Below are 43,012 nucleotides of genomic sequence, written 5' to 3'. Positions count from 1 at the left end.
CCTTATGTGATGTATTTGTTGTTTTTAGCGAAATCATTATATCACAAAGGAATGGCTTATTTATTTTTTACAATTTTTGTTTACTCAACAACCTAATTTAAGTATAAACTTTAAATTCTTTTCTACTTAATATTATATTCAATACTGTCTTTCTGAAGTATATTATTTAAAATATATATGTTCTAAAAAAGTTTATTCATTTAAATTTACTGTGTATTTTTAGTAATGTAAATAAGCTAACTTTAAAAATAATGAATTTTATTAATTAGAAATTATATATGTTCTAAATAAATTATGGACATTAAATAAGTATAATAGAAACTATGTAGTGCAACTTTTCTATTCATATAAAGTAATTATTTATTATATCTTAATTTTTATGACTACTTTATCCATTGTTAGCATCAATTTAGAATACTCTATTTATTAGGTACAAGCAACAAAATAACAAATCAAAGATTCAAAGTATGTTAATGTCCTCCTTATTTTCCTCCATTTATATAATATAAATTTACTTTTTTTGCACAAGCTATAGTTATTGAATTAAGAAACTTTAAAAGAAAATAATTAGCCAAAGATTCTATTTAGAATACTGAAGTTATTAATTTCTTTTAAACTAGGCATTGTAGAATAAATAACTAGTCAAAGATTCTTAGAATTTTTGAACTACAAGAGGAAGCGAAGGCAATTAATACTGTTGTTATTAGCTGACTTTACTAACTCAATATAGTACAAAAAACATAAGAATACTGATTAGTCGTTTATTTAAAGATGGCTTAGGCACAATCAAAAAAATAACAAGTCCATTTGCCAGCCTATTTCCCCATCATGCTGGGTCGGCAAATTGACCTAATAGACTCGCTATGAGGGCAATTCGTTTCCTTGCCTGATGAAAAATATTCATGGCAACTTTGGACTTGTTATTTATTTTTATGTGCCTTACTTAAATTCTTAATGGAGGTGATATATTATGAGTAATAATTATAGTAATACTACTTTAGTTCCTGAAGCTAAAAATGGTTTATCAAAATTCAAAACTGAAGTTGCTAGCGAAATGGGCGTTCCATTTAAAGATTATAATGGAGACCTAAGTTCAAAACAATGTGGAAGCGTTGGCGGAGAAATGGTTAAAAGAATGGTAAAACAATACGAAAACAATATCTAATATTCAACCATGATTAATATTTTATAGAGGATAGTTTTAACTATCCTCTATATTTTTTTAACTAATTAGTTCTCTTTTAATATAGTATTAATATTTTCACATCTTTCCTAAATTCATTAGCTCACTGAACAATATCTACTAAGTATCAGCACGATTTTAAAACATAGATAATCAATTTATCTGATTTTCTAAATATTAAATAAATTCTGAAAATAGTATTGTGTTTTATTTAACAATGTAGTATATTATAACTATAGAGTTAAAGAAAAAAATTTACTTTACTTCTATAACATTTTGTATTTAATTGTATTTTTCATGCAAATTATATAATTAGTTTAGTAATATAGTTTATTAAATAAAACTTAGATGTAAACACTGTTAAATGCCCAAATAAGTTATTTTTATTCAGAGATAAATATTATATTTATCATAAGTAAAACACAGATGAATCTAAGAATTGCTTTATAGTAAATAAACTTATATTTCTTATAACTATAATTGTTAATAAAATAACACTTTATTTAAGTAGGAGGATATTTTTATGAATTATTCAGAAGAATTAAAAAACAAATCTATTACTGTGGATGAAGCTTTATCGCTTGTTAAATCCAATGATGAAATCGTTACCTCACTAGGTCCTTGTGAAGCAGTATCATTTTGTTCAAGACTTCATGAAGTAAAGGACAGAGTGGAAAATGTATCCGTTGTTAGTATGCTTAGTGCATTGGATTATAAATATCACACTGATCCAAGTATGAAAGGACATTTTATAAATGAAAGTACTTTCTTTGCTGGTCCAGCTAGAAAGGCTCATTCAACAGGTTTAGTTTCATACATTCCAACTCACCTTAGATATGCAGGTATTAATAGACTTAGTTACAAAAAGCCTAATATATTTGTTGGTGCTGCAACACCTATGGACAAGCATGGTTTCTTTTCATTATCACTTTCACTAGTTTATGAAAGAGATTCTTTAGAGAATGCTGATATTGTAATTTTAGAAATAAATGAAAATCTACCTAGAGTTTTAGGAGACACATGTGTTCATATAAGCGAAGTTGATTATGTATATACAAGCAATGAAAAAGTACCTGAGTTATCTCCTAAGGAACCTTCTGAAAAGGATTTAATAATAGGTAAATATATAGCTGACTTAGTAGAAGATGGTTCTACTGTACAACTTGGAATAGGTGGAATACCTAATGCAGTTGCTAAATCACTTTTAACTAAAAAAGATTTAGGAATTCATACAGAAATGATTACCGAAGGTGTAGTTGATTTATTCGAAGCCGGTGTAGTAAATAATAGAAAAAAATCATTACACAGAAATAAGATAATTGGTGCTTTTGCATTTGGTTCTAAAAGATTATATGATTTCTTAGATGATAATTCATGTGTAGAGATGAAAAGATGCTCTTATGTAAATAACCCTTATGTTCTAGCACAAAATCATAAGATGGTTTCTATTAACACATCTCTTTGTGTAGATTTAACTGGACAATGTGCATCAGAAAGTTTAGGATTTCAACAATATAGTGGAACTGGCGGACAAACTGATACCGGAATTGGTGCTCAAATGAGTGAAGGTGGAAAATCTATAATTGCATTATATTCTACAGCAAAAAAAGATACTATTTCAAGTATTACTGCAAATCATTATATGGGAGCTGCAATTTCATATTCTAGAAATGACGTACAATACATTGTTACTGAATATGGCGTGGCTAATCTTCGCGGAAAAAGTATTAAAGAAAGAGTTGATAGTTTAATAGCTATAGCTCATCCTGATTTCAGACAAGAACTTAAAAAGGAAGCTGTAAAAAATAGAATTTGGTAGAAGGAGTGATAAATATGAATGATAAAACTATGTTCAAAGAAATCTCTGGTAAGTTAGATTTAATTAATAACAAGGTGAATAACATTCAATATCAAATCTTCCAATCAAGCCAACATGAAAACAGTGGTAGTTATATGGATTTTTTATATGATAATTATACAGAAACACTTATAGAAAACGTATGTCAAATAATGGGAGATTAGTTTAAGGCACCTGAAAGAAAATGAGATATGATTATTGAAGTTGCTATATTAATTTTTAGTAATGCATCTTCTGTAATCATATCTCTATTTTTAGTGTTAGGCATTGTAAAAGAACTAACTAGTCAAAAATTAAAATTAATACTTTTTAGTTATCTATAATTTTGTATAATAATTTGAATATTACTGTTTCCATTATACTCATTTATGCTTGGATAGAAGATTAAATCTAGATTTACACTATTGTATGTACCATCGTATAACTTTTGTAATTCTTCATTTCCATATTTATTTAGTATTGTTTCTTCAAAATCATTAATATTTCCAAAATAGACTCCATCAATACTTTTTCCAAGTATTGTTTTTAATTTAATTTTTAATACATTTTTATTTTTTCCAAGCACCATTGCTTTTATAGCATTAACATTTTTCGCTCCAAATAAAGGCTTAGAATTTCCTTTCCCAAATGGTTCTAACATATTCAAGTCACTTATCATATGATAATTTATTTGGTCTAAATTTAAAGCTGTATCTATTGTAACTTTAGGAATTAAGTCATCTTCAGTAAGTAATGTATTTTGATTAAGACTTCTTCTTAATAATTCTATATTTTCCTCTTGTAAAGATAAGCCTGCTGCCATAGGATGTCCTCCAAATTTATCTAATAAATCTTTACACCTTAATAACTCTTCAAACATGTTATACTCTTCTATGGATCTACCTGAACCTTTTACTCCATCTTCTGCCTTTGTAAGTATTATAGTAGGAACATTATATTTTTCTCTTATTCTTCCCGCTATTATTCCTGCTAAACTTTCATGAACTTCAGGAATATAAATTAAAAATACCTTATCTTTTTTAATTTCACTATTCTCCACAAGTTCTATCGCCTTCTCTACCCCTTCATTTGTCATATCTTTTCTCTCATCATTCAATTCAACTAATTCTTTAGCTAACATATTAGCTTCATTTTCACTTTGAGATAATAATAATTCAAGTCCTCTTTTGGCTGAATCTAATCTACCTGATGCATTTATACATGGTCCTATAACAAAACCTAAGTGGTAAGTCCCTATCTCCTTATCTTCTATCTTAGTTTCTTTCATTAACGCCTTTAGTCCTAAATTAGAAGTAGTATTTATCATCATAAGACCATTTTTAACAAATATTCTGTTTTCATCAATTAAATCTACTACGTCACACACAGTCGCTATTGCAACAAATTCTACTAATTTGTAAGTTTCATCTTTATCAATTTTCACTTTTTCAAATAAAACTTCTATAAGTTTAAATGCAACTGCTGCCCCGCATATTTTTTTAAACTTATATTTACACTCTATTTGTTTTGGATTAACTATAGCATCTGCTTCTGATGCTATAAAAGTCCTTTTAGAATTTTCATCTTCTATAAATGGAATATCATGATGATCTGTAACTATTACAGTCATGCCTAATTCTTTAGCATATTTTATAGGATCTATTGCAGAAATGCCATTATCACAAGTTAATAGTGTATCTACATCATCTTCCTGTGCTTTATAAATTATACTCTCATTTATTCCATATCCATCTTTTATTCTATCTGGAATTTCATAATCTACATTTGCTCCACACTTCTTTAATGCTGTATACAAAATATATACACTAATTACTCCATCAACATCATAATCTCCAACAATTCTTATTTTTTTATTGCATTCTATTTTATCTTTTAGTATAGTTACAGCCTTATCTATATCTTTCATTTCTCTTGCGTCATAAAAATTTTTAAAATCAGGATTTATATAATTTTTTATCATTTCATCATCATTAATATCTCTATTTATTATTAATCTACTCATTAATTCACTTATACCATATTTAATAGATATCTTTTTATAATCTACTTTTTTATTTTTAACAAACCACTTTTCTCTCATCATAACCCCCATCTATTTTTATTCTAAGCTATGTTTTAAAATAGTGTTGATATTTTAAAACATAGCTTTATTCTAAAAAATTGTTATATCTATAATTAATTTTTTAATAATATAATCCACAATTTCTCCCTAACTTTCTTAATAAAAGCAAGTAAAATTGTGGATTATATAGTTCAATTGTTATTTCTCTTAAAATATTATTTAATTATTATAAATAATATTAGGCACATGAAAGAAAATAACAGACCAAAGATGCGTCGTATATTTACTGACGCAGTATAATGCGAAATAGACAAACATATAGGTCTATTATTTTTTTGAATGTGCCTTATTTATATAACATAGATTTAGCTAAATCATCAACCTTGTCATAGCCTAATTTTTCTATTAATGTATAAGCAAATGCCATTGTAGTTGCTGGTCCTCTGCTAGTTATTATATTGCCATCTACTACAACATTATCCTCTTTATATATACATCCTTCTAGTTCTTCCTCAAATCCTGGATAAGATGTTACTTTCCTGCCAGTTGTTAATTCTGCTTTACCTAAAACTATAGGTGCTGCACAAATAGCTCCTATTAGCTTACCTAATTTATGATGCTTATTAATAAACTCTATTACTCGATTATCATCTCTTAGATTTATTGCACCTGGCATACCACCTGGAAGTGCTACTAAATCATATTCCATGCTCTTATCAAAAATTTTATCGGATTTTATAATTACTCCATGAGAAGACTTTACTTCTTTTTCCTTCATAGATACTAAATCACAAACCATTCCTGTTCTTCTTATGATATCACATATTGTTAAAGCCTCTACTTCTTCAAATCCTTCTGCTAATAGAACACATACTTTTTTCATTTAAAATCCCTCCATACTTCTAATTGATAATGTACTATAAGTAAGATACATTTTTAAAAATAACAAATTACTGTGTTAGTATATTTTGTGTCATATGCCTAATCCACTACTAAGACACATTCAAGAAAATAATATACAAGCATATTAGTCTATATTTTTTTGAATATGCCTAAATATTATTATACTACTGATATCTCTTTAATTTCATCATCAAGCATTAATACTATGTTGGTTCCTCTACCTGCACGATTTTGAAGCTTAATATCATCAACTCTTATATTTGTTTTTTGTTTAGCTTTTGATGTTAATAAGATTTCTTGATTTTTAGGCGATATAATTACCTTATTTCCATTTACTTCTAAATATTTAGATATATAAGTTCCAAAAACTACTTCATCTTCATCTCTTAAGCTAATTCCAGTAACTCCAGAAGCTACCTTACCCATTGTATTAACATTTTCAACAGGAAATCTTATTGCCATTCCTTTTTTAGTTATTATGATTAAATGTCCTAAAGTAGCCTTATTAATATCTGCACACACCATTTCATCATCTTCGGATTTTAATTTATAACAGCATTGCTTAAATCCATCACCTTCAAATTCTTTTAATAATGTCTTTTTGACTAATCCCCTTTTACTAAATGAATATACTGCTAGATTATCGTCATATGAAGATATTGAGAATATACTAATAACTCTCTCATTTTTTTCCAAATCTCCAATAAATGATTCCACTTTAATCTCATTTTCCATTACGTTTTTCATTAAAAATGCTGGTATTTTATATAAGTATCCCTTATTTGTAAACAAAGCTATATATTTCAAAGAATCAATTCTTATTTTTAATGAATCTTCTTTATTTTTTTTATATGATTTAAATGTATTCTTATCTGTAACTCCAATATTAAATTCAAAATATTCATTGTCCTTTGTGTCTTGCAATTCTACTATTTCATCATCTAATGAAAGATTAAATAATTGTATTGATAAAATATTCCTAGGAACATTTTCAAGTTCTGGTATTTCAACAATAAAATCTAAGCCTAACTTACTCTTGATTTTTAAGTAATTATCTCTTTCCTCAATATCTTTTATTATAACACTTAAAAGATTGTCACCTTCTCGTAGTTTTAATGCTTGAAGCTTTCCATATGAAGTTTCAAACTTTTCTAATGAAGTTTCTTTTATTCCACCTTTTTTTGTTATGAACCTAAACACCTTATTAGGATTAAAGTTATCTATTGATATTACATTAATTATTTTTTCATCCTCTAAACTTAATGCTTTTATTATTGTATCTATCCTCTCTCCTTTTTCTTTCCATTTATGTTCAGGTATATTAATACCCTTAACTTGATACATAAATCCTTTATCTGTAAATATAAGTAAACTATCTTTAGTATTAGAACTTATAAGGTGCTGCAATTCATCACCTTCTCTATAATCTATATCTTCTGGATTAAAGTTTGATCTGTTATAATTCTTAAGTGGCATTCTTTTAATAAAACCATCTCTAGATAAAGTAATCATAACTTCTTCAACTACTATCAATTCTTCAATATCAATTTTACTTTGACTATCATCTTCTATAATTACAGTTCTTCGTTCATCACTATATTTATCACATATTTCTTTTAATTCAAATTTTATTACTCTTAATAGCTCTTTCTCATCTGCTAATATCTTTTTAAGTCTTTTTATTATTTTTTCAAGTTCTTTATATTCTTTTTCAAATACTTTTATTTCAAGCCCTGTTAATCTGTATAACATAAGTTCTAATATAGCTTGGGCCTGATCTTCTGAAAATCCAAATTTATCTATTAAATTCTGAGAAGCATCTTTTTTAGACTTTGAACTTCTAATCGCTACTATTACTTCATCTAATACATCAATAGCTTTAATAAATCCTTCAACTATGTGGTATCTTTTTAATGCTACTTCAAGTTCTCTTTTACTTCTTCTTGTTACTATATCTTTTTGATGATTAACATAATACCGTATCATAGCCTTTAAACTCATTGTTTCAGGCTTTCCATCCGCTAAAGCTACCATATTAAAGTTTATATTGCATTGAAGATCTGTCTTTTTAAATAAATACTTTAATACTAGATCTACACTGTCTTCATTAGCTGCCTTTTTGAATTCAATTACTGCTCTTATTCCATTTCTATCAGATTCATCTCTAATGTCTGAAATTAATTCTAAAGCTTTAGAATGCCTCTTATCTCCTGTCATTTCTGAAATTGTTTGAAGTATTCTAGCTTTATTCCTCCTATATGGGAATTCAGTAATTACTATTCCAGGTCTTCCATTATCTAATATTTCAATTTTAGTTTTAGCCCTATATGCAACCTTACCAGTTCCTGTTTCATAAGCGGATATAAGAGAATTTTTTCCTATTAATATTCCGCCAGTAGGTAAATCTGGTCCTTTTATATAATTCATTAATTCCTTAGTAGAAATTTCGTTGTTATCTATATAAGCTAATACTCCATCTGTTACCTCACCTAAATTATGTGGTGGAATATTAGTTGCAAGTCCTACTGCAATACCAAAAGCACCATTTACTAATAGATTTGGATATCTGCTCGGCAATACCTTTGGTTCAAATTCACTATCTGAATAGTTTGGTACCATATCTACCGTATTTTTATCTATATCTCTTATCATTTCCATGGAAATAGAAGCAAGCCTAGCTTCTGTATAACGCATTGCAGCTGCATTATCTCCATCTATTGATCCCCAGTTGCCGTGACCATCAATCAGTGGAGCTCTAGTAGAAAAATCTTGTGCTAAAATAGTCATTGCATCATATACAGATGAATCTCCATGTGGATGGAACTTACCTAAAATATCTCCAACTATTCTTGCTGATTTATAATAAGGCCTATCTGGGAAAGCCTTTAGAAGATATGCTCCATAAAGAATTCTCCTATGTACCGGTTTTAATCCATCTCTTACATCCGGAAGTGCTCTATCTTTTGCAACCTCTATAGCATAAGGTAAATAATTTTCTGGCATAGCTTCTTCTAAAGGGATTCTAATTATATTATTATCCTTTGGGATAATTTGAACTTTCTTTGCCATAATATTTCTCCATTCTTACTTTAGTAATTTATCCAATTGCAACATTACCAACGCCTCCATCTTCTATCAAAGTTGGGGCTAAGCACTGCTACACACCTGAACAAGTTCTTCTAAGGCTCAGATGGAGAGAGTATTTCTCATAAAAAAGCTCCATCTAAACGTAAGAATCACTTAATAATGTCCCATTCACAATGTATTGTTAAAATTCTCTTGAAAATTTTAAAATATATATTTTTTAAAAACTCCCATAAGGGAGTTTTTTAATTAATTGTGCATTGAGCATTTTTTATTAGGAATATTTAAAAAAATAACTAGTCAAAATATTCCTTAGTTAAATTCTCCGTACTTATACATATAATTTTTTCTAGGTTCTACTATATCTCCCATCAAGAGTGATATCATCTTTTCAGCCTTTGCAGCATCTTCTATAGTTACCTGCATAAGTGTTCTAGTTGATGGATTTAAAGTAGTTTCCCATAATTGATCAGGATTCATTTCTCCAAGTCCTTTGTATCTTTGAATTAATGCTCCCTTTCCAATCTTCTTCTTAGCTGCCTCTAATTCATCATCACTATAAGCATATTTAATTGTTTCTCCACCCTTATTCACTTTATAGACCTTATATAATGGAGGTTGCGCTAAATAAAGATGTCCATTCGCTATTAAAGGTCTCATATATCTATAAATATAAGTCATCCATAATGTTCTAATATGATATCCATCAACATCAGCATCACTCATTATTATTATTTTATCGTATTTCATATCTTCTTGCTTATAATTTTCTAAGGTTCCAGTTCCAATAGCTGTATTAAATATTTTTAATTCCTCTGAAGCTAAAACATTTTCAAGCTTTTGCTTTTCTGTATTCATTATCTTTCCTTTAGAAGGCATTATAGTTTGAAATCTTCTATCTCTTGCTTGCTTTGCTGAACCTCCAGCCGAATCTCCCTCAACTACTATAAACTCATTAACAGTTTTGTCCTTTAGAGTACATACAGCCACTTTTCCAGCTAAAGGTGATGTTCCTATTCCAACTTTCTTCTTTTCTGCTTCATTTATTTTCTTGATTTTATCTCTTCTCTTTGCTGATTCTAAAGCATTATTAATTAAGACTGTTGCTAATGGCTTATTATCTTCAATCCATTCTGAAAATTTAGTATAAACTAAATCATTCATCATAGTATATGCTTCATTATTTCCAAGCTTTGTTTTAGTTTGTCCTTCAAATATAGGATTCGTAATCTTAATTCTAAGTATTGCAGTAATTCCTTCTCTTAAATCATTTCCTTCAAATTCTTTATCTTTTTCTTTAATTAAGTTAAGTTTTTTAGCCCATTCCTTAAAAGCTCTTGTCATTCCAGTTTTAAATCCTGTTTCATGGGTTCCAGCTTCAGTTGTAGGAATGTTATTTACATAACTTGCTATATATTCTGTTGAAGAATCTGTGAATTGAATACATACTTCTCCTTCCATTTGAATATTGTTTACTGTTCTTTCCCCATCAAACATAATAGGTGTATCATGAATTACTGTCTTACTCTCATTTAAATAATGAATAAAATCTAAAAGTCCATTTTCCGAATAATATTCTTTTTTAACTTCTTCATCTTTTCTTCTATCTATAAGTTCTAATCTAACACCTTTATTTTGAAATGCTAGTTCTTGTAGTCTACTATCTATAATATCAAATTTAAACTCCACTGTTGAAAAAATTTCATCATCTGGTTTAAAAGTAACTTTTGTTCCATTTTCTTTTGTATTGCCTATTATCTGTAACTTAGATACTGGAGTACCAGGCATGTTTTTCTTTAATTGCTTATCTAAAGCATACTCAAATCGTTGTCTATATATATTACCATTTTGATGAATTTCTACCTCAAGCCATTTTGATAACGCATTTACAACTGCTGCTCCAACACCATGAAGTCCACCAGAAGTTTTATAATTCTTATTATCAAATTTTCCTCCTGTATGCAATTCTGTAAATACCATTTCAACTCCAGATTTTTTCTTAACTGGATGTATCCCCGTAGGTATTCCTCTTCCATTATCACTAATTGTAATACTCTTATCTTCATTTAAAATTATACTTATTTTATCTCCAAATCCATTAGTTATTTCATCTATAGAGTTATCTATTATTTCCCATATACAATGATGTAAGCCTTTAGTTCCAGTAGAACCTATATACATTCCTGGTCTAATTCTTACTGGTTCTAATTTTTCTAAAGATGTTAAGTCGGTTACATCATAATTACTGTTTTTCAATTCCATAATATCCTCCTGTAGAACATATAGACAAATGTGTATATTTAGAATTAAGACATCTCCAAATAAATTACACAACTTACCTGTCCATAATATATTTAGTTAATTTTGATTTATTTAAGTTTACTTTGCCTATGTCTAGCCATTATAAAAATTACTTTATTATTTGATATGTATTATATACTTTAGGTTGAAAACCCTTTATTTTAACTTAATTAATCTTTTAATATTTAAATAAGCGAACTTATGTACTACTTCACTATAAGAATATACTTTATTTTACAACCAATGTCAAAATATAATACTTAGCCCTATTAAAAAATTTTCTATATTAACACAAAAATAAGAGCACTATATTATTTCGTTAAAGAATAAGACAATAAATCTTAAACCAACCTTTAATAAGCACTCTTTTATATTACTAATTATATAATATGTTTTTCACTGTTAGTAATTAAATTACACATCGTATATCTCAATGTTTCTAACATGTTTAGTATGATTCCATTCCTTATTATTCTTATTTAATATTCCTTGAATAGTAATTGGTATCCAAGTTACTGTATATAAGCCATATAATAAAAATCTAAAGAATAACACTAAGTTCTTTTTTCCTAAGAAAACTAATACCATAAGTAAAAAGATTAAATTAAATCCTAAAGTTACTAAAATGGAAACAGTATAACTTCCCATTCCTCTTAGTACGTAAGGAATAACAAATACATTACTTGAGTATAAAACCATCATAAATAAAAATGCTTTTGAAATTTTTTCTTCTAAAGCTAATATTAATGGTGTAATTAAAAATTGAACTAAAGCAAAAACCTTCCACCCGATATCACTAAATAAATAACTTAAAATAAATATATTTAAACCTGGTGAATCTACTTGTATTATTGTTAATATAGCTGATATAGCCAACATCAAAGTAGTAAATGGTTGTAGTACATATAAAGCACAATCAAAAATGTACCATTTTCTTTCTTTGATAGATTTCTTCACCAATTTAAAAAAGTATCTTGAAGCAACATCTGTAAAACCTTGCATCCATCTTTTTCGTTGAGTCCAAGATTGAGCCAATTTTAAAGGCTTTTCATCATAAATAATTGCATCATGAGCCCAGCCTACTTTTTCTCCATTTAAAACAAGCTTACATGTAAATTCTAAATCTTCTGTTAAGCAAGTAGCTCCCCAACCTAAATCTTTTAAAGTATTAGTATCTATAGCAAACCCTGTACCTCCAATTTGATTAGAAAATCCAACATTTGCCCTTGCTAATTGAAACATTCTATTTTGTGTCCAAAAAGCTATTGAATAAGCACATGCTATCCAAGAATCTTCAGGATTTTTACTGTCAATATACCCTTGTACAACTTTGTAACCTTGTGACATCTTAAAGTCAATTTCTTTTAAGAAATCTTTATGTACAAGATTATCAGCATCAAATATACCTATTGCATCATATTGTTTTTTCATTTTAAATAATTTTGCAAACATCCATTCTAGCGCATAACCCTTGCCTCTTTTATCTTTTTCAAATCTTTCACAAACATTTACTGAATATTTTTTTGCAATTTTAGCAGTATTATCAGTACAATTATCTGCTATTACAAAAATATCATACATATCTTTAGGATAATCAAGATTTAACATACTTTCTATAAGCCGACTAATAACTACTTCCTCATTATGAGCTGCAATTAATAAAGCAAACTTTTTCTTTGAAGTATAATCTTTTTTTTCTTTTTTTCTAAAAAGTCCTACAATACCTAAAACCATATAATAACATGTTAATGTAAAAATTAATATCTGAAATACAGCTGTTATGGTAAAAATGTATTTTCCCATCACATTCACTCCTAATGCTAAATGAAAATTATTTTTCATTTATTATTTTATATACACATTTTAACTACATCTTTATCTAATATATTTCAATATAAATAAAAAATCAAGTATGTATTTCTTAAAATAAAATTAAGATTGTTTAATTTGCGTTTTATGTAATCATTTACCATAATATTTTCATCTTTACAAATAACTAACTTTTTATAGTTATTTTAACTTTAAACTTTACTCTTCGGCACAAGAAAGAAAATAATAGACCAAAGATGCGTTGTATATTTGGTACAAGGGCAAGTTGGCAAGTTCAGTTAACAACAAGTTATTAGCTGAATTTTCCGACGCAGTATGACGCAAAATAGACAAGCATACTAGTCTATTTATTTTTTGAATGTGCCTTATATAAATATATTACCCTTATAGTAATATATTTATCAATAATTTTTTATATACTAACTTAGTTTTTTTATTTACTATATTTTAAAGCCTCTAAATTTTAAAAAATAAATTAATAAATTTAGAGGCTAGGTAAATTTTATACTTTTATATTCTTTTTAATTTTTATTATACAATTCCTTGAGCCATCATAGCTTCTGCTACTTTCATAAATCCAGCTATGTTTGCGCCCATTAATATATTTCCTTCATGTCCATACTCATGTGCTGCATTTTTTGCATTATGATAAATATTTTTCATTATTTCTTGAAGTTTTTCATCTACTTCCTCAAATGTCCATGATAATCTCATGCTATTTTGTGACATTTCAAGAGCTGAACAGGCAACTCCACCTGCATTAGCAGCCTTTGCTGGCCCAAATAATACATTATTACTTTGGAATACATCAATAGCAACTAATGTTGAAGGCATATTAGCACCTTCTGCCACTACTTTAACTCCATTTTGGACTAGTATCTTAGCAGCTTCTTCATCTATTTCTTCTTGAGTTGCACAAGGAAGAGCGATATCACATTTGATTTTCCAAATGTTTTTGCATCCGTCTTCATATTTGGCACTAGGTACAGAATGTAAATATTCCTTGATTCTTCCTCTTTTTATTTCTTTGATCTCCTTAACTACATCTAAGTTAATTCCATTTTCATCATAAATATATCCATTTGAATCACTTAAAGCCACAACTTTAGCTCCTAATTCTTGAGCCTTTTGTGTTGCATAAATAGCAACATTTCCAGATCCTGAAATAACAACAGTTTTCCCTTCAAAACTCGTTTTATTATCTTTTAACATTTCATCTGTGAAGTATACTAAGCCATATCCTGTAGCTTCAGTTCTAGCCAAACTTCCTCCAAATGTTAATCCTTTTCCTGTTAAAACAGCTTGTTCACTTAAAGATTTTAATTTTTTATAATATCCATAAAGATATCCTATCTCTCTTCCACCGACACCAATATCGCCAGCTGGGACATCCATATTTCCACCAATGTATTTATATAATTCTGCCATAAAACTTTGACAAAATCTCATAATTTCATTATCTGACTTTCCTTTAGGATTAAAGTCAGAGCCTCCTTTTCCTCCACCTATTGGTAATCCAGTTAAAGAGTTTTTAAATATTTGTTCAAATCCTAAGAATTTAACTATACTTAAATTAACTGAAGGATGAAGTCTTAGACCCCCTTTATATGGTCCTATTGCACTATTAAATTGAACTCTAAATCCTCTATTTACTTTTACATTTCCATTATCATCTACCCATGGAACTCTAAAAATAATTTGTCTTTCTGGTTCAACTATTCTTTCAAGTAAAGCTGCTCTCATAAATTCTGGATGTTTATCAAATACTGGTACTAAGGAATTTAGTACTTCTGTAGCTGCATCTATGAATTCTTTTTCTCCTGGATTTGTTTTGTTAATTTCCTTTAATACACCATCAACATATTGTTTTGCTTCCATATTAAATTCATCTCCTTAAAATTTACACTCAATTAAGGCATTGTAAAATAAATAACTAGTCAAATATTCGTAAATTTTTTTGAACTAGACAAGGAAGACAATGCTTTAAATTTTGTAATTATTATATAATAATACATTAAATTCAATATCTTTGCCATAAAATTATATATATTAGTTAAATTTTATCAATTCATCACTATATTTACTGTTTTGTTATTAATTATTAAATATCTTTCCTTTACATATAATTAAAATAAGATATGAAGAAATTACTCCACCAATAAACCCTCCAATATGTCCAAGATTATCTATATTAGCTACTCTTAAACCAATCATTAAATTGAATACTATTAAACCTATTAAATTTGATATATATCCCTTTTCTATTTTATGTCTTTCCCTTATTCCAAATACTAGTATTGCTCCTAAGAGTCCAAATATTCCACCTGAAGCTCCTACAGATATAGTATATTTATTAATTAAAAGACCTAACAAGCTTGATGTTATACAAGCTATAAAATATATAGTTAAATAACTTTTTATACCATAAATCTTTTCAACTTGTGGCCCTAATATATATAATGCATACATATTAAAAGCTATATGAACTATTCCTCCATGTAAAAATGCACAAGTTAACAATCTCCAAATTTCACCTTGATAAATAAACTCATTATATTTTGCTCCAAACTTTATCAACACATTTATATCAATAGAGAATATATTTTTAGATAATATTGCAGTTATTATAAAAATTATAATATTTATAACAATCAATATAAGTGTACTTAGTTTGTTTTTCTTGAATTTATCTGCTTTAAATTGTTTTTTGTTATTAACTTTGTTAATTATATTTTTTAGTGGAGTACATAAATCATCACATAAAATCTCACTGTAATCTTTTTCATTTATGACTATCTTATTTACATAAGAATAGTTATTTCCTATATATTCTCCATTTGATAAAACAACTAAATTAAATAAAAATGGTTTTTTTAATGTTTTAACATATTCAAGAGCTTCTTGAAGATTTATTTCTTCATCTTCCTCTCTGGTTACTAACACACAATATATTCCGTCTTTTAATTCCTTAATTCCAATAAAATATTCTTCTTTATGAAAATTACTAAAATATTGTTTCATATAAAAATTTTCTTTATCAATTAAATATTTATACAAATTTTTCTCTAAATCTTTCATTTCCTCTTGCTATACCCCCTTTAAATATTGATTCTGTTTTAAAATCGTGTTGATATTGTTACATAGCCAATATTTTTTATTTTAATAAAATAGGCTGCCTTAAACTTTTTATTTTAAGACAGCTCTTTATATATACTATATATTCTAACCTCACATTTAAAACAAATTCTTAAATTTTAAAATTCTGAGTATTAGGCACATGAAAGAAAATAATAGACCAAAGATGCATCGTATATTTGGTGTCAGGCAAGGAGACAAGTTCAGTTAATAGCAAGTTATTATCTGAATTGGTCGACGCAGTATGACGCAAAATAGACAAGCATACTGATCTATTATTTTTTTGAATGTGCCTTATATCATAAGTTTATTAAATTATGATATATTATTTTATTCTTCTTTTAAAATAATACTTAGGCATCTTCAAAAACAACTGGTGAATAATCTACTATATTGGACTGTTGTTTTTTTAGATGCGTTATTTATTAAATTTATACATACTTTATTTACTTATCTATCATATTTAATAATTCATTGAACCTTTTTATTGTTGCTTCTATTGGCGCATCAGTAGTCATATCTACTCCTGCATTTTTTAATATATTTATTGGATAATCACTTCCTCCAGCTTTTAAGAAACTCTTATATTTTGGTACTGCTTCTTCTTTTCCTTTAAGTATTGAATTAGAAAAAGCTGAGGCAGCTGCATATCCTGTAGCATATTGATACACATAAAAATCGGAATAAAAGTGAGGAATTCTTGACCATTCTACATTAATCTCCTCATCAATTATTATCTTATCACCAAAATACTTAACATTTAAATCATGCCATGCCTTATTGTAATCTTCTGCAGTTAATGGAACTCCTTTTTCTAAAGTATCATGAGTATATAATTCAAACTCTGCAAACATTAACTGTCTAAATACTGTAGTTCTTATTTGTTCTAATTCTTGATTAATTAGATACATTTTCTTCTTTTCATCAGTTTCTTGTTCTATTAAATAATGAATTAATAACGATTCATTCGTTGTTGAAGCAACCTCTGCACAAAATAGTGTATATCCTGCATAATAATATGGTTGTTCTTTTCTTGAATAATATGAATGAATTGAATGACCCATCTCATGAGCTAAGGTAGAAACATCATTTAACTCATTGTTATAGTTCAATAGAACATAAGGCATAGTATCATAACCACCCCAAGAATATGCTCCGCCCTTTTTACCTTTATTCTCATATATATCCATCCAACCATCTTCTATTCCGCTTTTAAATATATTTAAATATTCATCACCTAATGGTTTTAATGCTTGTAATATTGTTTTTACTCCATCATTAAATTGAACTTTTTCTTTTGGAGTTTCAATAACTGGAACATATAAATCATACATATGAATTTCATCTAATCCTAAAAGTTTCTTTTTTATATCTATATATCTGTGAAGAGAATCTAAATTATTATCCATAACCTTTATTGCATTTCTATATACATCTAATGGTATGTTATTAGGCTTTAATGAAGCTTCTAAAGCAGAATTATACTTTCTAACTTTACTACTAAAGTTAAAATTTTTGATTGAACAAGTTAAAGAAGTTGCTAATGTATTTTGAAGTTTTTTATATTCTCCAAATAATTGTTTAAATGCAATTTTTCTAACTTCCCTATCCTTACTTCTTATAAAAGATGAGTAATTTCCTTCTGTTAGCTCTACCTCTTTTCCTTCTTCATTTTTTATCTTGCCAAACGTCATATCTGCATTTGTTAAAATATTGTGAATGGCTGCTGGGGCATCTAAGCAGTCTGAAGCTAGTGCTAATAATTCTTCCATATCTTTTGTTAATACATGAGGTTTTTCTTTTAAAATATCATCAAATAAAAATTTAAATTTCTTTAATTCATCTAACCTTTTTATTTCTTTTTCGATAAATCCATCTTCTAAACTTAAAATTTCCGGAACAAAAAATGCTGTATATCCTGAAAATTCTGCCATATATATATCAATCTTGCTCATTAAACTTTGATAAGTTGAATTTGAAGTATCCTCATCAGATTTTAAATGTGCATAAACATATAAAACCTCTGCTTTTCTTGATATTTTCTCATTAATTTTTAAATATTCTAATATGCTTTCTCCACTTGTTAAATTACCTGAGAACTCCTTTAATCTAGGAGCTTCTTTTTTTAATTCCTCAAAATCTTTTTCCCACTCTTTAAGATTTTGATATATTTTTTCTACTTTCCACTTAAACTTAGGATCAATTTCTGCTCTTTTTTTTAATTCTTCCATCTGTTTCCTCCTTAAAACTTGATTCATAATTTACATATTTATAAACTCATTTCTCTAGGTTTATTAAGAATAATTTAAGCATCTGTTATTTATTAGGTTCTTATAGATAAATTATTCTATGCATATAAAAGAAAATACCCTATGTCATAAAATTTTAACTAAACTTAAGAATCACTTGATTCCATATATTCTTCTTTCTTATCTTTAATCTTTTCCCACACATTATTCATTTCCTTTTCAATTAAAGATACACATTCTTGTATCTTTTCTTTCATAATTGCAAAATCATCTTGATATTTAAATTTTATAATATATGTAGGGTCGTATTCATCTAAATCCTCTTCAATTTCATATCCTCTTTCTACAAAAGCTTCTGTGTTAAACAAATCATATATAGCTGAATATTCCCATTCTTCTACATTTTTATTAGTATCAAAATACATATTTACTATTCCATCTAAAACATAAAGTTTTTTAACAAAAACCCCACCTTCATTAACTTCAAAACTTCCTAGTTCGCTTTTTATAAATCCTGTTTCTTTATCTTTTTCTATTAATACTAAACTTGAAAAATCCATAATTGCACCATCCTTTTAATGTTTATTTTTCCATTATAATAACTACATTATAAATATATTCTATCCAAATAGGCAATAGAGATTCTTTCTTTATTAATTTTTTTCCAATAAAATACATATAAATTATTTTATTTATTGTAAAATTATGGTAATATTATCAAATAAATAAGTAATATTTAAGAAGGTGTTTTTATGGAGAAAAAAAATATATCACAAATTAATAGACAAAAAAAGTGTATACGTAAACGCAAGAAAAAAATCAATATGAAAAAACGCTTTAGACTACTTTTATCATTATTAGCTATAATAATTTCTTCCTTTTTTATAACTAAACAACTTTATATTTCAAATAAATGTACAGATCTATCATACTCAGTAGAACATAACTTCACTACTGGCTTAGATAGCAAAAATAAGCTTTTAAGAGTTCAAGAAATGTCATTAGTATATTGTGATGGAGAAACTGCTGTAGTTGAAGCCTCTGGACTTTCTAAATCTGACCCTCATAAAAAAACATCTATAAAGGGGAATTTCAAAAAAATTAAAGATAGTTCATGGATTTTGCAAGAATCTTATCCTGTAACTGCTTCCATAGATTAGTACATCGTTTTAAAAATAACTAATCAATATGATCATCTATTTTGCGCATACTTTGTTATATGTAATTCACTAATAGTTACTAATATCAGTGAACTACATATACCTATATAGCGTAAAATATACATAATATGTTGCACTATTACTTTTTTAAGATGCCTAATAAACCTAAGTAATAGTTGCAACTAATTTGCAAGTGAGTATATAATATATTTAGGAATTTGAAAAATACTACTTTATTCTGTAACTTTAAGGAGTTGATTGTTTTTTGATCAATATAAATGATTTATCATTTTCATATACAAATAAATCAGAACCACTTTTAAAAGATATTAATATTAAAATTCCAAATGGTATTTATTTATCTATATTAGGTGAAAATGGAAGTTGTAAAAGTACTTTAGTAAAACTTATATTAGGTCTTTTAAAACCTAATTCTGGCTCTATTAATTTGGACTTTAATAAAATTTCATACGTTCCTCAAAGATTAGATAATTTTAATGCTCAATTCCCTATAACAGTAAGAGAAATATTATCAACTCATGCTAAAATTATGGGAATAAGGGATTTTAATGAAATTAAAAATTCATTAAATAAAGTTAATATGGATGATTTTGAAAATAACTTAATTGGAAATCTATCTGGAGGACAACAACAAAGAATTTTTATTGCAAGAGCTTTAATAGGTGATCCTGATTTAATAATATTAGATGAACCTTCAACAGGAGTCGATGAAAAGAGTCAAAATGAAATATATCCATTATTAAAAAATTTAAATAAAAATTTTGGAAAAACAATAATTTCAGTTGAACACAATACTAAAATTGCACTTAAGTATTCCAGTCATATTTTAAAAATACATAATGGAATCCTTAATTTATACACAAAAGATGATTTTATTAAACATCTTAAATCTGAGCAACAAAACTCTTTTGCTATTTAAAATATTGGGCATATTCTAAAAAATAACAACTCAGTATAGATAGTTTATTTTCTATCATACTACGTCAGGATGTTTGTCTAATAGGTGGGTTATTAATCAAACATCCTTGCCTGATGCAAAATATACATCACATCTTTGACTCGTTATTTTTTTTCTTATACCTTATAAAATATTTTTTAGCTTAAAATCAAGTTTTTTTATTTAGAAATTTAGAAATTTAGAAAGGTACTTCTCCATATGTTTGAATTAAATTTTATGCAAAATGCCTTTATGGCAGGATTTATTGTCTCTATATTATGTCCATTTATCGGACTTTTTATTGTACTTAGAAGAAATTCTATGATTGGTGATACATTATCCCATTCATCTTTCGCAGGAGTAGCTATAGGCCTTGTAATAGGAGTAAATCCCCTACTTACAGCTTTTTTATTTACTTCACTTTGTGCTATTATAATAGAATTTTTAAGAGATTATTATAAAAAATATGCTGAATTAGTTATGTCTATCGTTTTAACTTTAAGTTTAAGTATTGCAATTATTCTAATAAGTAGTGGTAAAGCTTCAGCTAAAGTAGATTCATTTTTATTTGGTAGTATTTTAACTGTAACAAAATCTGATATATTATTAATAACTATCATCGGTGGTATATGTTTATTAATATTATTATTTATTTATAATAAATTAATTTATGTAACATTTGATGAAAGTGGTGCAAAGACTATTGGTATTAATGTTAAACTTATAAATTACATATTTACATTACTTGTTGGTGCTACTATATCTCTTTCAATAAGAATTATGGGTATTTTAGTAGTGTCCTCTATTATAGTTGTTCCAGTAGCAACTGCTATGCAATTAAAAAAAGGATTTAATAAAACTCTGATTTTTTCAATGCTATTTGGATTTTTAGATGTTATGATAGGCCTTGTATTATCTTATTATATAAATAGTGCTCCCGGAGGTACAATAGCTTTAACATCTGTTATAATGCTCATATTGACTTTAATATTCACAAACAGTACAAAATCTCAATAAGAGATTATTTTAAAAAATAATAGAGAGGCTGTGTTAAATACATTATGTATTTAACACAGCCTCTCTATTCAATATCTATGTAAATTTAGTTTAAGTATAATTTACATAGATATTACATAATCAAAAAAAACTATAATTTTACTCTTCAAATCAATATGAGTTTAGTTTCATTTAAGGCACATTAAAATAAATAATAAATCAGTATGCAACATATTATTTCTTCTTACAGTCTTTGCAAATACCTTTTAAAACAAGATTATGCTCTGTTAACGTAAATCCTGTTTTATTTTGTACCATTTCTTCTATTTGTGTCATAGGACATGGAATTTCAACTTCTTTATGACAAACATCACATTCTAAAAAATGCATATGCGTTTTTTTCTTAAGTCTATAAGAAAATACCGCATCTTCAAGAACTATTTTATCTATAATTCCTTTTTCATCAAACAACTCTAAAGTCCTATAAATTGTACTTAAATTAATATTTATATGATTTCCCTTACATATTTGATATATCTTTTCTGCACATAAACTAACATCAAAAGTTTTTAATATATGTAATATTTCAACTCTTCCTTTAGTAACTTTTATATTCTTTATTTTTAAAAAATCTTTTAATTCCATTGCTGTATATCCCCTAAAAAATATTATTAATTATATTATAACATATAGAATATTGGGTAGCACAATTAAAAAAATATCATTTTACATGCAAATAATATTAATGCCAAACCACCTAAAAAGTTAGCATACTTAGTGACAAATTTAAGTTTCTTAATATATCTACAAATAAAAAATCCTAATGTACAAATAAACAAAGTAATTAAACCAATCAGTAATGAATTAACCATAAGAATCAAATTACTTCCTAAATGATGAAAAACTGTAAATCCAATAACTAAAGCATCTATACTAACTGATATTCCAAGTATTATACAAGTACTATTTTTTATTAAAACGTCACTCTCCTCATTTTTAATTCCATCAAATATCATAAGTACACCTACAATACCAATTATTATTCCACCACAAACAGAAGAAATACTAATAATATACGTATCAAATAAATATCCTAGTCCTCCCCCAATATATGCAAATAAAAACTGAAAAACTGAAAAAGATAATATAAACTTAATCTTATTTCTTTTTGTAAGCATTGAACTTAATCCTATACTTAAAGTTATTCCAAACGCATCCATAGATAAAGCAATTCCTATCATAATAACTTCACTTAAACTCATATTTCTCACTTTCCTATCTATTATTTTTTAATAATTCCCTATATTAATAATAATTAAGAAATTTAAAATATATGCAAAAAAACTAAAAAAGTCTTTATTAAATGTTTTTTTTATTGTATATTATTAAATAGAGTATTACTAATGGCTAATTAGTATATCACATTTGAACTAATTAGTTTAAAAAGGAGCGTTTTTTAATGTCAAATTGTATCATAGCACAATCAGGGGGTCCTACATCTGTTATTAATGCTAGTGTAGTTGGCCTAATAAATAGTAATAAAGAACTTAAAGCCTTTGACAAAGTTTATGGAGGTTTAAACGGTATTGAAGGAATTTTAAATAAAAATATAATTAATCTTTCATCAATCGATGAAAATCAAATATATAATTTTAGATATACTCCATCTTCTGGTTTAGGTTCTTGCAGATATAAATTGCAAGATTTAAATAATTCTTCAGACGAATATGAAAAATTAATGCAAATACTTAAAGAATATGATATAACATCATTTTTTTATGTAGGTGGAAATGATTCTATGGACACTATTGCAAAGCTTTCAGCCTATGCTAAAGATAATAATATTGATATAACATTTATTGGTATCCCTAAAACTATCGATAATGATTTAATGTTTACTGATCATACACCGGGATTTGGTAGTGCAGCAAAATTTATTACTACATCTGTGTTAGAAACTTATTTAGATGCATCAGTTTATATTAATAATGGTATATTTATCTTAGAAACTATGGGAAGAGATACAGGATGGCTTGCTGCTTCAGCATGCATATCAAAAATTGACAATAAGCCTGTAGCTGATTTCATATATCTTCCTGAAACAATCTTTGATAAAGATAAATTTATTAATGATGTTAAAGAAAGATTTGAAAAACAAAATAAGGTTTATATAGTTGTTTCAGAAGGTATTAAAAATAAAGATGGTAGATTTGTATCTGAATTCAACTGTGTTTCTAATGATAAATTTGGACATGCTCAATTAGGTGGAGTTGGACAATGCTTAAGAGAATTAATACTTAAAGAAGGCTTTACTACAAGAGTAAAAGCTTTAGAACTTGGAATACTCCAACGTTGTGCTATGCATTGTTCCTCTGATAGAGATTTAGAGGAATCATATAAAGTTGGATATTTAGCTTTAAAATATGCACTTGAAAACGAAACTGGTAAAATGGTTGCTATAAAACGTGAATTAGGTTCTGAATATAAAGCTTCTTATTTTTTAGTGGATGCTGATAAAATAGCTAATAATGTTAGATACTTTCCTACAGAATGGATTAATGATGAAGGTAATTTTGTAACTGAAGAAGCCTTATCTTATTTTGAGCCTTTAATAGAAGGTATTCCTACTTTAAACTTTGAAAATAATTTACCAAAGTATAAAGTTTTTAATAATTAACCAATACCCACATAAGGCATATTCAAAAAAATAGCAAGTCAACATGGCTAGTATATTTTCTTTCTTATGCCTAAATAAAAAATGGGGACTCTATAGATTTTGTCTATGAGTTCCCTTAATAACATTATTTTAAACTTCCTGAAGCAATATCTTCTACTGCATTTAAAAATAAGTCTACTTCTCTTATAGAATTATATGGTGCAAAACTTACTCTTACCATTCCTGGCATTTTTTTATTGCAATCGCTTAAAAAACATTTTGCTTCTTCTTCAGTTACATCCATAAGTCTTCTGCAATATGGATGTGCACAAAACCATCCGTGTCTCACTGAAATACCCCTTTTCTTAGCTAGCATTTCTGCTACATCTCGATGGTAAAGCCCATCTATATTAAAAATTGTAATTCCAAGCCTATCGTCAATATTTTCAATATCTCCATAATTTATTACCTGTGGTATACTTTTTAACCCTTGTAACGTTCTCTTTAAAAGAATACTCTCATGTTCTCCAATAAAAGAATACTGAATAGCTCTTATCATCTTTAAGGAATTAACTAAAGCCATTACACCTAAAAAATTTGGTGTTCCAGCTTCATTTTTTTCAGGTGGGCCAAAATACTTGACTTCATTATCTAATACTAATTCCACAGTTCCCCCACCCAAATAATCTGGAACTGAATTAACAAAATCTTCTTTCAACCCTATTATTGCTCCTACTCCAAATGGTGAATATATTTTATGAGAAGAAAATACCAAAAAATCAATTTGTTCTTCCTCACAGTTCCCACTAATATTAATTTCTTTGTGCGCTACAAGTTGTGCAGCATCTATTATTATTTTAGCTCCATACTTATGAACTATTTTAGCTATTTCATGAATATCATTAACATATCCAGTTACATTAGAAGCTCCAGTTAAAGATACATATTTTATTTTTCCAAAATTACTCTTTAGTTTTTTTTCTAATTCTTCAAATTTAAGTCTTCCATTTTTATCAACTTCAATATAATCTACTTTGCCTCTGCTTCTCCAAGGTAGATCATTTGAATGGTGCTCCATTCTAGAGATAAGAACTACTTCATCATCTTCTTTTATTAAAGTTTTTGATAATTTATTTAAAGCTTCCGTTGTATTATTTACATATATTACAACATATTTTTCCCTATTCTTTATATGAAAAAAATCCATTAAAAAGCTCTTGGATTCATAATATAATTCAGTAGATATTTCTGCTTTTTGACCAGTGCCTCTACCTATAGATGCATAGGTTTTGCTAAGCTTTTTCATATATGAGAAGCTTGATTTAAAAACAGGAGTTGTAGCTGCATTATCAAAATTTATAGCCTCTATACTATTCCCCTTATAATCATAAACTTTTTCATCTATTCCAAAAAATAAATCTCTAATCTCCTTCTGATTTTTTATCCTCATATACATCTCCTCCAATATATCCTATTCACTCTAGTTATTTATTGTGTCATCATAAACACATTCTGAAATAATGTAATATATATATATATTGGTTCATATTATAAAAGGTAACAAATAGTCATTTAATTTCATATATTTAATAAGGAAATATAGGGAGGTAATATAAAAAATGAGACCTGATAAAAAATATATGGCTACAGACTCTAACGATACTTCTGATATTAATTTCGTTCCATTAAAATCATACTATAACTCTGAGTATAAATTATCGTCATTAACACCTTTTATAGATATGAATAATTCAATTTTCAATAACAATTATACTCATAATAATCAATTTCAACGGGCTTTTAGTAATTATGAAATGCCTAGTTCTGTTCCTATATCTACAACAAACTCTAATGTAGAAAATAATTCAAATAATAATGATAGCTATTTGAACTTATTTCCATCTGAAACAAGTGAATCTGAGTTGTATTCTTATTATAATGCCCTAAATAAGAATATAACAAATACTAACACAAATGAAAATTCAAGTATGAGAATACTAACTCCAGAAGAAATCTTGAGAAATTTTGATCTTGATCTTGATGAAAATATAGATTTAGAAAGAGCTTGCTGCAATAATGACATTAATAAGATTTATTCAGAAATTGAAAAAAAGCACCCAGCTATACTAAGCACTCTTTCTGCTTATAAAATTCCTTATCCAATTTCAAGAGTTATTATTAAAAGATTAATAAAATTATCATTAAACTATTGTAGTAAAGAGTAGGTGAGTTAAATGCTTTTATTTAGAAATTCATTACCTGATCTAATGTCTAATATTAGATTTATACACGCTATACCTAGTGCTCCAAATGTTGATATATATGCTAATGGATCTTTATTATACTCTAATCTTGCTTTTGGACAAGTTACGGAATATATGTATTTAGCACCTGGAAAATATAATATACAATTATATAAAACTTCTACTTATGATGATCCAATAATTTCAATGTCTATTGAGTTATTGCCAAATAATATGATTACTATTAATATAACTTACCAAAATAAAGAAATAAAATTCTTCACTGTAAATGATACTATAACTAGTAGTAATCCTTTATTATCATTTGTAAGATTTATTAATCTTTCACCTAATTCACCATTGTTGTCTTTAATGTTACCTGAAGGAACAGTGCTTTTTAGTGAATCAGCATACTTGGAGACAAATGAATATTATCCAATATCTCCTGGTATATACAATTTTATTGTATCATCTTCTGATAATAGCTTCAGTAAGTTTATAAGTAATATTGACTTACAAAAAGGTGTATTTATAACAATATATATTGTTGGATTGATGAATGATTCTCCTCAAGTAGGATATATACTTATTAAAGATGGCGTCGATAAAAAAATGGCTATTAAAAAATAGTTTAGATATCCAAAGTGCACCAGCTAAATAAGTTATACACAGTCTTTTCAGTTGTATATAACTTAAGGCATATTCAAAAAAATAACAAGTCAGTATACTAGTTTTTTTGCATCATACTGTGTCGATAAGTTTAGCTAATAGACAAACTATGAGATAATTTTTTTCCTTGCCCTTACACAATATATTCGTTGCATCTTTGACTTGTTATTTTATTCCATATGCCTGATTTAGTGCACCCAACTTAATTCTCTACTTTAATCATTGATAAAATTTTCTTAAATAATATTGGTTTTATACTTTCTATATCTGTTGGTTCTTTAAATATAATCGTAGTAAAGCAAACACTTCCAACAAGTTCAATTATCATAAATAATGTCATCTCTGCTTCTTCTTTACTCATTCCTTCATTAACTAAGTTTGTAATGAATATATCAGTTACCTTTCTTACTTGCTCATATTCTTCAGGTTTCATTATAGCTTTTCTATATAAACCCCAAGATATATTTTTATTTATAATTTTAAGAAGTAATACATTATTTTTTAGATTAGTTATTATATGATCTATAAAAAATAATGTCCTTTCTCCAAAACATTTAATTGATTCATTAGCTGTTGCCTCTAAAGCTTCACTTAATATATAATTACTTTTTTTAAGAATAAGTTTATTTAAAATATCATATTTATCTTTAAAATAAAGATAAAAAGTCCCTTTTGCAACTCCAGCTTGCTTTACTATGTCATTTATAGCAGTCTTTTCTATCCCTTGTTTAAGAAAAAGCTCATAAGCAGCAGAAAATAATTGTTTTTCTTTTAGTTGTTTCTTTTTTGTAATTCTATCATTTTTTTCATTATTAAATTCCATTTTGATTCCTCCATATATATTAGGCATATTAAAAAAAGTAATAAGTTAGTATGCTAGTCTATTTTGTGTTACATGATAAATAAGCTATGAGCCAAGCATGCATCCTTGCTATGCAAAATATACATCACATCTTCTACTCGCTATTTTCTTTCATATGCATAATGCCTCAAATTGATATACATATTATAAAATAGTATAATAATATAAGGCTTGTGATTTTTTCACCATAATTAAATATATATATTTAATTATAACAATAAAACGTTGGAGGATAAATGATGATTGTTTTAAGTTGCAAAGATATAAGTAAAAGTTATGGAATATGTGATATTTTAAAAGATGTAACCTTTTCTGTTAATGAAGGAGATAAAATAGGAATAATTGGTTCAAATGGGGAAGGAAAGTCAACTCTGTTTAAAATACTTTCAAAGGAAATCCTTCAAGATAATGGTGAAATTTTTATAGATAAAAATAAATCTTTAGGATATTTATCACAGCATTTAAATTTAAATTTAAATAATACTATCTATGAAGAAATGTTAACAGTTTTTGATGATCTTATAAGATTAGAAAATAAACTTTCTAATTTACAAATAAAAATGAGTGAACCCTATGATGAAAATAATTCTATTTACCATGAAAAAATTTTCAAAGATTATACTACCTCTCAAGACTTGTATGAAAATAGAGGTGGTTATACTTATAAAGGTGAAATTTCCCGTATAGTTAAAGGGCTTGGCTTTAGTGAAGATGATTTTGAAAAATCAATTTCAAAACTAAGTGGAGGACAAAAAACTAGAGTTGCGCTTTGTAAATTATTACTTTTAAAGCCAGATATATTATTACTTGATGAACCTACAAACCACTTGGATTTAGATGCTATTGAGTGGCTTGAAGAATATTTAAAAAATTATAAAGGTACTGTTCTTGTAATATCACATGATAGGTATTTTTTAGATTCTGTTACAAACACAACTTTTCAAGTTATAAATGGACATGTAAATTGTTATAACGCATCTTATACTAAATATCTAGATTTAAAAGAAAAAGATTATGAAATCAAACTAAAAGCCTATAACTTACAACAATCTGAAATTAAAAGACAAGAAGCTATTATTGAAAAATTTAGATCTTTTAATAGAGAAAAAAGTATTAAAGCTGCTGAAAGTAGAGAAAAAGTGCTTGATAAGATTGAATTAATTGATGCTCCAGATGAAGAAAAATCAGGTTCTAAAATAAATTTTCAGACATCCGTAAAAAGTGGCTATGATGTTCTTCATATAGAAAAGCTTTCAAAAAGTTATGGTGACAAAAAATTATTTTCAGATTTATCACTTGATTTAAAACGTGGAGAAAAGCTTGCCTTAATTGGCGAAAATGGACGTGGCAAAACAACTCTATTTAATATTATAATGGATAAAGTTAAAAGTGATACTGGTATAAAAGTGTTAGGTGCTAATGTTAATGTTGGTTATTATGACCAAGAACAATCCAACCTTAGCTTGGATAAAACTATAATAAATGAAGTCTGGGATGACTTTCCTGAATTAACTACAACACAAATAAGAAATATTCTTGCTTCTTTCTTATTCACTGGTGATGATGTATTTAAAACCATAGATAAATTAAGTGGTGGAGAAAAATGTAGAATTAACTTGTTAAAGTTAATGTTATCAAAATCTAATCTTCTCCTTTTAGATGAGCCTACTAATCACTTGGATATTCCATCTAGAGAAGCTCTTGAAGAAGCAATTTTAAGCTATGACGGTACCTTAATGGTAATATCTCACGATAGATACTTTTTAAACAAAGTGATTCATAGGATATTAGAATTAACAGAAACTGGTGTAATTGGTTATCTAGGAAATTATACTTATTATGCTGAAAAGAAAAAAAATCCTCAAAGATTTGAAAGTTACAATGAGATAAATTCTACCAAAACCAAAACTCAATTAAATGAAGAAAAAAAGAAAAAGAGAGCCTTAGATAAAGAGCTTAAAATTCATCAAAACAAGATAAAAAATATTGAAGAAATAATAAGTAAAAATGAAGAAGAACTAGAAAAACTTCATGCAGAATTATGTAAAGAATGTATTTATTCTGTACCTTCTGAAAGTGAACGAGTTAATAAAGAGATTAAAATTAAAGAAAAGACTATTGAAGACCTTTATGAAGAATGGGAAGAATTCTCTAGTATGTAATTTATCTTGGTATTAGATTTATGTATATCCTATATATTACAATACATAAGAAAATTACAATTTATAAATAAAGCATCATAAAAAAATAGACTAGTTATTTTTTGGTGATGCTTAAGTCTTATATTACTTGGCAAAATTTTTGGCTTTAATTTTGTCCAATACTTTTATATGTATAGTTGAGTTTACTTTATAAGTTCTTACAAGGCTAAGTTAAGGCACATGAAAAAAATAATAGACAAGTATTATTGTCTATTATTTTCTTTCATGTGCCTAATATAAAAATCACTTTATCTTATTCCTGAAGATCCAAAACCCTTTTCATTCCTTTCACTCTCACTTAATTCAATTGTTTCTACTACTTTAACTTTAACTACAGGTTGTATAATCATTTGAGCTATTTTCATTCCTTCTTCTACTTTAAAAGTTTCATTACTATGATTAATTAAAATAACCCCTATTTCTCCTCTATACCCTTCATCTATTGTTCCTGGAGAATTCAGTGTAGTAATTCCATATTTTAACGCTAATCCACTTCTAGGCCTTATTTGGGCTTCTGTACTTTGTGGTAACTCCAATTGTATTCCCGTATGTATTAGACTTCTCTCGCCAGGCTCTAAAATCACTTCTTCTATTGAATATAAATCTAATCCAGCATCTCCTTTATGTGCATAGTTAGGCAATATTGCCTTTTCACTAATTCTCTTTATTTTTAATGTATATTCTTCCATATGTTTACCTACCTTTAACGTATAATATAAGGCATATTCAAAAAATAACAATTCAGTATGCTAGTATATTTTACGTCATAAGGAAGCTCAACTCGTATGCACTCGCTGAGTAAGTGATTCACACAAAATCAGCTAATAGATAAGAGCTATGAGCTAAGCTTGCCTCCTTTTGCTTGACGCAAAATATAAGTCACATCTTTGACTTGTTATATTCTTTCATATGCCTAAGTTTGATTTTATTATAATTTATTATTTAATAAATATCAAAAAAATATTAATTATCTAAATCTATTTTTTGCACAATTTTTTTTAAGATTGTTTACTACTAATACACTTGACTTAGTATTTTCTTTGCTTATAGTAACTTCATTCCACTTAATGTATTTAGGTTTATCAAAATAATTTTTATTAATAATCTCTATAATCCTATAGCATCCTTCAGATAAATCATTAAAAATAACTTTTCCTAATTTATCAGTTAACTTAGACTTTATAAATTCCGGGCATACTCCATTCAATTTGTAAATATTGATTTTTGCGCCCTCTAAACATTGTCGTTCTTTTCCACAATTTAAAATTGCCGATACTATTATTTCTCCTTTAATATCGTGTTCACAAAAATTATTGTAACAATCTAATGAATCACTTTCACTTATATTTAATGTATAATTTTCTTTATTAACTGCATTAGCTTTATCATCTGCATCTCTTATATTACTTTTAGTATTATTATCTTTTTTATCTATAGTCTTACTAATTTCCATATCTATATTGCTACTGTCCAAATCTTCATCTAAAATTTCAAATATACAACTACTATCATCACAATCATAATATTTTATTTTTTGGCCAGATCCAGATAAATTTAAGTTAATATCATTATATTTATTATCATCGTAATGATTATTTTTATAATTATCCATAAAAATTCCCTTTCTTTTTTCTATACAATTATAGAATATGATTCAGAAATATTTTATGTGCTTATGAATTAAGATATTATCAAAAAATAATGTTCTAGCAAAACAATGAAATTGCTAATTGTCCAAAATAATATAATAAATCAAGATCTCCTTGATTGAATTCCTTTTCATTTACTGAAATAGATAAATATAAAATTGCTATAATCTCTCCATTACATATAAGTGGGGTTATGCATAGTGATTTCCAATCAGGTATTCCATAAGATTGATTTATATATGTGTTACTCCAATCAACTAGATATAAACCATTATTATTATTAATAATGTCATATACTAATTTCATATTAAAATCTTGAATTTCTGAGCTTCCTTCTTCATATCGTTTCTTACTATAAATATTTTTCACTGAACTTCCTTTTATAATAAATGCGGATGCAAATTCGGATTCTGTTATTTGAATAATTCTTGAAAGAAAATCATAAATTTTTTCTTCATTTCCCGATTTCTTTTTAATCATATCCATAATGTCTTTTGTAGCTAATCTTAAATTATAATCTTTTGTATAATTAGACGGCAAAATCCCTTTTATTCTACTATTTGAATTATTTGAGTTATTTAAAACCATTAAATTTTCATTCCATATAGTTGATTTATTTTTTCCCTCTGCTTTAGATATATATAATGCTTGATCTGCTATTTTAATAAGTTCTTCTGAATTACAAGAATGCTTTAGGTATACAGCGATACCAAGACTAATACTAACTTTCCTCTTATCACCTAAAATTTTAGCATCTTCTACTTGTTTTCGTATTATCTCAGCGACTTTAAATGATGCCTCTTCTCCCTTATTAGGTAAAAGTAATATAAATTCCTCACCACCGTACCTAACAAAAATGTCCTTTTTAGATAAGCATTTTTTCACTTCCTTGGTTAATTTTATCAATACTTCATCGCCTGTTTGATGTCCATATCTATCATTTACTCCTTTAAAATCATCAATATCGAAAATTATTAATGAAAACTCTCTATTTCTTTCATATGAATAATCTATTAAATCACGAAGAGAAGTTTCAAGATACTTTCTATTATACACACCTGTAAGTTTATCTAATGTAGAACTTATTCTAAGTTTATACTGATCTAGTAAAAAAAGTATAAATGGTATTATTTTTTCTACCTTATTTTTAGATTCAATATTAATATAATTAATAGCATTATCTGAAATTAAAATAAGCTTTCCGTTAATCCTTTCATTGCTATTAATAAGCTTTCCTTTATTACTAAACTTAACATACATACAAGCTTTCATTCCTTCTTGTAGTATTTTATTATCTATTCTATTTAGTTTATCATCATTATTAGATATAACTAATATCTCTTCCGTTGCATCTACTTTTAATGAAAAATACTTTTGAATTTCATTTTTATCACTTATTCTATATTCACATATAACTTCATTTTCTCCTAAGCTATTCTCCATTACAATCATAGCTTTATCAGCTAATGTTATCCGTGCCATGTACTTTAATATTACCTCTAAATTTTTAATTATATCATTTGAAAAATTTTTCAATATTTTATACACATCACCTATAGAATTGTAATAACATTTACTATAAAATCCTTGCATTAATTTAAAACACTCTGAGTTTTTTAATATATTATAAATTTTTAATTGTTCCACTATTCCATTTAATTCAAAAATATCATTAATTAAAGTTACTTCTTTTAAGTTTAAATCACTCTCTAAAGTTTCTGCTAAGCAATTTCTAAATTTATTATATGTTATCAAAAATTCACTATTGTTTGCATATAATATTCTTTCTATTTCAGGCAAAGAATTTATTATATTTATAAAAATATTAATAGATTCATAGTAATAATTTATAGCTAATTCATAACAAGTAATTTCCTCATATTTCTCAGCTATAAGAGAATATAAATTTGCTTTCATATCCTTATTGTTTCCAAAAGAAATTATTCTTAATGCTTTATTAATTAACATATTATAGGAATTATTGCATCTAAAATATAATTCTAAATATACATATTCCATTTCAGTATCATAATCTCTAACATATTTTTCAATATTCAAGAACAATTGTTTTGCTAAGTCTTTATATCCCAAGCATAAAATAGTTCGTATTGCACTTATTCTAATAGCTAACTTAACTTGTCTATTTTTAAACTTTTCAGTTTCGTTAGTTAATAATGTAAATTTCTTTTTCACTTCTTCTTCAATTGTGCAATTATGCAAAAGCAGTTGATAATATTGACTTTTAATTTTAAGATATTCAAAACTCTCATAATCTCCTATTAAAACCTTAACATCTTCTAACTGTTTAATAGCAAAATCAAAATTATAGATTAAACAATTATATAAAGCAGCTGTTGAACTAAGATTTATTATATCCATTTCAGATAACCTTACTCCTTTTTTCAACTCTATTGTTAAGTTATAATAATTAGATGCTAATTTTATTTTTCCTAATTTAGTATATGATTCACATAATAAATTGCAAATCCTAAGTATATATCTATCAAATCCATGTTCTCTTGCTATCTCTAAACTATATAATAAATTTTTATTTGCATTCTCATATTCTCGTTTTTCAATATAAATTTTTGCTATATGAATTAAACTTGATACTTCTTTCTTATACACCTTATATTTATTACTTAACTTATTAACTTCTATAAAAGCATTAAGAACCTCATCACAGCTCTCTCCACTTTCTTTACATGCTAATACGTAATTTATCTTAGAACTTAAATATCCAACATAATTATTTTCTGTTGTAAATATACCTAATGAATCTTTTAACAAATCTTTTGTTTCTTCATATCTACCTTGATTAATATAAATTTGGCTAAGTAAAACTTTTGTCCATGCGTAAACCCCTACATTTATATTATTATTATCACATATTTTTAATACCTGATCACTATATTTTATCGCTAATTCTTTATCTTTTTCTACCTTAGCTAATAATGCAAGTGCATAATAATAATAAGCCTCTCCTTTAGGATAAGAAGTTTTATCTAATAATTCTCTAACCACTTTTAGTGGAAAAGTTAAATTTACAAATTTACATTCTTTAACTGTTATAATAATCATCCTAAGTAAAACGTATATTTGTAATTCTTTCTGATTATTGTCAACTGCATAAGTATTTGCTTTATTAAAATATTTATATGCCTCTTTATCTTCTCCTATTTTTTCATTAAGCTTTGCAATACTTATTGCCATTTTAGTAGTATTATTATCTTGTTCATAAGTCAAAGCTTTTTTATAATAATATATTGATTTAATGGTATTACCAGAAATATCAAAAATTTTCCCACATTTTAAACTATATTTTATTAATTTATCCCACTGTTTGCATCTTTCTAATTGATTTAAAAATTCATCTAAATATTCATCTGTTTTAGATAAAATTTTCTCAAGAAAATTACAAGCATTAATATGCATTTTTATTTTATTTTCTTCATTAAGTTTTGAATATATTATTTTTTTTACTAAATCATTAGAAAAATCTACTCTCATACCTGTATCACTAATTTTATCAATTAAAAGTCTTTTTAATTTTAATTGATTATAAACTTCTTTTTTTAGATCATCTAAAATAATATAAGAAAATATTATTTTTTCTGATAAAGCACTTTGATATATACATAATGTTTCTAAAGTTTCAATTTCATTTTTATTTAAACCTGATATTTTATTTTCCAGTGTTTTTTCTACACTTCTCGGTATTACAATATTGTGTATATCTACTCTGCTTTTCCAAAAACCATCTTCTCTACACAAATATATAGTTCCGTCTTTGTATAATTCTTTTATGGTTTCACTAATAAATAGTGGCTTCCCAAGGGTTTCTGCATAAATTTTCATAGATAATCTATTATTATTCTTATGAGAATTTAGCATACTCTTTACCATTTTACTTGTATTATAATTATTAAAATAATTAATCTTATATTCTTCATAATTTTCAAGGCTTCCAAGTTCTTTAAAAAAATCTATCATTTTATTATCAAATTTATCTTCATTAGTAGAAAATATAATCATTATATTTTCTAATTTATTACCTAATAAACAAAGATATCTAAAAAATAATTTAAATAACTCTTTGCTTTGTTCTAAGTCATCTAATAAAATAATCAAAGTAGTATTTACTGTATATTCATGTAAAAGTTTACAAACTCTATTTATCACTTGAAGTGTATTTTCATTGTTAACAATTACTTCTTCTGATAACATATCAATGAACTTTTTTAGATAAACACCATATTTATCTTTTAAATATTTATCTAAATTTTTGTATATACTATTTAATACTGAATTTGATGATTTTAACTCTTCTAAATTATCAATTAGCAAATATGGTTTTTCTAATTTATTTTTAAAGTATTTATTTATGATTTTATGTTTAATTTCTTTTATCGTTCTAGTTTTACCAGTTCCTTCTTCTCCGTTAAAACATATAATCTTGTATTTTAATTTATTTGATAATATTTGTTTGAAATTTTCTTCGACCTTTTTAATCTCATCTTCCATTCCAATTATATCCAGATCTGTTTGAACTTTATCTAATGCATCAAATACAAAAGCATCATAGTTCTTATTTAAATGTTTATTTACATATTTAATAAAGTCTATTATGTGTGCTACCTTATTAAGAGATACAACTTTATCAATATAATCTAGTCCTTGAAATTTAGCATAAAATTCTTTTTCATCAAATAATTGTTTAAATATATAAATTATCTCTTTTATATTATCTTTAGGTGTTCCTTCATCATTTTGTTTTTCAACATTATATGGGTAAGCTAATGATTTCATGCTTAATAAGTTTCCCATATTGAACTTGCTCATCTCATATTGTAATAAATTTTTAATTTTAACACTAACTGTTTTATTTTTATTTGAAATTAAAATAATGTCTTTAAGATTAAGCTCTTCAAATATATACCCCTTTATATTTAAGGTATTAACAGCTGAACACAATTCCATAAATATATCAAATCTATCACTAATTGAACATTTACTAAGATAACTTTCCGTATCAATATTATAGTCAATGTGCTCTGTTAAATATCCATATTGTAATTTGTCTAAATTTATCCCATCAATATTTTTAACTACTTCAATATCAACTAAATTAACTACATTATCGAAATTAAAATTTTTTATTGTTTTAAAGTTACTTAATAAATACTCCCTATAATTTTCATACTCAAAATCATTTTGAAAGATATAAAAATCATATTTTTTCTTTCTACATGTATCAGTAACTATATATCCCAAAAAATTTTCTTCAATTTCTATACAACGTTCAATTAAATACTGATTGTTTAAAGCTTTCAAGCAAGTCCACCTCTTTATTTATATATATCTAATTAATATAGATATATTTACTATTTCCTATGAATTTCTAATCTTTTAATTATAATCATATAAAAATTTATTATATATCTTAATATATAAACACTATAAATTTATTTATCTTAAAAAACTATTTATGAATATGAACACTATATTATCTATAACTAACCGTATACATTTAAGCATAATAGCATCTTTACATATTTTACTAAAAATGTATTATTTTTTTTAATATATTTGTAATTGTACCATTTAGACTAATATAATTCAATATAAAATATATCTTTAATACTGCTTTAATACTTTAATAAATATTTAATAAATATTAAATAAATATTTATTTAATATTTGCACATAATAATTTTGTATAAAATATTTATGAAGGTGATTATATGAATTTAAAATTTTTTAAAAAATTAATTATAAGTTGTTTAATAACAATATCAATAATTAATTTTGCCATTCCAACTCTTTCTGCTGAAAATATTAATGAGCAAAAAACAATATATTTAACATTTGATGATGGCCCTGCAGCTAAAGTAACAGAAGATGTTTTGGATATATTAAAAAATGAACAAGTACCTGGTACATTTTTTTTAATTGGAGAGCAAATTGAAAGTCAAGAAAATTTAGTTAAAAGAATTTATAATGAAGGTCATTCTATTGGGTTGCATAGCATGACTCATAAGAAAGGATATCTCTACTCTTCAAATGAACATTTTTTAAAAGAAATGCTTGATACTCAAGAAGTAATTAATTCTGTCCTTGATTTTAAACCTACAATTTTAAGATTTCCATTTGGATGTAACAATAATAGTTATAGAATTTGTGAATCAATGGAGAAACTTCTTCATGAAAATGATCTTAAAATTTATGATTGGAATGTAGATAGTGGCGATGGCGCTAATCACTCTGCATCTCCTAGTACTTTTATTAAAAACTCTAAAAGCGATAAAGACAGAATAATATTACTAATGCATTGTAGTTATATGAGTAAAAATTCTGTTAAAGCTTTACCCGAAATAATTAAATATTATAAAGATAAAGGGTATGAATTCAAAGCAATAGATAACAACACCCCTGAAGAATATCATATTATTAAATAATTTTTTGAATATAAGGCACAGTCAAAAAAATAATAGACCAGTATGCTCGTATATTTGGTCTATTATTTTCTTTCATGTACCTAATTAAATAGGCTATATTATTAACTTATGTTTATCGTTAATAATATAGCCTATTTACATTATGAATGTACCTTAACTAATTTGAAATACTATTTATGCATATACATTAGTTGTTGAAACTGTTCTTTCTACAACTTTATATATCATATAACCAATTATTCCATTTAATACTACTGTTGGTATAACTATAACTCCAAATAATACTGCAAATGAAGCCCCACCTGGTAATCCAGCTGTTAACATTAATATTGTTAAGAATGTGGTTCCACTAATAAATGTTCCTAATGTTAACAATAGAATAACTTGTATATTTTTAGTTACTTTATCTCTTAATGGTATAAGGATAAAATACATAACATTACAAGTAATAAACTTGTCTGCAATATTAGGAAATTGACCACCAGGTGTCTTACTTGTAAATGCTGTAAATATTCCAACTATAATTGCACATATTACTGTAGTCTTGTAATCTTTATTAAAAATCATTATTATAAATAGCATTGCTAAAGAAAAATCTGGTTGCATAGGAAGTCCTAATGCTGGTGTTAATTGATGTAATATTACTCCTATTGCTATTAAAATTGCATTTGTAATCATTCTTTTTGTTTTCATTATAAATTCCCCCTATTTTTATGATTAATTAAAATTACTACGTTGAAAAATCTTTCTTTCATAACATAATTATCACGCCCTCATTTAAAAATATATAAAAAAACTCCGTCCTAATATATAGGACGGAGATTATCCGCGTTGCCACCTAAGTTGCATAAAATGCCTCTCATAATTCGATACTAACATATCTCATTCGCTATAACGTGCGACTAACGGCTAAACTACTCTCAAAAGATTTCATATCGCTCCTCAAAGGCCCATTCATCATTAACATTAGTACTGAAATCTCACCATCTTCAGCTCTCTTTAACCTTGCACCTGATTACTATCCCTTTTCTTAGGATTTATATTATACTAATATATTATATGCTTTTTTTTTATTTGTCAATACTTCTTATAATATATTTTTACCAATCATATATTTTATCTTTTCAAAACTTTCAGGTTTACTAAAATAATATCCTTGAACAACATCACAAAAAATACTTTCTAAATACTCTACTTGATGTTTATATTCAACCCCTTCTGCTATTACTTCTATGCCTAATTGATGAGATAATTTAATTATATTTTCAATTATACATTTACTTTTGAAATTATTTTCTAAATCAGTAACAAAACTTCTATCTATTTTTAATGCATCTATTGGAAGTTTAGTTAAATAATTCAATGATGAGTATCCTGTTCCAAAATCATCTAATGCTATGCTTATTCCTAATTCTTTAATTTGTTCCAATATTTTAACATTTTTATCAAAAGATTTCATAAGCATACTTTCTGTAATTTCTACTTGAATATACTTGGGTGGAATTTTATATTTTTTAATCAGTCTCTTAAAATCTAATATTACTACATCTTGTCTTAGTTGCATTTCAGATAGATTTACTGCTATTTTAAAGTTTTCATATCCGTCATTTATAAGTTTTCGTATTTTTCTAAATACTTCTTCTAATACAAAACTCCCAATAGGAATTATCATCTTTGTATTTTCTGCAATTGGAATAAATTCTGCTGGACTTACAAATCCAAACTCTTCACTCCTCCATCTAACTAATGCTTCAAAACTACGTACTAGTGAATCGTGTAATGTTACTTTAGGTTGGAAAACAACATACATTTCATTATGTTGAAGTGCTGTTCTTAGTCCTTTTTGTATCGTATACATTCTATTTAACTCAAGTGATATACTATCATCAAAAAAGTTATATTCATTTTTACCATTGCTTTTAGCAACATACATCGCTGCATCAGAATTTTTCAAAAGAGTTTCAAAATCCATTCCATTATATGGATAAACAGCGATACCTATACTTGATGTTAAATATATTTCTTTTTTTTCTATTATAATAGGTTTAGAAAAATCTTTAACTAAGCTATTACATAAATTAATAACTTGTTTTAGATCTTCTATGTCTGGATTAAAGATTATAAAAGTATCTCCACTATATCTACAAACTAAGTTTTCTTCTCCAACTATCGATAATATTTTATTAGCTACCTCTTTTAAGGATAAATCTCCAAATTCATGTCCAAAAGATTCATTAATATATTTAAAATTATCTAAATTAAGCATTATCATAGCACATTGTATTTTTTTCTCTCCACAATTGTTTAAGAATTCAACAATTACATCCTTGAAATATTGCATATTAGGTAATTCAGTGATTCTATCACATTCAATTATTGATGTTATTCGTTCCTTAATAATTTTTTCCTCATACTCAGCGTCACTTGCTAAATTATCTTCTCTAAGTTTTAATTTAGAGTTTACACTATTAAAGCAATAATGTGTTCCAATTAAATAATATCCATTACTTTTTTGAATAACTTTTCCCATAAAAATAAAAAACAATATATTATTATCTTTATCTTTAATTCTATAATGCTTAATAATATGTTCTTTTCTATCATAAGCATCCTTTAGATCTTTATTAAATAGACTTCTAATATTTTCAAAATCTTCTATATATATTAAATTTAGAAATTGGTTAACATCTAGATTATCAATTTTATAATAAGTTATAAAATCTAATATTCTGTTTTCAAATGTTAACTCAGATGTTAATGGATTCCAAAACATTATTATTCCATTAACATCTAAACACTTAAATACTTCCTTGTAATTAAAGTTAAACTTATCTATAATCATAACTTATACAATCCTTCACAAAAATACTCTAGTTTATTTACTTTTCATCTTGTGGTTTACTATCTTTTTTATCATTGACTAATGATAAAACTAAAGCTGTAGTGGCTACTAAAACTCCAATTATCTTCCCTGATTTTTTTAAATTCATAAAATATCCTCCTTAATTTGATATTTTGGTTTTAATCTTTATACTCTCTTAAATTGATTTTGTAATTCATTATATTTATATCCTGAAATCCTAAATTTGCTTATAATTTCTTCTTGTATAAAATCCAAGTCATAACAAAGTGATTCTAATGAATCATATTGATCTCTTAATTTTGTATTAATAATACTAACCAATATATTTATATCCATACCGTGTATATCTTCTTTAATCATCATTATCTTCCTTTTATTCGTAAATTGCTATAAAATTATAAATTTATACTTATAATTTTATAATTTTATAGGATTAGTTGCAATCTTTTTATATATATTATTAAATTATTTTTTTCAAATTCTAATGTTCTAATATAGTTAAATATATGTAATTATATTTAATTTTCTAAATTATTTAATTACATATATTTATAAATTAGTACACAATAATTTACATTAATATAGTAAAAGATTGCCTCAGTTTTGTTTTTAAGGCAATCTTTTAGGCATATTATTCATCATAAAAATCTAAGTAAGAGTATTTCTTATCTCCTTTTTGCCATCCTAAGATTGCATCCATACTTACATTTGATGCTGCTCTGAATATAGATTTATCTACTCCATCAAAGTTTTCTTTTAATTGCTTAATTAAATCCTTTATTTCGTATCTCTTATTTCCTGTTCTTTCTGCTGCCACCATACATGCACAATTTAATGGAGCAATTCCAGAATTATTTATGAATCTTTTTATATAATCTTCTTCAACATAATAAAGAGGTCTTATTAATTCTAAATTTTCAAAGTTTGTTGATTTAAGTTTAGGTAACATTGTTTTAAAATTACCTGAATATAAAAGATTTAACATAGTCGTTTCTATTACATCATTATAGTGATGTCCTAATGAAAGTTTATTACATCCAAGTTCTTGAGCTTTATTGTAAAGTGAACCTCTTCTCATCCTCGCACATAAGTAACAAGGATAATCTTTAGCCATTTTATCAACCACATCAAAAATTCCTGATTCATAAATTTGAACTGGAATATTTAAATATTCACAGTTGTCTAATAAGAGCTTTCTTATATGTGGATGATATCCTGGATCCATAGCAATAAATTCTACATCAAACTTAATTTGACCATGCTTTTGCAATTCTTGAAATAATTTTGCCATAAGAATGCTATCTTTTCCACCTGATATAGCAACAGCAATCTTATCACCTTCTTCTATCAACTTATAATCTTTAATAGCCTTAATAAATTTTGACCAAATCTGTTTCCTATATGTTTTTACTATACTTCTTTCAATTTCTTTTAGTGGTTTTTTATCTTCTTCTGGTATGATTGTTGGACAACCCTTACCTGCAATTGTACTCATATTATAAACACCTCATTTTTCATAGTAATTATATCACCATTTACCATAATTGAAAATTCATTGTTTTAATTAGTTTGAGTCAACTAAAAGTTGGCAAGAATTTTATTTAATTTATCATCCATTATTTTACAGCGTGTTTTTATTATTTCCCTACCCAAACTTAATAATTAATTGTAACTAATATCACTAAAACTTTT

General features: G+C 26.1%; 31 protein-coding genes and 1 other annotated feature. Of the genes, 11 read left to right on the top strand and 20 right to left on the bottom strand.

Features of this window, described 5'->3' with window-relative positions:
- Nucleotides 1-970 precede the first annotated feature (970 nt).
- The 3 genes from BM027_RS15920 (at nucleotide 971) to BM027_RS15910 (ending at nucleotide 3,205) form a co-directional block, all read left to right on the top strand.
- Nucleotides 971-1,165: an alpha/beta-type small acid-soluble spore protein gene (locus tag BM027_RS15920; RefSeq protein WP_090094030.1), complete on the top strand. Its 195-nt coding sequence runs from the start codon at nucleotides 971-973 to the stop codon at nucleotides 1,163-1,165.
- A gap of 541 nt (nucleotides 1,166-1,706) precedes the next feature.
- Nucleotides 1,707-3,002 carry an acetyl-CoA hydrolase/transferase family protein gene (locus BM027_RS15915; RefSeq protein WP_090094027.1) on the top strand — a complete coding sequence of 432 codons (1,296 nt, stop codon included), beginning with the start codon at nucleotides 1,707-1,709 and terminating at the stop codon, nucleotides 3,000-3,002.
- Between the two features lie 14 nt (nucleotides 3,003-3,016).
- The gene (locus BM027_RS15910; protein ID WP_090094026.1) at nucleotides 3,017-3,205 is read left to right on the top strand and encodes a hypothetical protein; all 189 of its coding nucleotides are present in this window, start codon (nucleotides 3,017-3,019) and stop codon (nucleotides 3,203-3,205) included.
- A gap of 149 nt (nucleotides 3,206-3,354) precedes the next feature.
- On the opposite strand, the gene recJ is transcribed toward BM027_RS15910, so the two are convergent.
- From recJ to BM027_RS15865, 9 genes are all read right to left on the bottom strand, one after another.
- On the bottom strand, nucleotides 3,355-5,121 hold the full coding sequence (recJ, locus tag BM027_RS15905) for a single-stranded-DNA-specific exonuclease RecJ (RefSeq protein WP_090094024.1): 1,767 nt from the start codon (nucleotides 5,119-5,121) through the stop codon (nucleotides 3,355-3,357).
- 328 nt (nucleotides 5,122-5,449) lie between these two features.
- Nucleotides 5,450-5,986, bottom strand: a complete 537-nt coding sequence (locus tag BM027_RS15900; RefSeq protein ID WP_090094013.1) for a DJ-1 family glyoxalase III — start codon at nucleotides 5,984-5,986, stop codon at nucleotides 5,450-5,452.
- A 179-nt stretch (nucleotides 5,987-6,165) separates the two neighbouring features.
- Entirely contained in the window at nucleotides 6,166-9,075 is a 2,910-nt protein-coding gene (locus tag BM027_RS15895; RefSeq protein WP_090094011.1) for a DNA topoisomerase IV subunit A, read from the bottom strand.
- Nucleotides 9,076-9,402: 327 nt separating this feature from the next.
- Entirely contained in the window at nucleotides 9,403-11,352 is a 1,950-nt protein-coding gene (locus BM027_RS15890; RefSeq protein WP_090094008.1) for a DNA gyrase/topoisomerase IV subunit B, read from the bottom strand.
- Between the two features lie 453 nt (nucleotides 11,353-11,805).
- A complete protein-coding gene (locus tag BM027_RS15885; RefSeq protein ID WP_090094006.1) occupies nucleotides 11,806-13,194 on the bottom strand; it encodes a glycosyltransferase family 2 protein in 1,389 nt (462 codons plus the stop codon).
- A gap of 558 nt (nucleotides 13,195-13,752) precedes the next feature.
- Nucleotides 13,753-15,099: an NADP-specific glutamate dehydrogenase gene (gene gdhA, locus BM027_RS15880; protein ID WP_090094003.1), complete on the bottom strand. Its 1,347-nt coding sequence runs from the start codon at nucleotides 15,097-15,099 to the stop codon at nucleotides 13,753-13,755.
- Between the two features lie 216 nt (nucleotides 15,100-15,315).
- Nucleotides 15,316-16,299, bottom strand: coding sequence for a rhomboid family intramembrane serine protease (locus BM027_RS15875; protein ID WP_090094001.1), 984 nt, complete (start codon nucleotides 16,297-16,299; stop codon nucleotides 15,316-15,318).
- A 503-nt stretch (nucleotides 16,300-16,802) separates the two neighbouring features.
- Nucleotides 16,803-18,587: an oligoendopeptidase F gene (pepF, locus tag BM027_RS15870; protein WP_090093996.1), complete on the bottom strand. Its 1,785-nt coding sequence runs from the start codon at nucleotides 18,585-18,587 to the stop codon at nucleotides 16,803-16,805.
- 164 nt (nucleotides 18,588-18,751) lie between these two features.
- Entirely contained in the window at nucleotides 18,752-19,165 is a 414-nt protein-coding gene (locus BM027_RS15865; RefSeq protein ID WP_090093989.1) for a DUF6762 family protein, read from the bottom strand.
- Nucleotides 19,166-19,357: 192 nt separating this feature from the next.
- Here BM027_RS15865 and BM027_RS15860 point away from each other — a divergent pair, with 192 nt between their 5' ends.
- From BM027_RS15860 to BM027_RS15850, 3 genes are all read left to right on the top strand, one after another.
- Nucleotides 19,358-19,765, top strand: a complete 408-nt coding sequence (locus tag BM027_RS15860; RefSeq protein ID WP_090093986.1) for a hypothetical protein — start codon at nucleotides 19,358-19,360, stop codon at nucleotides 19,763-19,765.
- Nucleotides 19,766-20,030: 265 nt separating this feature from the next.
- Nucleotides 20,031-20,705: a metal ABC transporter ATP-binding protein gene (locus BM027_RS15855; RefSeq protein WP_090093983.1), complete on the top strand. Its 675-nt coding sequence runs from the start codon at nucleotides 20,031-20,033 to the stop codon at nucleotides 20,703-20,705.
- A gap of 237 nt (nucleotides 20,706-20,942) precedes the next feature.
- The gene (locus BM027_RS15850) at nucleotides 20,943-21,740 is read left to right on the top strand and encodes a metal ABC transporter permease (protein WP_090093980.1); all 798 of its coding nucleotides are present in this window, start codon (nucleotides 20,943-20,945) and stop codon (nucleotides 21,738-21,740) included.
- Nucleotides 21,741-21,953: 213 nt separating this feature from the next.
- Here the strand turns inward: BM027_RS15850 and BM027_RS15845 are convergent, their stop codons facing one another.
- Nucleotides 21,954-22,364: a Fur family transcriptional regulator gene (locus tag BM027_RS15845; protein WP_090093977.1), complete on the bottom strand. Its 411-nt coding sequence runs from the start codon at nucleotides 22,362-22,364 to the stop codon at nucleotides 21,954-21,956.
- Between the two features lie 65 nt (nucleotides 22,365-22,429).
- Nucleotides 22,430-22,981 carry a manganese efflux pump MntP gene (locus tag BM027_RS15840; protein ID WP_090093975.1) on the bottom strand — a complete coding sequence of 184 codons (552 nt, stop codon included), beginning with the start codon at nucleotides 22,979-22,981 and terminating at the stop codon, nucleotides 22,430-22,432.
- A 197-nt stretch (nucleotides 22,982-23,178) separates the two neighbouring features.
- On the opposite strand from BM027_RS15840, the gene BM027_RS15835 reads away from it, so the two are divergent.
- Nucleotides 23,179-24,396 (top strand): 6-phosphofructokinase, encoded by a 1,218-nt coding sequence (locus BM027_RS15835; RefSeq protein WP_090093972.1) that lies wholly within the window; start codon nucleotides 23,179-23,181, stop codon nucleotides 24,394-24,396.
- Between the two features lie 124 nt (nucleotides 24,397-24,520).
- Here BM027_RS15835 and BM027_RS15830 read toward each other — a convergent pair whose 3' ends face one another.
- Nucleotides 24,521-25,825 carry an aminotransferase class V-fold PLP-dependent enzyme gene (locus BM027_RS15830; protein ID WP_090093969.1) on the bottom strand — a complete coding sequence of 435 codons (1,305 nt, stop codon included), beginning with the start codon at nucleotides 25,823-25,825 and terminating at the stop codon, nucleotides 24,521-24,523.
- Between the two features lie 169 nt (nucleotides 25,826-25,994).
- Between BM027_RS15830 and BM027_RS15825 the strand changes: the two genes are divergently transcribed.
- Nucleotides 25,995-26,600 (top strand): hypothetical protein, encoded by a 606-nt coding sequence (locus BM027_RS15825; protein WP_090093967.1) that lies wholly within the window; start codon nucleotides 25,995-25,997, stop codon nucleotides 26,598-26,600.
- Nucleotides 26,601-26,609: 9 nt separating this feature from the next.
- Complete coding sequence (locus tag BM027_RS15820; RefSeq protein WP_090093965.1) at nucleotides 26,610-27,248, top strand: DUF4397 domain-containing protein; 639 nt, start codon at nucleotides 26,610-26,612, stop codon at nucleotides 27,246-27,248.
- Nucleotides 27,249-27,489: 241 nt separating this feature from the next.
- Here the strand turns inward: BM027_RS15820 and BM027_RS15815 are convergent, their stop codons facing one another.
- Nucleotides 27,490-28,110 (bottom strand): TetR/AcrR family transcriptional regulator, encoded by a 621-nt coding sequence (locus BM027_RS15815; protein ID WP_090093962.1) that lies wholly within the window; start codon nucleotides 28,108-28,110, stop codon nucleotides 27,490-27,492.
- Nucleotides 28,111-28,388: 278 nt separating this feature from the next.
- On the opposite strand from BM027_RS15815, the gene BM027_RS15810 reads away from it, so the two are divergent.
- On the top strand, nucleotides 28,389-30,311 hold the full coding sequence (locus tag BM027_RS15810) for an ABC-F family ATP-binding cassette domain-containing protein (protein ID WP_090093959.1): 1,923 nt from the start codon (nucleotides 28,389-28,391) through the stop codon (nucleotides 30,309-30,311).
- 287 nt (nucleotides 30,312-30,598) lie between these two features.
- Here the strand turns inward: BM027_RS15810 and dut are convergent, their stop codons facing one another.
- The 3 genes from dut to BM027_RS15795 all read right to left on the bottom strand — a co-directional run bounded on the left by dut (nucleotide 30,599) and on the right by BM027_RS15795 (nucleotide 37,333).
- Entirely contained in the window at nucleotides 30,599-31,039 is a 441-nt protein-coding gene (dut, locus tag BM027_RS15805; protein ID WP_090093956.1) for a dUTP diphosphatase, read from the bottom strand.
- Nucleotides 31,040-31,317: 278 nt separating this feature from the next.
- Nucleotides 31,318-31,962, bottom strand: coding sequence for a prealbumin-like fold domain-containing protein (locus tag BM027_RS15800; RefSeq protein ID WP_090093953.1), 645 nt, complete (start codon nucleotides 31,960-31,962; stop codon nucleotides 31,318-31,320).
- Between the two features lie 94 nt (nucleotides 31,963-32,056).
- A complete protein-coding gene (locus BM027_RS15795) occupies nucleotides 32,057-37,333 on the bottom strand; it encodes a diguanylate cyclase (protein ID WP_090093950.1) in 5,277 nt (1,758 codons plus the stop codon).
- 410 nt (nucleotides 37,334-37,743) lie between these two features.
- Between BM027_RS15795 and BM027_RS15790 the strand changes: the two genes are divergently transcribed.
- A complete protein-coding gene (locus BM027_RS15790; protein ID WP_090093947.1) occupies nucleotides 37,744-38,457 on the top strand; it encodes a polysaccharide deacetylase family protein in 714 nt (237 codons plus the stop codon).
- Nucleotides 38,458-38,631: 174 nt separating this feature from the next.
- Here BM027_RS15790 and BM027_RS15785 read toward each other — a convergent pair whose 3' ends face one another.
- The 4 genes from BM027_RS15785 to BM027_RS15770 all read right to left on the bottom strand — a co-directional run bounded on the left by BM027_RS15785 (nucleotide 38,632) and on the right by BM027_RS15770 (nucleotide 42,815).
- Nucleotides 38,632-39,150, bottom strand: coding sequence for a tryptophan transporter (locus BM027_RS15785; protein ID WP_090093944.1), 519 nt, complete (start codon nucleotides 39,148-39,150; stop codon nucleotides 38,632-38,634).
- A 115-nt stretch (nucleotides 39,151-39,265) separates the two neighbouring features.
- Nucleotides 39,266-39,498, bottom strand: a binding site (T-box leader).
- 46 nt (nucleotides 39,499-39,544) lie between these two features.
- Nucleotides 39,545-41,299 carry a putative bifunctional diguanylate cyclase/phosphodiesterase gene (locus tag BM027_RS15780; RefSeq protein WP_090093942.1) on the bottom strand — a complete coding sequence of 585 codons (1,755 nt, stop codon included), beginning with the start codon at nucleotides 41,297-41,299 and terminating at the stop codon, nucleotides 39,545-39,547.
- Between the two features lie 186 nt (nucleotides 41,300-41,485).
- Entirely contained in the window at nucleotides 41,486-41,680 is a 195-nt protein-coding gene (locus BM027_RS15775) for a DUF4250 domain-containing protein (RefSeq protein WP_090093940.1), read from the bottom strand.
- 271 nt (nucleotides 41,681-41,951) lie between these two features.
- Nucleotides 41,952-42,815, bottom strand: coding sequence for a tRNA 2-thiocytidine biosynthesis TtcA family protein (locus BM027_RS15770; RefSeq protein WP_090093938.1), 864 nt, complete (start codon nucleotides 42,813-42,815; stop codon nucleotides 41,952-41,954).
- Nucleotides 42,816-43,012 lie beyond the last annotated feature (197 nt).

The sequence above is a fragment of the Clostridium uliginosum genome, from assembly GCF_900112485.1.
Taxonomy (GTDB): Bacteria; Bacillota; Clostridia; order Clostridiales; family Clostridiaceae; genus Clostridium; species Clostridium uliginosum.
The sequence above is the reverse complement of the archived record's forward strand: the minus strand, read 5'-3'. Positions and strand labels throughout refer to the sequence as shown.

Bases quoted from the DNA above. Each gene is read 5' to 3' on its own strand.
- BM027_RS15920 (WP_090094030.1), top strand. From the start codon at position 971: ATGAGTAATAATTATAGTAATACTACTTTAGTTCCTGAAGCTAAAAAT.
- BM027_RS15915 (WP_090094027.1), top strand. From the start codon at position 1,707: ATGAATTATTCAGAAGAATTAAAAAACAAATCTATTACTGTGGATGAA.
- BM027_RS15910 (WP_090094026.1), top strand. From the start codon at position 3,017: ATGAATGATAAAACTATGTTCAAAGAAATCTCTGGTAAGTTAGATTTA.
- recJ (WP_090094024.1), bottom strand. From the start codon at position 5,121: ATGAGAGAAAAGTGGTTTGTTAAAAATAAAAAAGTAGATTATAAAAAG.
- BM027_RS15900 (WP_090094013.1), bottom strand. From the start codon at position 5,986: ATGAAAAAAGTATGTGTTCTATTAGCAGAAGGATTTGAAGAAGTAGAG.
- BM027_RS15895 (WP_090094011.1), bottom strand. From the start codon at position 9,075: ATGGCAAAGAAAGTTCAAATTATCCCAAAGGATAATAATATAATTAGA.
- BM027_RS15890 (WP_090094008.1), bottom strand. From the start codon at position 11,352: ATGGAATTGAAAAACAGTAATTATGATGTAACCGACTTAACATCTTTA.
- BM027_RS15885 (WP_090094006.1), bottom strand. From the start codon at position 13,194: ATGGGAAAATACATTTTTACCATAACAGCTGTATTTCAGATATTAATT.
- gdhA (WP_090094003.1), bottom strand. From the start codon at position 15,099: ATGGAAGCAAAACAATATGTTGATGGTGTATTAAAGGAAATTAACAAA.
- BM027_RS15875 (WP_090094001.1), bottom strand. From the start codon at position 16,299: ATGAAAGATTTAGAGAAAAATTTGTATAAATATTTAATTGATAAAGAA.
- pepF (WP_090093996.1), bottom strand. From the start codon at position 18,587: ATGGAAGAATTAAAAAAAAGAGCAGAAATTGATCCTAAGTTTAAGTGG.
- BM027_RS15865 (WP_090093989.1), bottom strand. From the start codon at position 19,165: ATGGATTTTTCAAGTTTAGTATTAATAGAAAAAGATAAAGAAACAGGA.
- BM027_RS15860 (WP_090093986.1), top strand. From the start codon at position 19,358: ATGGAGAAAAAAAATATATCACAAATTAATAGACAAAAAAAGTGTATA.
- BM027_RS15850 (WP_090093980.1), top strand. From the start codon at position 20,943: ATGTTTGAATTAAATTTTATGCAAAATGCCTTTATGGCAGGATTTATT.
- BM027_RS15845 (WP_090093977.1), bottom strand. From the start codon at position 22,364: ATGGAATTAAAAGATTTTTTAAAAATAAAGAATATAAAAGTTACTAAA.
- BM027_RS15840 (WP_090093975.1), bottom strand. From the start codon at position 22,981: ATGAGTTTAAGTGAAGTTATTATGATAGGAATTGCTTTATCTATGGAT.
- BM027_RS15835 (WP_090093972.1), top strand. From the start codon at position 23,179: ATGTCAAATTGTATCATAGCACAATCAGGGGGTCCTACATCTGTTATT.
- BM027_RS15830 (WP_090093969.1), bottom strand. From the start codon at position 25,825: ATGAGGATAAAAAATCAGAAGGAGATTAGAGATTTATTTTTTGGAATA.
- BM027_RS15825 (WP_090093967.1), top strand. From the start codon at position 25,995: ATGAGACCTGATAAAAAATATATGGCTACAGACTCTAACGATACTTCT.
- BM027_RS15820 (WP_090093965.1), top strand. From the start codon at position 26,610: ATGCTTTTATTTAGAAATTCATTACCTGATCTAATGTCTAATATTAGA.
- BM027_RS15815 (WP_090093962.1), bottom strand. From the start codon at position 28,110: ATGGAATTTAATAATGAAAAAAATGATAGAATTACAAAAAAGAAACAA.
- BM027_RS15810 (WP_090093959.1), top strand. From the start codon at position 28,389: ATGATTGTTTTAAGTTGCAAAGATATAAGTAAAAGTTATGGAATATGT.
- dut (WP_090093956.1), bottom strand. From the start codon at position 31,039: ATGGAAGAATATACATTAAAAATAAAGAGAATTAGTGAAAAGGCAATA.
- BM027_RS15800 (WP_090093953.1), bottom strand. From the start codon at position 31,962: ATGGATAATTATAAAAATAATCATTACGATGATAATAAATATAATGAT.
- BM027_RS15790 (WP_090093947.1), top strand. From the start codon at position 37,744: ATGAATTTAAAATTTTTTAAAAAATTAATTATAAGTTGTTTAATAACA.
- BM027_RS15785 (WP_090093944.1), bottom strand. From the start codon at position 39,150: ATGAAAACAAAAAGAATGATTACAAATGCAATTTTAATAGCAATAGGA.
- BM027_RS15780 (WP_090093942.1), bottom strand. From the start codon at position 41,299: ATGATTATAGATAAGTTTAACTTTAATTACAAGGAAGTATTTAAGTGT.
- BM027_RS15775 (WP_090093940.1), bottom strand. From the start codon at position 41,680: ATGATTAAAGAAGATATACACGGTATGGATATAAATATATTGGTTAGT.
- BM027_RS15770 (WP_090093938.1), bottom strand. From the start codon at position 42,815: ATGAGTACAATTGCAGGTAAGGGTTGTCCAACAATCATACCAGAAGAA.